Genomic DNA, 54715 nt, shown 5'->3' with positions numbered 1-54715 from the left:
CAGCAGCAGCAGGCAGACCAGCGCGCAGAACCCTGCCAGCAGCGTGTCGCCGAGCCGGTTCGGCTTCGGGCTGTACGGCACCGAGCGCGCCGTGAGCTGCGCCTTGAGCTTGCGGCGCACCGTGTAGTCGATCGCGAAGGAGATGATCGAGGGCACCAGCAGCAGCATGCCGACCACCGCGCCCATCGAGAAGTTGTGCTGCCCGACCACCTGCTTGAAGACGTCCACCGACAGCACGTTGAAGTTGCCGCCGATCACCTTGGGCGCGCCGAAGTCGCTCACCACGTAGGTGAAGACCACGGTCGCGGCGCTGATCAGGCCGTACTTGCACGAGGGCAGCGTGATGGTCGTGAACTGGCGCCAGCCGGGCGTGCGCAGCGCCGTTGCCGCTTCGTAGAGGCGGCCGTCCGCGAGCGACAGCGCCGTGACGAGGATCATCAGCGCGTGCGGGAAGGTGTTGTAGACCTCCGCCAGGATGATGCCGGGGGCGCCGTAGATCGACGCGCCGCCGAGCAGGAACTTGAGCGCGCCCTGGTTGCCGAACCACTGCACGAATGAGATGGCCGAGAGCAGCGAAGGCGCCAGCAGCGGGATCAGCGCGATCAGGCGGAAGGTGGCCTTGACCGGCGCCGGCAGGCAGGTGCGCGTGAGCGCGTAGGCGAAGACGAAGGCGGTGGGCACCGAGATCAGCACGACCACCGTCGAGACCCAGATCGAGTTCCACATGGCCCGCAACAGGCTGGGCGTCTGGAAGTAGGTGATGAAGTGGGTCAGGCCGACGAATCGGCCGTCCTTGTCGAGCACGGCCTTGACCAGGATCGTGAACAGCGGCGCGATCAGGAACACGAAAAGCATCGCCATCACGAGCAGCAGCACGCCGCGCGCGATCAGTTCGTCGCGGCTCCAGCGCATGCCGCCGCGGCCCTGCCACGCGGGCGGCCAGGCCTGGACGCGTGCCAGCGTGTTCATGGGGCGGCCTTCGTGCTGCGCTCTGCGGTACTGGCCGTCCTTTCGCAGAAGGCGCGGATGCGGTTCGAGCGCAGGGCGATGTCGATGCGGTTGCCTTCGCGGATGTCGAGGTCGTGCAGCTGATTGAGCGAGAAGTGCAGGCCGAGGGTCTGGCCGTGCAGCGCGTCGGCCGTGACTTCGGCGATGCACAGCCCGCCGAGGAACTCGACCTTGGTGACCAGCGCGCTGAGGCGGTTGGGCGTTTCGGGCCCCAGGTTCTCGGCAATGCGGTCTTCCGGCCGCAGGTAGAGATTGACCGGGTCGCCCGGCTCGAAGCCGCTGTCGCAGGCGTCGCACTGCAGTTCCATGTCGCCGACGCGAAAGAGGTTGCCGCCCAGCGCATGGCCGCGCAGCACGTTGACCTTGCCGACGAAGTCGGCGACGAAAGGCGTCGCCGGCCGCTCGTAGATGTCCATCGGCGTGCCGACCTGCTCGATCACGCCGTGGTTCATGACCACGATGCGATCGGCCATCGAAAGCGCCTCTTCCTGGTCGTGCGTGACCATGATGGTCGTGATGCCGACCTGCTTCTGCAGCCGGCGGATCTCGCCGCGCAGGCGGATGCGCTCGAGCGCGTCGAGCGCCGACAGCGGCTCGTCGAGCAGCAGCAGGCCCGGCCGCGTGGCCAGCGCACGGGCCAGCGCGACCCGCTGCTGCTGGCCGCCCGAGAGCTGGCTCGGGTACTTCTGGCCCGAAGTCGGCAGGCCGACCAGGGTCAGCAGTTCGTCAACGCGGGCCTTGATGTCCGCCTTCTTCGCCTTGCCGTTGACCAGGCCGTAACCCACGTTGTCGGCGATCGTCAGGTTCGGAAACAGCGCGTATGACTGAAATACGATGCCATAGTCGCGTTTGTCGGGAGGCAGCCACGAGACATCGCGGCCGTTCTGCAGGATGCGCCCGGATGTCTGCGTTTCCAGGCCCGCGATGATGCGCAGCAGCGTGGTCTTGCCGCAGCCCGAGGGGCCGAGAAAGCACAGCATCTCGCCCGGCTTGACCCGCAGGTGCACGTCGCGCAGCGCGCTGAAGGACTCGAAATCCTTGCGGATGCCGACCACCTCCAGGGCGGCGGTGGCCTGCAGTTCGTCGGCGATGAACTTGGCGGCGGTCATATCCATTTTCGGTGCGCCTCCGCGTCTAGTTCGATTTTGCTTCGGCCTTGCCTTCGTAGCGCTTGCTCCACTCCGCGAGGATCCGCTCGCGGTTCTTCGCCGACCAGTTGAGGTCGTTCTTGGCCAGCAGCTTCTCGTAGTTCTCGGGAATGCCTTCGAGCTTCTTCGCCACGCCCGGATAGGCCACGATGGCCCACCAGTTGGAGGTGATCTGGTTGGCCTCCTTGCTGGCCATCCAGTCGGCCAGGCGCTTGGCCTGCTCCATCTTCTTGCTGGTCTTCATGATGCCCGTGGCCTCGATGTCCCAGCCCAGTCCTTCCTTCGGGAAGATCAGCTCGACCGGTGCGCCGGACTTCCTGACCTGGTGCGCGCGGAACTCGAAGGAGATGCCGATCGGGAACTCGCCGGCGCCGGCCTGCTTGCAGGGCTTGGAACCCGAGTGCACGTACTGCGCGATGTTCTCGTGCAGGGCGTCCATGTACTTCCAGCCCTCGGGCTCGCCCCACATCTGGAGCCACGCCGCCACGTCGAGGTAGCCGGTGCCGCTGGAGGCCGGATGCGGCATCACGATGGCGCCCTTGTAGATCGGCTTGGCCAGGTCCTTCCAGCTCTCGGGCTTGGGCAGGCCGCGCTTCTGGGCTTCCACCGTGTTGAAGCAGATGGTGGCGGCCCAGACATCCATGCCGACCCAGGTGGGCGGACGCTTGGTGTCGGAGTAGGCGGGCGTGAGTTCCTTGAAGCCCTTGGGTTCGTAGGCGGCGAGCATGCCCTCCTGCTCCAGCAGGGCGAGGCTGCTGGCGGCGACGCCGGCAACCACGTCGGCCTGCGGATTCGCCTTCTCGGCCAGCAGCTTGGCGGTGACGATGCCGGTCGAGTCGCGGACCCACTTCACCTCGATGTCCGGATTGGCCTTCTCGAAGCCATCCTTGTAGAGCTTCATCGCGTCGGTCTCGAGGGCGGTGTAGACCAGCAGGGGCGTTCGCTGGGCCAGCGCCGCGCCGGCGGCGAGGCTCAGTGCGGCGGCGCACAGGGCCATTGCCAGGGGACGCGTGCTCTTGTGTGTGTTCATCGTGTTCTCCGTGAGAGAGGGTGTGGACGGGTCACTGCCGAGTTCGTCTTTTCGCGCTTCGGTGACGGCAATGTAGATCGTTGATTGAGGACTGTCAATTAAAAATCGTTGACAATTTTCAATCGAGGGGCAGAATGGCGTCCATGGACACGAACAAATCGACCGCAGCCCTGGCCTTCCTGCAGTCCAGCTCGCTTCCCATGCTGGTGCAGGAAGAGATCGAGCGACTCATCATGACCGGCGAACTCGCGGTTGGCAGCCGCATCAACGAGAGCGAGCTGGCGCTGCGCTTCAACACCAGCCGGGGTCCGATTCGCGAGGCCCTGCGGGCGCTCGAAGAAGCCGGCCTGGTGCGGAACGAAAAAAACCGCGGCGTCTTCGTGCGCGAGATCGCCTTCGAGGAAGCGGACGAGATCTACGAACTGCGCGAAGCGCTGGAAGAGATCATCGGCCGCCGCGTGACGCGGGCGATCGCCCCGGACGCGCTCGACCGCCTCAAGGCCATGCTGGAGCCGATGCGGTCGGCCGCCCAGGCCCAGGACCTCGAGCAGTACGCGCAGCTCAACCTGCAGTTCCACGACATCCTGCTCGACACCGCGGGCAGCCAGAAGCTGATCGAGACCTACAAGCGCCTGATCAAGGAGCTGTCGCTGTTCCGGATGCGCGCCCTGGACGGCGGCGGCGGGCTGCGCGTGTCGGTCGACGAACACCGGGAGATCGTCGAGGCCATCGCCTCCGGCGACCCCGAGCGCGCCGGCCGCGTCATGCGCGAGCACGTCGCCGGCAGCCGTGCGCGCATGCACAGGGCGCTGGGCCGCAACGACGCGGCGCAGCGCGCCCCGCTCTCCCCTTCATCTACCAAGGAAGCTTGAAATGACATCGCGGACCATTGAAGTCAATGCCAGGAACTACCGCTGGATGAGCCGTCCGGTGGTCGTGGTTTGTGTGGACGGCTGCGAGCCCGCCTACCTCGACGCCGCCGTGGCGGCCGGTGTCGCGCCTTACCTGGCGCGCATGATCGAGACCGGTGCCAATCTGCTGGCCGACTGCGTGGTGCCGTCGTTCACCAACCCCAACAACCTGTCGATCGTCACCGGTGCGCCACCGGCGGTGCACGGCATCTGCGGCAACTACTTCTTCGACCGCGAGCTCGGCGAGGAAGTCATGATGAACGACCCCAAGTACCTGCGCGCCGGCACCGTTCTCGCTGCCTTCGCCGACGCCGGCGCCAAGGTGGCCGTGGTCACCGCCAAGGACAAGCTGCGCAAGCTGCTGGGCAATCGCATGACGGGCATCTGCTTCTCGTCCGAGAAGGCCGACCAGGCGACGCTGGCCGAGAACGGCATCGACGGCGTGGTCGACCTGGTCGGCATGCCGGTGCCCTCGGTCTACAGCGCCGAGCTGTCCGAGTTCGTCTTCGCCTCCGGCGTCAAGCTGATGGAGACGCGCCGCCCCGACCTGATGTACCTCTCGACCACCGACTACGTGCAGCACAAGGCCGCGCCGGGCAGCCCGGCCGCGAACGCCTTCTACGCGATGATGGACCGCTACCTCGCGCAGCTCGACGCGCTCGGCGCCACCATCGTGCTGACCGCCGACCACGGCATGAACGACAAGCACGGCAGCGACGGCAAGCCCAACGTGATCTATCTGCAGGACGTGCTGGACGGCTGGTACGGCGTCGACCAGGCGCGCGTGATCCTGCCGATCACCGACCCCTACGTGGTGCACCACGGCGCGCTGGGCTCCTTCGCCACCGTCTACGCGCCCGACGAGGCGACCGCAGCGCAGTGGATCCCGCGCCTGCGCGAACTGCCCGGCATGGAGTCGGTGCTGTCGCGTGCGGAGGCCGCCCGGCGCTTCGAACTCCCGCCGGACCGCATCGGCGACATCGTCGTCGTGAGCGAGCGCGACACCGTCATCGGCACCTCGGTCAGCCGGCACGACCTGTCGGCGCTCGAAGTGCCGCTGCGCTCGCATGGCGGGGTGTCGGAGCAGCGGGTGCCGCTGATCTGCAACCGGCCGGTCGAAGGCATCGCGAGCAGCCGCCGGCTGCGCAACTTCGACGCCCTCGACCTGGCCCTGAACCACGCCCAGTAAGTTCGCACGGAAGCACCCACGATGAGCCAGCCCATGCCGAAGCCAGCCGAGATCCACTGCGAAGCCCTGCGCATTGCCGGCGAGCGCGTCTACCGCGACCAGGTGATCGAGGTCAGCTACCCCTACACCGGCGAGGTGATCGCCACCGTGCCGAAGGCCACGCTGGAAGACGTGCGCCGCGCCTATCGCATCGCACGCGACTACAAGCCGACCCTCACGCGCTACGAGCGCTACAGGATCCTGATGCGCGCGGGCGAGATCATCGCCTCGCGCCTCGACGAGATCTCGCGCACGATCACGCTCGAATCCGGCCTCTGCCGCAAGGATTCGCTGTACGAGGTGGGCCGCGCCTCCGACGTGCTGCTGTTCGCCGCCAACCAGGCGCTGGTCGACGACGGCCAGGTGTTCTCCTGCGACCTCACGCACCACGGCAAGAGCCGCAAGGTCTACACGATGCGCGAGCCGCTGCTGGGCGTCATCACGGCGATCACGCCCTTCAACCATCCGCTGAACCAGGTGATCCACAAGGTCGCGCCGGCCATCGCGACCAACAACCGCATCGTGCTCAAGCCGAGCGAGAAGACGCCGCTCACGGCCTTCGTGCTGGCCGACATCCTGTACGAAGCGGGGCTGCCGCCGCAGATGCTGTCGGTCATCACCGGCGATCCGCGCGAGATCGCCGACGAGATGCTGACCCACGAGGACGTCGACCTCGTGACCTTCACGGGCGGTGTCGCGATCGGCAAGTACATCGCCGGCAAGGCGGTCTACAAGCGGCAGATCCTCGAGCTGGGCGGCAACGATCCGATCATCGTGATGGAGGATGCCGACGTCGAGGAGGCCGCCACGCTCGCGGCCAGCGGCTCCTACAAGAACTCCGGCCAGCGCTGCACGGCCATCAAGCGCATGCTGGTGCACGAGGCCGTGGCCGACGAGTTCGTCGAACTGCTGGTGGCCAAGACCCGGGCACTGAAGTACGGCGACCCGATGGACCCGGCCATGGACATGGGCACCGTGATCGACGAGGCGGCGGCGATCCAGTTCGAGGCGGTGGTGAACGAAGCGATCGCGGCCGGCGCGAAACTCCGGTACGGCAACGTGCGCCGCGGCGCGCTGTACTCGCCGACCGTGCTCGACCGGGTCGACCCCGAGATGCGGGTCGCGAGGCACGAGACCTTCGGGCCGGTGTCGCCCGTGATCCGCTTCAAGTCCATCGACGAAGCGATCCGGATCTCCAACGGCACCGCCTACGGCCTGTCGTCGGCCGTCTGCACGAACCGCATGGACTACATCACGCGCTTCATCCGCGAGCTCAACGTCGGCAGCGTCAACGTGCGCGAAGTGCCGGGCTACCGCCTCGAACTCACACCCTTCGGCGGCATCAAGGACTCGGGCCTGGGCTACAAGGAAGGCGTGCTCGAGGCCATGAAGAGCTTCACCAACTGCAAGACCTACTCCCTGCCCTGGTAACCATGAGCCTCTCCATCCCGGACATCGTCGGCCTTTTCGATTCGAAGGGCCAAGCGCAATACGACGGCGAAGCCGTGACGCAGCTCGAGCACGCGCTGCAATCGGCCCACCTGGCCGAACAGGAAGGCGCCGACAGCGCCCTGATCACGGCCGCGCTGCTGCACGACCTCGGTCACCTGCTGCACGACTTCGGCGGCACGCCGACGCAGCAAGGCCTGGACGACGTGCACCAGTACCGCTGCCTGCCCTTCCTGCGCGGGCTCTTCGGGCCGGCAACGCTGGAGCCGATCCGGCTGCACGTGGATGCCAAGCGCTTCCTGTGCGCGCGGGTCGGCGGCTATCTGGAATCGCTGTCGCCCGACTCGAAGCGCAGCCTCGCGCTGCAGGGCGGCGTCTTCGACGAGGCGCAGGCCAGGGCCTTCGAGGCCCTGCCGTTCGCGAGCGACGCGGTCCGGCTGCGGCGCTGGGACGACACCGCCAAGTCCGCAGAAGCCGAGGTGCCGGGGCTGGCGCACTTCGTTCGCCACATGGAGAGCTGCGCGGCGGACCATCGGCGCGTCGTCGAGGTTTAAGGCAATGCGGCCCTTCTGGATCGAGCAGGCGCTCTCCACCGACGGCGAGCTCGCGCCGGCCCTGCAGGGCGCACAGCGCGCCGATGTGTGCATCGTCGGCGGCGGCTTCACCGGCCTGTGGACCGCGATCCAGGCCAAGCAGCAGGATCCGTCGCTGGACATCGCCATCGTCGAGAGCGATCTCTGCGGCGCCGGCGCGAGCGGCCGCAACGGCGGCTGCCTCCTCACCTGGTCAGCCAAGTTCTTCACGCTGCGCCGTCTCTTCGGCGAAGCCGAGGCGATCCGCCTCGTCAAGGCCTCCGAAGCGGCGGTCGACCACATCGCCCGCTTCTGCCGCGAGCACCGCATCAACGCCGAATTCCGGCAGGACGGCACGCTCTACACCGCAACCTCGCAGGCCCAGATCGGCGCGCTCGATCCGGTGATGCAGGGGCTGGAGGCCTGCGGCATCAAGTCCTACTTCAAGCTGCCGGCCGAAGAGGTGGCGCGGCGCTCGGGCTCGGCGCGCAACCTCGCGGGGGTCTATTCGCCGATCGCCGCCACGGTGCATCCGGGCAAGCTGGTGCGCGGGCTGCGCCGCGTGGCGCTCGACATGGGCATCCGCATCTACGAGCGCAGCCCGATGCTGGAATTCAGCAGGGGCCAGCCGGTCACCGTGCGCACGCCCTGCGGCAGCATCGAATCGAAGAAGCTGGTGCTGGCGATCAATGCGTGGATGGCCAGCACCCTGCCCCGCTTCGAGCGCACCATCGCCATCGTGTCGAGCGACATGGTGATCACCGAACGCTGCCCCGAACTGCTGCGCGAGATCGGCCTGGTCGATGGCGTCTCGGTGCTCGATTCGCGGACCTTCGTCTATTACTACCGCAGCACGGTCGACGGCCGGATCATGCTGGGCAAGGGCGGCAACACCTTCTCGTGGGGCGGCCGCATCGCGCCGGTCTTCGACCAGCGTTCGCCCTACGAGGCGGAGCTCACGCGGGCGCTGCACTCCTTCTTCCCGGCGCTGAAATCGACGCCGATCACGGCGAGCTGGAATGGCCCGTCGGACCGCTCGGTCACCGGCTTTCCGTTCTTCGGGCAGCTCGACGGCGCGCCGCACATCAGCTACGGCTTCGGCTATTCGGGCAATGGCGTGGGGCCGACCTACATGGGCGGGCAGATCCTCTCGTCGATGCTGCTGGACCAGGACAACGCGTGGACGCGCAGCCCATTGACCCAAGGGCCGCTCGGGCACTTTCCGCCCGAGCCGATCCGCTATGTCGGCTCGATCGTGGTCCGCAACGCGATCCGCCGCAAGGAGAGCGCCGAAGACCGGAACCGCCAGCCCTGGCTGGTCGACCGGATGCTCAGCAAGTTCGCGAACGCGGCGGGCAAGGCGGACAAGGCCTGAACCGCGGCCGTTTCAGGGCGCGGCGTCGCGGGTCGCTTTCCGCCTGCGGCGCAATACCAGGAGCCGTGCGTACAGTGCTGCGTTGAACAGCAGCACGCCGAGTCCGAGCGCGATCTGCAGCGGACGCGTCAGGCCTTCGGGATAGATCAGCGCCAGCAGGTAGTGCTCGACGAAGCCGCCGCTGTAGCCGGCCTCGCCGGCGCTGCGGCGCAGCGCGTTCTCGAGCGGCGTCAGCGGGCAGATCCAGCCGGCCGACACCACCCAGCCCGCCCACGCCGCCGCCGGAAGATGCAGCCAGGCGAGCCGCGGCCAGCGCCACACGAGCAAGCCGCCGAACACTGCGAACAGGATGAACAGGCCGTGCAGCAGCAGCACGGCGTCGGCCAGCAGGCGGTCGCTGATTCCCATGGGAGGGATGCTAGCGCCTGGGCGGAGGGGCGTCGGGCGGTCCATGGTCAGGCCGTCGCCGGTCGGCGTGGCGGAAATGCCTTCCTGCCGACGCTGAGAAAGGCGAGCGCCAAACTGACCGCGCGGCTCTATCCGGAATGAGTCGCGGCACCGGCATGTTCACGTTGAGCTTGGGGCCCCGAGACCGAAGGCCTGGCGCCCTCCTCCATCCGGCAGCCACGAGCAGGCCAGCAGCGCCAGCACGACGGTAGCGGCAACGCACCCGAACACCGCTTGCAGCCCGTGGCCCCATGCGGCCAGCAGCGCCACGCCGGCGGCTCCGCCCAGGCTGCGCAGCATGATCGGCGCCGCCGTGGCGACACCCATGTGCTGCGCGGGCGAGACCCGTTGCGCCACCACGGTGACGATCGGAAAGAGCAGCCCCAGCCCGAGGCCCAGCGGCAGCAGGCTGGCCGACAGTGCCAGCGCCGCATCCGGAACCCAGCGCAGGACCGCGACCAGCAGCCCGAAGGCCAGCAGCATCAGCACGCAGGCCATCCTCGCCAGCGCTGCTGCAGGTCTCTTCGCACGCAGCAGCTTGCCGCTGGTCACGGCGGCCACCGTAACGCCCGCCATCAAGGGCAGCAGATGCCAGGCCGATGCCGTGGGCGACAGGTGCAGGCCGGCCTGCAGGTACTGCGGCAGGAACACCACCGCGGCGTACAGCGCGACACCGGTGGTCAGTCCGATGAAGCTGGCCCCCGCATAGGCCGGGCGGGCGAACAGCGACAGCGGCAACAGGGGGTGCGCCGCACGCCGCTGCCGCCACAGGAAGCCGAGCGTGAACTTGGCGCCGAGCACCAGCAGCAGCCCCAGCGAGACGCGCTCGGGCAGGTTCAGCTTGCCGTGCTGCGTGGCCAGCAGCAGGCTGACGAGCGCGCCGGCGAGCAGCACCGCACCTGGCCAGTCGATCCGGGCGCCCGGGGCCTGCCGCGGTGATGCCGGCTTCGAAGGCAGGCTCAGGGCGAGCACGGCCCAGGCCAATGCCGCCAGCGGAATGTTGAGCCAGAAGGCCCAGTGCCACGACAGGTGCTGCACGAGAGCGCCGCCGAGCAGCGGGCCGAACATCGTCGACACGCCGTAGGCCGCTCCCAGCAGCGCCTGATGACGGCCACGCTCCTCGGCTGCGAACAGCTCGGGCACGGTCAGCATGGACAAGGTCATCAGGCCGCCTCCGCCTGCGCCCTGCAGCGCCCGCGCGAGCACCAACTGGCGCACGTCCTGGCTCGCTCCGCAGGCCAGCGAACCCAGCAGGAACAGGCCGAGGGCCAGCAGCAGCATCGGCTTCCTGCCGAGCAGGTCGGCCAGCCGGCCGTACAGCAGGATGACCACGGTGGCAGCCAGCAGATAGGCGGAGAAGGCCCACGCCAGCGGCCAGCCGCCGGCGAGTTCCCGCGCCATCACGGGCAACGCAGTGGAGAGGATGGTCTGGTCGAGCGCGGCCAGCACCAGCGTCAGCATGAGCATGGCGAAGGGCAGGCGGGCGGACGGCTGGCTTGGATTTCTCATGGGCGGCGAGCTTGCGAAGGGAGCGAGGGGGCGCCAGTGTCGGAAGCAGAGTCAATTTTGTACAGTGCAATGAATCGAACATATGATTTCGTATGGCGAACACATACGATCTCAATCTGCTGACGGCCCTCGATGCCCTCCTGGCCACCGGGAGCGTCACTGCAGCGGCCGCGCGGATGCACCTGAGCACGCCCGCGATGAGCCACACGCTGGCGCGCATCCGCGAAGCTTTCGGCGACCCGATCCTGGTCCGCGCGGGCAGAAAGCTCGTGCCCACGCCGCGCGCCCTGGCGCTGGTCGAGCCGGTGCGTGCGCTGCTGGCGCAGGCGCAGGCCTTGCGCGCGCCGCTCGATGCCCAAGACCTGGCTACGGTCGACCGGCGCTTCGTCGTTCGGGCGCCCGAGGGCATCGCGGTGGTGTTCGGAGCCAGCCTGTCACGCGCGCTGGAGAGCGACATGCCGCTGGCGACGCTGCAGTTCCTGCCAGAGACCCTGGCCGACCCCGGCGGCTTGCGCGAGGGGCGGCTCGACCTCGACATCGGCAGTTTTCGCAGCACCGACCCCGAAACCGAGACCCAGGTGCTGTCGCAGCAAAGGCTGGTGGGTGCGGTGCGCACCGGTCATCCCCTGATGAAGCTGCCGAAAAAGAATCCGCTCAGCGCGCAGCGATTCGCAGCCGCGCGCCACGTCGGCGTGACGCCGCGCGCGGGCGAAGTCTCCGCCGTGGATCTGGCGCTGGAGGCACTCGGGCTCGAACGGCAGGTGGCGCTGCTGGTGCCCAGTTCCTTCTCGGCGCTGATAGCCGCCTCGCGCACCGACCTCGTGGCCAGCGTGCCCGAGCGCACGGCGCGGGGCATGGCGGCTTCGCTCGGGCTGCAGGTGTTCGACCTGCCGGTCTCGGTGCCTGCCGAGGCCATGCGTATGGCCTGGCACCCGCGCCATGGCGCCGACCCCGCGCATCGATGGCTGCGCGAGCGCATGCAGCGGGTGCTCGACGAGCCGCGCTGGATCGTTCCGTCCGTCGCGTCGCTCGCGACGGGAGCGCGCAAAGGCGTCGTCTGAGCAGCCATGTCGTGCAGCAGAGCTCTTGTGTAGATATTTTTTTGTTACTACAATAAATTGGTGTTCACCGTCATCGAGACCCCCACGTTCCGACGCCTCGCGGACGAAATATGGGACGAGGAAGAGCGGATGGACTTCGTCACATGGATTGCTGCGAATACCGAGGCCGGCGACGTCATCAAGGGAAGCGGCGGTCTGCGGAAGGTGCGCTGGACGCGTTCCGGGATGGGCAAGCGTGGCGGAGCCCGCGTGATCTATTTCGCCCGCGATGAAAAAGGAGACCTTGTTCTGCTGCTCGTCTACGTGAAGGCCAAGTTCGACAACATCCCCACCGAAACTCTGAGGAAGCTCAAGGACGCCATCAATGCCTAAGGCCAAAGATCCGGAAGTGGCGCAGTTCGAACGCGATCTGCTCCATTCCATCGAAGAAATGAAGCGCGGAGAGTCGGCCGCGATCCATACGCCCGCGCAAATCGCGGCGCGCAAGCGGGGTCGCCCTGCCGGCAGCGTGAAGCCGAATGCAAAGGTGTCGACCACCATCCGGCTGTCGCCCGAAGTGCTGGCATTCTTTCGCGCGGCAGGCGACGGCTGGCAGTCGCGCGTGGATGGAGCGCTGAAGGAGTATGTAGCGCAGCACTCGCGCAAATAGTTCATTGGCCAGACTTCCGCGGATCGAACTTATCGCGCAAGGCATCGCCCACCGCAGAGAAGGTCAATCCCGCTCACCCGTCTTCGGCGGGTCCATCCACCAGGTCGTCAGCAACGCAGAGCCCGCCAGCAGGCGCTGCGGCAACTCGGCATCGGGGCGCCGCAGGTTGCGCTTGTGAACCATGTAGTACTGCTTGCCGTAGTACAGGGGGACCACGTAGTGCTGATGGAGCAAGAACCTGTCGAGCAGCCGGACGGCCGTTGCAAGGGATGCGCGGTCAGGGCTCTTGACGATGATGTCGATGAGTTCGTCGATCACCGGGTCGCTGATCCCGCTCAAGTTCTGGCTCCCCCGCTCCGCCGCGGACCTCGAGCCCAGGTCGTCGTAGAGCTCGTTGCCGGGACTCGACGAGCCGCCGAGGATCTGGATGGTCATGTCGAAGTCGAAGTCGTCGAGCCTCTTCTTGATCAGGGCCGCATCGCGAAGCCGAACCTGCAACGAGATTCCGAGCTTGCCCAGGTTTCTCGCGTAGGGCGCCAGCACAGGTTCCGAACTGCGGTCCGCAATGTCGATCTCGATCACGAAGGGCTTGCCGCCGCCGTCGCGCAGCGCGCCATCCCGGTAGGACCAACCCGCCGCCTTCAGCAGCGCCTGCGCTTCGACCAGGTTGCGTCGAAGCCCCTCGGGCGTGTCACCGGTTGCAGCGGGCCGAGGCAATGGCCCCTGCACGATCTTGAGATAGTCCTGTCTGTGCACCAGCCGCGCAATCAGCGCCTGCTCGTCCGGGCCGAGCTCCGGCTTCGCCATCAGGTCGTCGCTGTTCTGGAAGTAGCTCATGGTGCGCGCTCTGCGCCCATAGAAAAGACGCTGGTTCAGCCAGTCGAAATCGAAGGCCAGCGCCAGCGCCTGCCGCACCCGGATATCGGCGAAGCGGGGCTGGCGCAGGTTCACTGCCAAGCCCCGCATGCCCGTGAAGCGGCGGTGCGAAATCTCGGTCTTGACGATTTCGCCGGAGTCGAAACGGCGGCCCTTGTAGCGACGAATCCAGGCGGTGATCGATGTCTCTTCGAGAGCGTCGAGCGCACCCACCTTGATCGACTCTTCCTCCCCGAGTCGATCCCTGAAGTATTGATAGCTGACCTTGTCGAAGTTGAACATGCCCTTGCGAACCGGAAGATCGGCAGCCCAGTAGTCCGGTCGCCGCCGGTAGGAGATGGACTTGCCCGGATCCACCTTCTCGACGACGTAGGGCCCGCTCGCCACAGGCGGCTCGTCGACGACCTGATCGAAGGGCTTGCCCCGACCCCAGGCTCGGGAGAACACGGGCATTTGCCCGATGATCATGTGCAGCTCTGAATTCCGGCGCTTGAACTCGAAGCGAATCCTGCGATCGTCGATCACGACAGCCGCCTTGATTTCGCTCCAGTAGGAACGAAAGGTCGGGCCGGCCTGCTGGCTCATCAAGGTGTCGAAGGAGTGCTTCACGTCCTGCGCCAGCACGGGCGTGTTGTCCGAGAAGCGGGCCTTGGGGTTTAGGCGGAAAGTCACGCTCATCTGGTCAGGGGCGACGAGCACGTCTTCCGCCAGCAGCCCGTAGTTCGAAAAAGGCTCGTCTTCGCTGGGCGTCATCAATGAATCGAAGACCAGGCCGTACTCCGCGAACACGAAGCCGTTGGGGCTGTAACCCATGCCGGCCGGGGGCGTGCCCTTGAGCGTGAACGGATTGAGCTTGTCGAAGCTACCGCTCGCCGAAAGCGTCAGGTGTCCGCCCTTGGGCGCGTCGGGATTGACGTAGTCGAAATGCTTGAAGGAGTCCGGGTACTTCGGCTCGTATCCCATGCCCAGCCCCTGCGCCGCCCACACAGGCATCGTCAGGGCAATCCACAATCCGACAAGCCAAATTCGCATCTCGGAATTCTGGCCGAGATCGACACGAAGCCGCCGCCCTGGCCCCCCTCCTCCGGGAAAACAGAAATTTCTGGCGCAGGGAGGGCAGCGGCTTGCTGCTAGCGCCCGAGGTCCTTCGCGCTGACCCCCGCGATGCCCCAGTTCTCCTTCGGCACGTCGTGCAGCCAGACCCGCACGTTGTCCCTGGGCGCGCCGACCGCCTCGACGATCGCGTGCGTGACCTTTTCGATCAGCGCCCGCTTCTGTTCCTCGCTCCGGCCTTCGATGAGGTAGATCTGTGCAAATGGCATGGCTGTCTCCTTTCAGGCGAAGCGCAGGCCGACGCTGCCCATGCCCTGCACCCTGAGCGTGACCGAATCGCCCGCCTTCACCGCCACCGCCTCGGTGATGCCGCCCGACAGGATCAGGGTGCCGGCCGGGATCTCCTCGCCACGCGCGCCGAGGTGATTCGCCAGCATCGCGATCGCCGCCGCCGGATGTCCCAGCACCGCGGCGCCGGCGCCGAAGGCCACCGGCTCGCCGTTCTTCTCCAGCACGATGCCGACCGTGCGCAGGTCGACCTCGGCCACCGGCAGGGGCCGCCCACCGACCACGAAGCGCGAGGCCGAGGTGTTGTCGGCGACCACGCTCTTCAGGTCGAACTTGAAGTCGCGGTAGCGGCTGTCGATGACCTCGATGCCGGGCAGCACGAAGTCGGTCGCGGCGAGCACCGCGCCGATGTGGCAGCCCGGACCCCTGAGCGGCGCGCGGGTGACGAAGGCGATCTCGGGCTCGACCTTGGGATGGATCAGCTCGGCCATGCGGCATTCGCCGCCTTCGGGCACCGCATAGCTGTCGGCCATGAAGCCGAACACCGGCGTGGTCACGCCCATCTGCTTCATCTTGGCGTGCGAGGTCAGGCCGGCCTTGAGCCCGATGATGCGCTGGCCACGGGCGATCTTGCGCCGGCGGATCTCGTTCTGGATCGCATAGGCGTCGTCCCAGTCCATCTCGGGATACTCGTCGGTGATCTTCGGCGTGTCCTTGCCGCCGAGTTCGCAGCCCTCTAGGTGCTCGGCCAGCGCGGCGATGGTGTCGAGGTCGAGTTTCATGCGGCTACCTCCTGCATGGCGCTGCGCGCCCGGGCGAGCGTCATCGCCGTGTCCTCGATCATGTCTTCCTGGCCGCCGACCATGCCGCGGCGCCCGAGCTCGACCAGGATCTCGCGCGCCGGCACGCCGTACTTGGCCTCGGCGCGCTTGGCGAACAACAGGAAGGACGAGTACACGCCCGCGTAGCCCAGGGTCAGCGAGTCGCGGTCGACCCGGATGACGTGGTCCATGATCGGAACCACGCGGTCTTCGGCGACGTCCTGGATGCGGAACACGTCGACGCCGGTCTCGATGCCCATGCGGTCGCAGACGGCGACGAAGACCTCCATCGGCGTGTTGCCCGCGCCGGCGCCGAGCCCCGCGGCCGCGGCGTCGATGCGGTTGGCGCCGGCCTCGACCGCGGCAATGGAATTGGCGACGCCCATCGCCAGGTTGTGGTGGCCGTGGAAGCCGAGTTCGGTCGACGGCTTCAAGGCCGCCCGCACCGCGGCGATGCGCGCCTTCACGTCATCCGGAAGCATGTGGCCGGCGGAGTCGGTCACGTAGATGCAGTTGGCTCCATAGCTTTCCATCAGCAGTGCCTGGCTCGCCAGCGTCGCGGGGCTGGCCATGTGGGCCATCATGAGGAAGCCCACCGTGTCCAGCTCGAGCTTGCGCGCCATCGCGATGTGCTGCTCGGAGACGTCGGCCTCGGTGCAATGGGTGGCGACGCGCACCGTGTGCACGCCGACCCCGTGCGCCATGCGCAGGTGGTCGACGGTGCCGATGCCCGGAATCAGCAGGGCCGAGACCTTCGCGTTCTTCATCAGCGGGATCACCGCGCCGAGGTAGTCCTCGTCGCTGTGCGCCGGAAAGCCGTAGTTGACCGAGCTGCCGCCCAGCCCGTCGCCGTGCGTCACCTCGATCAGCGGCACGCCCGCTTCGTCGAGGCCGGTGGCGATGTGGCGCATCTGGTCGAGCGTCATCAGGTGGCGCTTGGGGTGCATGCCGTCGCGCAGCGTCATGTCGTGGACGGTGATCTTTCTGCCCTTGAGAGTCATGGTGCCTCCTATGCCGCAAGGGCTTCAGGTTGAAGTTGGCCGGCCAGCATCGACTCGGCGAACAGTTCCGCCGTGCGTGCCGCGGCGGCGGTCATGATGTCGAGGTTGCCCGCGTACTTCGGCAGGTAGTCGCCCAGCCCTTCGACTTCGAGGTAGATCGACACGCGCCTGCCGTCGAACACCGGGCCGTTCACCAGCTTGTAGCCCGGCACGTACTTCTGAACCTCGGCGATCATCCGGTGCACCGACGCCGTGATGGCGGCCTGGTCAGGCGCGTCTTCGGTCAGGCAGTGGACGGTGTCGCGCATGATCAGCGGCGGCTCGGCGGGGTTGACGATGATGATCGCCTTGCCCCTGGCGGCGCCGCCGACCTGCTCCACCGCGCCGGCCGTGGTGCGCGTGAACTCGTCGATGTTCCTGCGCGTGCCGGGGCCGACCGAGCGGCTGGCGACGGTGGCGACGATCTCGCCGTAGGCCACCGCCTGCACCTGCGACACGGCCGCCACCATCGGGATCGTGGCCTGGCCGCCGCAAGTGACCATGTTGACGTTCATCGGCGCGTCGCGAAGCTGGTCCTTCAGGTTGACCGACGGCACGCAGAAGGGCCCGATCGCCGCCGGCGTGAGGTCGATCATCCGCACGCCGAGCGCATTGAGCTTGCGCGAGTTCTCGGCATGCACGTAGGCGCTGGTGGCGTCGAAGGCGATCCGGATGTCGTCGGCCTCCACCTGCGGCAGCAGGCCGTCGACGCCTTCGGCGGTGGTCTTGAGCCCCATCTCGCGGGCCCGCTGCAGCCCGTCGGACGCGGGGTCGATGCCGACCATCCAGACGAGTTCGAGCAGCGGGCTGCGCTGCAGCTTGGCCAGCAGGTCGGTCCCGATGTTGCCGGGTCCGATGAGGGCGCACTTGATCTTCTTCATGGGTGGGTGTCCTTCAATGAAAGCGGACCGAGCAGCCGCCCAGGCCGCCGATCGAAACGCGGAAGTTGTCGCCGGCCGCGGCCGGGAACATCGCGGCCAGTGCACCGGACAGGACGACCTCGCCGGCCTTCAGTCCGATGCCGAGCCGGCCCAGCGTGTTGGCGAGCCAGGCGACGGCATTGACCGGCGAGCCGAGGGCGGCGGCACCGGCGCCGGTGGCGATGATCTCGCCGTTCTTCTCGAGCACCATGCCGCAGGTGCCGAGGTCGATCCGGCGCGGATCGACCGCACTGTCGCCGAGCACGAAGACGCCGCAGGAGGCGTTGTCGGCCACGGTGTCGGCAATCTTGATCTTCCAGTCGCGGATGCGCGAATCGACGATCTCGAAGCAGGGCATGACGCATTCGGTGGCGGCCAGCACATCGGCGTTGCCGATGCCCGGCCCCATCAGGTCGCGCTTCAGGATGAAGGCGATCTCGCCCTCGGCCTTGGGCTGGATCAGGGTCCGCGAGTCGATGGACTCGCCTTCGCCGACGATCATGCCGTCGAGCAGGTAGCCGAAGTCGGGCTGGAAGACGCCGAGCATGTTCATCACGGCGCGCGAGGTGACGCCGATCTTCTTGCCGACGATGCGCTCGCCAGCCTCGAGCCGGCGCGCGATCATGCGCTGCTGCACGTGGTAGGCGTCCTCGATCGTGATGGCCTCGTGGCGGCTGGTGAGCGGCTCCACGACCTGGCGGTGGCGTAGCGCGGTGTAGAGCTCGTCGCCGAGCCGGTGGATGAGCGGGGTGTCCATGGTGGGCATCTCGTGTCGTTGGGATGAATCAATCGGCCTCGGCGAGGAAATCGCCGACCAGCCGCGCAAAGCGGGCGCCGTGCTCGATCTGCGTCCAGTGGCCGCAGCGGCCGAACACGTGCAGCTGGCTGTTCGGAATCCAGTCGGCCAGGGTCAGCGAGGTGGCGAGCGGAATCACCTGGTCCTCGCGGCCGTGGATCACCAGCGTCTGGTGCGGCAAGGCGCGGATGGCCGCCTCCGGGCTCGCCATGGCGTCGACCCAGCGCTGGCGCGGCGCCGGGAACATCGCGCCGAAGGCTTCCTGGAAGCCGGGCCGGATGCTGGCCTCGTAGCGCAGCTGCGCCAGCTCGTCGCTGACCAGCGAGCGGTCGTGCGCGAACACGTCCAGGATGCGGCGCATGTTCTCGAGCGAGGGCGTGTAGCCCCACACGGCATCGAGCCCCGGCGTGATCGCGAAGGGCACGCCGACGCTGCCCATCAGCACCAGCCGGCGAACCCGGTGCGGCGCGCGGATCGCGAGCGCCAGCGACAGCGCGCCGCCGAACGAGTTGCCCACCACGTCGGCGCGCTCGATGTCCAGCGCATCGAGCAGGTCGATCGCCTGCTGGACCCAGGTGTCCATCGTGTAGGCGATGCCCGGCGGGCGATCGGTGTAGCCGAAGCCCGCCATGTCGGGCGCGATGACGCGCCGCGTCTGCGCCAGCACCGGCATCGCCAGCCGCCAGTTGGCCCAGGCGCTGACCCCTGGGCCCGAGCCGTGGATGAAAAGCGCCGGCGCGCCCTGCCCCAGGTCGTGCAGGTTGGTGTCGAAGGCACCGGTGCGCACCCGCAGGCCGATCTCCGGATGGCTCATGGCCGTTCGCTCCTCACAGCTTGATGCAGACATTGCGCAACTCGGTGTAGAACTCGAGCGAATGGACGCCGCCTTCACGGCCGATCCCCGAGGCCTTGGCGCCGCCGAAGGCGGTCCGCAGGTCGCGCAGGAACCAGCTGTTGATCCAGCAGATGCCGACCTCGACCTGCTTCGCCACGCGATGCGCACGGCCGAGGTTTTCGGTCCACACCGTGGTGGCGAGGCCGTAGTCGGTGGCGTTGGCCAGCGCGATGGCTTCTTCCTCGGTGTCGAAGGGCGCGATGTGGCAGCACGGGCCGAAGATCTCCTCGCGGATGACCGCGGCGCTCTCGGGCAGGCCGGTCCAGATGGTCGGCTGCACCCAGTGGCCTTCGGCCAATGCGCCGGTCATCTGCGGGACGCCGCCGCCGGTGACCACGGTGGCGCCCTCGTCCCTGGCCTTCCGGTAGTACGAGAGCACCTTCTGCTGGTGCTCGCGCGAGATCAGCGGGCCGAGGTTCACGCCGGCTTCTTCGGAGGGCCCGGGCTTCAGCGCCTCGGCCCTGGCCTTCAACGCGGCGACGAAGCGCTCGAAGATCGGCCGCTGCACATAGACGCGCTCGGTGCCCAGGCACACCTGGCCGCAGTTCTCGAAGGCCGAGCGCGCGATGCCGGCCACCGCCTTCTCGAAGTCGGCGTCGGCAAACACCAGCCCCGCGTTCTTGCCGCCGAGTTCGAAGGACACCGGCCGCACGCCCTTCGCCGCCGCGGCCATGATCGCCTCGCCGGTGCGGGTCTCGCCGGTGAAGGTGATGCCGTCGACACCCGGATGCGTGGTCAGGAACTCGCCCGCCGACTGCGGCCCGAAGCCGTGCACCACGTTGTAGACGCCGGGCGGGATGCCGACCGCGTTCATCACCTCGCCGAGCAGGGTGGCGGTGGCCGGCGTCTCTTCCGAGGGCTTGACGACCACCGTGTTGCCGCAGGCCAGCGCCGGCCCGACCTTCCAGGTCATGAGCAGCAGCGGCAGGTTCCACGGGCAGACCACGCCGATCACGCCCAGCGGCGAGCGGATCGCGTAGTTGAGCGCCTGGCCGCCGTCGGGCGTGGCGGTCTCGAAGGTCTCGGTCGGCACGTTCTTGACGATGTCCGCGAAGACCTTGAAGTTGGCGGCGCCGCGCGGGATGTCGATGTGCGAGGCCAGCGAATGCGGCTTGCCGGTGTCGGCCATCTCGGCCTGCAGGAAGTCGTCGAAGCGGCGGTTGATCTCGTCGGCCACCGCATGCAGCAACTCGACCCTGCGGCCCACGCTCATGCGGCCCCACTCGCCGTGGAGCGCCGCCCGGGCCGCACGCACGGCGGCATCGACCTCGGCGGCACCGGCCTCGTGGACGCGGCCGAGCAGCCGGTTGTCGGCCGGCGCGCGGTTGTCGAAGGTCTTCGAGGTGGCGACGAATTCGCCGCCGATGAAGTTGAGGAAATGCTTCACGTCCGGCCCCTCAGGTCACCACCGAGAGGAAGTTCTCGTTGAGCTTGCGGTCGTGATAGAAGATCGCGCGCCCGAGTTCGTCGTCGGTCCAGGTCAGCGGCGGCTTGTCCGGATAGAACACGTAGCCGCCCGAGAAGACCTCGTTGCGGTTGCCGCTCGGGTCGAAGAAGTAGATCGTCTCGCCGCGCGTGATGCCGTGCCGCGTCGGCCCGATGTCCAGCGAGACGCGTTTCTTGGTGATGATGTCGGCCGCCTTCAGCACCTCGCCCCAGTTGTCCAGCAGGAAGGACGCGTGGTGGAACTTGTTCTTCTCCGGGTGGCGGATGAAGGCGATGTCGTGCGGCTTGGTCGAGCAGGTCAGGAAGGCGGCGATCGCCATCCGCTCCGGCCCGGCCACCACGCTCTCGGCCAGGTTGAAGCCCAGCACCTCGGTGAAGAGCTTCATCGTGCCGTCGAGGTCGTCGCCATACAGCAGGCAGTGGTCGAAGCGCGAGGGCGCCATGCCCTTGAGATCGTCGGGGGAGATCTCGGGGTTCTCGTAGGGCATGCCGTTGCCGACCTTTTCCTTCTCGGCGAAGAGCTCGATCGCATGGCCGGTGGGCACCGTGAAGCGGAAGCGCTTGCCGGTCCGCAGGTGCTCGCCGGCGGCGATCCATTGCATGTCGGTCGCCAGGCCGCTGGCCTCGAGGTCGGCCGCCAGCTTCTCGAGCGTGGCGGGCGAGTCGACCCGGAAGCCCATGAAGTCCATGCCGGCCGTGTCGGCCTCGCGCAGCACCACGCTGTGGTGGTCGTGCTCGTCCCAGGCCTTGAAGTAGATGCGGCCTTGCGCATCGCGCGCAGTCTCGATCAGGCCGAGAACGTCGCGGTAGTGCTTGATGGCCGCTTCCAGGTCGAGCACGCGCAATTGAACGTGGCCCGGTCGCAGTACGCCAGTGAGTGCCATGGGGAGTCTCCTTCGGTGGTTGAAGTTCAGGTGGGGGAACGGGTAGCGTCGGCGAGGTGCCGCTCGATGCAGCGTGCCATCCGGGCGACCGCCAGCAGTTGCAGGTCGCTCTGCGGATAGGCGCGGCAGGCCAGCACGTAGCCTTCGGCCTCCTCGTCGGCGCTGATGTGGCTGCGGCTCATGCGCTCGCAGCGGGTGCGGCCGGCTTCGATGCGCACCTTGCAGATGCCGCAGCCGCCGCCGCGGCAGCCGACCGGTATGCCCTTGCGGCCGAGCTGCTCCATGCCGCCGAGCAGGGTCTGGTCGCCGCGGCAGGCATAGCGTTCGCTCGTGTTGCCGATGGCGATCGAGAAGCACGGTGTCGCGGTCATCTCAAAGCGCCTTGAAGAGCGGGCTGCGCGGCGCGGCGCTGGCGGCGTCGGCGGCGGTGAAGAACTTCTCGGTGTAGATGTCGCGCTCGAACAGCCGGCCCTGCATCAGGGTCGCGATGCAGGCCTCGGTCATCGGCGGCGGTCCGCACAGATAGGCCTTGTGGCCGCGGAAGTCGTTCGCGAAGTGCGCCTTCAGCGCCTCGTGGGCGTAGCCGCGTGCGCCGTTCCAATCGGCATCCGGAACCAGGTCCGACAGCACCGGCACGTAGCTGAAGTTCGGATGGCGTTCCGCGAGCGCCTCGAAGACTTCGCTGAAGTACAGCTCTTCGTGGCTGCGCGCGCCCTGGATCAGGGTGATCGGGAGCTCGCAGCCCTCGTTCAGGAGGTCGAGCACCATGGCCTTGGGGCTCGACAGGCCCGAGCCGCCGGCCACGAAGATCATCGGCAACCGCGCCGACTTGCGCACGAAGAAGCGGCCGTTCGGCGCCGTGAAGCGCAGCGTCTGGCCGACCTGCAGCTGGTCGTGCAGCCAGCCCGTGGCGCGGCCCTGGGGCACGCGGCGGATGTGCAGCTCGATCAGGTCCTCATGCGGTGCATTGGCGATCGAGAAGGCCCGCTCGCCCTCGACGCCGGGCACGTGCAGCATCAGGTACTGGCCGGCCTGGAACGCGGCGGGCCTGGCCGTCCGCAGCCAGAGCCCGCGGATGGTCGGCGTCAGCATGCGGGCCTCGACCAGTTCGGCGTCGAAGTCCTCGAGCGGCAGGAACTGCGCGTCAGGGTCTTCGTCGATCTCGGCCTCGATCACGAGGTCGGCCTGCGCCGTGGCGCAGCAGGCGAGGATCTTTCCCTCGTCGCGCTCGAAATCCATCAGCGCGAAGTTGGAGGCCTCGCCGTGCTCGCATTCGCCTTCGAGCACCTGCACCTTGCAGGTGCCGCAGACGCCGTGGCCGCAGGCGTGCGGCAGCCAGACGCCGGCGCGGAGGCAGGCGTCCAACACCGTCTGGCCGTCGCGGGCGGCGACGCCCTGTCCCAGCGGCTCGATCATGATCTGGAAGCTCATGGCCTTTGTCCTCGCGGCTTCAGCTGTGCGAGCCCTTGATGCCCTTGAGGCCGGGCACCCGGAAGCGGATCACGGACTTGTGGACCAGACCGTTGTCGGCCAGCGATTTCGCCGGGTCGGGCACGAAGGGCTTGCCCGAGTCGAGCCACTGGGCTTGCCCCCAGTCGATCTTCTCGAAGTCGGGATGGCTGCCGTAGACGCCGGGCAGCACCTCGCTCAGGAGCGCGCCGAAGGGCATGGCCGCGGGCAGCGGCAGGCACACCGGCGAGCAGAACAGCAGGTGGTCGTCCCAGCCGATGTAGAGAAGGCGGTTGCCGTGGAAGCGGTCTTCGCTGTCCGCGACGGTGCCGGTGTAGCCGGGGGCGAGTGCAACAACAGACATGGGTTTCTCCTGTGTCGGGTTCGGTGTGGGCTCAGGCGACCTTCGGCTGCGCAGGCTGCGCCGCTGGCGCCGACAGGTCCTGGCCGGTCCAGCGCTCCCAGTTCGCCTTGTCCGGCGAGGTGTTGAACTCGCCGTTGTCCGCGCCTGCGGCGATGTGGTAGTAGTCCAGCACCGCGGCCAGCGGGTTGAAGCCCGGCACCGTCGGGTCGGTGCCCTCGGGGAAGCAGTTGCCCTGGTAGATCTGGTGCACCGGCAGCCAGGCCTGCACGTACTTCTCGGGCTCGTCGTCGAAGATGTCCTTGCAGCCGTCGGAGCAGAAGTGATGCTTCATGCCGTGGTAGCTGCTCTCGCGGTAGCAGATCTTTGTCGGATCGTCGGGTTCGGTGAAGGCCATCGGGATCTGGCAGGTCTGGCACAGCATCGGCAGCGTGTTGTTGAACCAGCGCTTGCCCTGCTGCTCCTGCTCGGCGAGCCATTCGAAGCGCGGGCGGTACATCCGGTCGAAGGTCTCGGGGTACTTCTCCGACAGCCAGTCCATCTCGTCGGGCTGGGGCACCCAGACATTGAAGTTGGCCGCGTGGCCGTAGTTGTTGAAGATGGCCCAGGCCTCGTGCGAGATTCGGCTCTTCTCCTTCGACGCCACCTCGTGGTACTTGGGCATGCGGATGCCGTAGCGCGCCAGGTCCTGGAACAGCGCACCGCCGTTCTTCTCGAAGTACATCTCCCAGGCCTCGGACCAGCTCATCACGCGCTTGGGCAGCATGTAGTCCATCATCATCGCGACCAGGGTCAGCAGGCGGTAGCCGCGCCAGAACCACTTGTCGACCCACTTCTGAACGATCGGCACGTTGTCCGGGTCCTGCTCGAGGATGAACTTCACCACCTCGAGGCCCAGCGTCATGTGGCGCGACTCGTCGCTCTGGGCCGAGAAGCCGAAGGTCACGGTCGCCATGTCGCCGTTGTAGGCGGCACCGCTCATGAAGGGCATGAACAGCAGGTTGGTCAGCACGTATTCGAACGAGAACGAGATCGCGGTGACGAACTCGAAAGGCCCGGCACTCATCGCGTCCTCGAAGTAGCTCTTGGGCACCGACAGATACCAGACCCGGTCGTGCATGTGCTGCGGATCGTGCAGCCCGTTGAAGTACTTGTTGAAGTGGCTGATGGTGTGGAACTGCGTCTGCGCATGGCGCAGCTCGTCGATCGACTGCATCTGGCAGGCCACGCGCGCGCCGACGCCGCGCATGGATCGCCCGGCCATCGCATAGCCGCGGTGGGCCGCGTATTCGAGCGGCGACACGCCGGTCAGGAACAGCTTCAGCGTGTTCAGGTAGCGCGGGTCGCTGATGTTGAACTGGCCGTTGTTCTGCTGGAAGGCGTCGATGATCGCGTAGAGCTTCTTTTCCTTCTCGCCCTGGAACTTCCAGTAGGCGTCCATCGTGAGGCGGAACGGGTCTTCCCACTGGTCCCAGTCGTGGATCTTGATGCCCTCGAACTTGTCGAAGGGAAAGACATCGTCCATCGACTGGTAGGTGGTGTCCCAGCCGAGGCCGCGGGTCATCATCGCGTAGCGTTCCTTCAGGCCGAGCCGGGCGGCGGGGCGCTTGGTGTTGTCTGCGTGGGTCATGGCGTCTTGTCCTTGAATGCGGTGATGCGGTGATGCAGTGATGCGGTGCGCTCAGGCGCCCCAATGGAGGATGAATTCGTCGTCGGTCTCTTCGATGCTTCCGGACAGCGAGATCAGGCTCAGGTGGATCTCCTGCAGGTCCCAGCGGCGGCCGACGCGCTCCTCGACCGAGGCCTGGCGGATCACCAGCCGGCCCGGCGCATCGACCTTCACCATCGCCGGGTAGTCGATGGCGGTGGCGCCGGGGTTGTCGGCGAGGATGGCTTCGACGATGGCGCGTGCGGTCTCGCTGGTCTGCAGCGCGATGAAGACCGGCGGGCGGGCGATGTCTGCGGTGGCGGTGGTCATTCGGGTCTCCTGGTTTGTCATCAAGCGGCGATGCCGAGGCGCGCGGCGCGGGCGTCGAGTTCGGCGGCGACGGCTTGCAACGCCTCGGCGCCGCCGGCGCCCAGTGCCAATGCCGACAGCGGTCCGAGCGCATCGACGATCTGCTCGCGCCAGGTCCGGTACCAGGCTGCGAGCTGCGCCTTGTTGGCCGGCGATTCGTCGGCCGCGGTCTTGACCGTGGCGTCGACCCAGCGCAGGTTCTCGTCGAACCAGTCGTTCTGGAACTCGGTCAGCATCGCCAGCGCATTGCCGGTGGCGGCACTGCGCTCGTTCACGTAGCGCCTGTAGACCAGCGGATACAGCAGGCCGTCGAAGACCAGGTTCTGCGCCACGAAGACCTCGAACCAGTCGCGCGTGACGAACAGGTTTTCCATCAGGCGCCGGACGCCCTGCCAGGCCGGGTGCGAGAGCCAGGCTTCCTTGCCGGCATCCAGCGCGGCGCCCGAGTTGCCGTCCAACTGCAGGCCGACGCGCGACAGGTACTGCGCGATGCCCAGCCGGTCCATGGCGGCGAAGATGAAGGGCTGGGTCACCGCGGTGCCGTAGCCGTAGCCGCAGCAGTAGCTGTGGTTCATGTTGGCGCCCCATTCGTAGTGGCGCAGCGGCACCAGCACCTGCTGCAACGATTCGCGGGTGCCGGCGTCGGCCTGGGCCAGCAGCCGGCGCTTGTCCGCGAACTCGAACTGCCGGTCGGCGCCCTCCTGCTGCCGGGCGCGGGTCATCGTGTAGACGCCGTAGTAGTAGTGGCGTGGGTCCTTGAAGCTGTACCAGTCGGCCATCGCGATCGCGGTGCGGCGCTTGTCGTAGAGCTCGTACTCGGGCTGCCACAGCGGCCGGTAGTGGAAGTTGGCGGTCGGCTGCATGTCCAGCGTGGCTTCCTGGTAGCGCGAGGCCGGCTTGTCGCCGAGCCGCCGGGCGACGTGCGAGAAGGTCTGGCGGATCGGCCGGATGTCGGTGGTCTTGATGTCGACTTGCACGGGGTGTCTCCTCGGGTGGGGTTCAGGGTCTAGTGATCGATGCCGGGCGCGCCGTAGCGCCACTTCATGCGCTCGAAGTCGAGCCGGGCGCCCTCCTCGGTCGTCAGGTGGCGCACCTGGTGGCGCTCGCAGAATTCGCGGAACTGATCGAACTGCATGACCAGCTCGACCGCCAGTTCGGGGTCGCCGATGGCGAACTCGAACTCGACGAAGCGCGCCTCGCGGGTGCCCGTGACGCGCACGAAGCACGGCTGTCCGGTCATCGCGCTGGCACTGCCGCTGTGCCGGTCCGGCGGGGTTGAAAGGGTCACGTGTTCAATCCATCAAATCCGGGTCGGCAACAGCGCCGCCCCGACCAATAAGGGCAACGCGCGTGCCAGCGCGGCTAAGTGATTGATTTGTATGGACCCGGCCGGTGACCGGGCTGGGTGGTCCGGGTTGTCCCGGATGATGGGGTGATCATTTGCTGCGGTGCAGCGTGATCAAATGGTGAAATCTGCGGGCGCAGGGGCCCGCGGACTCAGGACGCCGGCAGCCCTTCCTTCTTCAACCGGTAGGCCAGCTGCGGCCGCGTGATGCCAAGCAGCCGCGCCGCCTGCGACAGGTTGCCCTTGGCCCGCTGCATGGCCATCTGCATCAGCCGCTGTTCGAACGATGCGATGTCGATGCTTTCCTCGAGGACGCGCTCGCACAGCGCGTCCAGCGAGCCGGCTTCGGATTGCGTGATCTGGCCGCCGGTGCCGAGATGGCCCTCGACCGGCGCGCCCGAGGGCGAGCTCCACAGATAGGCGGCCTCGATGTCGCCGTGGTCGGGCGCCAGCAGCACCGCGCGCTCGATCACGTTCTCGAGTTCGCGGATGTTGCCCGGCCACGCGTGCTTCATGACCTCGCGCATCGCCTTGTCGGTCAGGCCGCGCAGTTTCTTGCCGTACAGCGTGCTGTACTTCTCGACGAAGCGCCCGACCAGCGCCGGGATGTCGGCCGTGCGCTCGCGCAGCGGCGGAATGGTGATCGGGAAGGTGTTGAGGCGGTAGAAGAGATCGCTCCTGAACTTGCCGGCCTGCATCGCCCGCGGCAGGTCGACGTTGGTCGCCGCGACGATGCGGACATCGACCCGCGTCGCCTGGTCGGCGCCGAGGCGCTCGATCTCGCCGGTCTGCAGCACGCGCAGCAGCTTCACCTGCGTCGCCAGCGGCAGGTCGCCCGCCTCGTCGAGGAACAGGGTGCCGCCGTGGGCGCGCTCGAAACGGCCGGCGCGCGCATGGTGGGCGCCGGTGTAGGCGCCCTTCTCGACCCCGAACAGCTCGGCCTCGATCAGCTCCGCCGGGATCGCGGCGCAGTTGACCGCGATGAAGGGCTGCTTGGCGCGCGGGCCGTTGTCGTGCAGCCAGCGCGCGAACAGCTCCTTGCCGACCCCAGTCTCGCCCAGCAGCAGGACGGTGATGGCGCTGCGGGCGGCGGTCCGCAGCAGGTCAAAGGCCGCGCGAAAGCCCGGCGAGACGCCGACCAGCTTCTGGTCGTACTCGCGGCGCGGCTGCAGGGCGCGCAGGTGTTCGAGCCCGAGGTTGAATTCGATCAGCCGCTCGGCGACGTGGTGCTGCCGGAAGTAGTCCAGGTAGCGCTCGTCCTGCCACTCTTCGGCGACATGGCCGACGATGCGGCAGCGGCTGTCGCCCATGCTGGTGCACTCGACCTCCTTGAAGACCACCAGCCGGCCCATGAAGGCGCTGGTGTAGCCCGACGCATAGCCGATCTGCGACCAGCATTGCGGATCCTCGCCGTAGCCGAAGTCGGCCACGTGGGCCTCGCACTCCCAGGAGTTCTCCCAGATGAACTCGCCGAAGAAGGTCTTGTTCTCTAAGTCCATCTCAAGCTTGATCATCTCGACGCTGACGATGCCCTCGATCGAGTGCAGGCGCGGGCCGAGCATGAAGGCGTCTTCGGTGCGCAGGCCGGCGCGCCGCTCCTTGACCGCCAGCTCGCCGTCGCGCTGCCCGGACGCGAAGCCCATGCGCACCAGCAGGCCGCGCGCGCGCTCGACGCCCAGGGAATCCAGCAACTCCTTGCGAAGCTCGGCAAAGGCACGCGCATGCAGCAGCAGCATGCGCTGCTCGTCCAGCCAGATGTGGCCGGAGCCCGCGTTGAAGCGCAGGAGAGAAAGAAGTTCTCCCACGTTGTCTCCTTGTATGAAAACCGGTTGCCGATGCGACGCGATGCTATCAGCAGCATCGGCCGGCAGGCGGCCGCGGGAGACTCAGTCGGGCGACTGCGAGACCCGGTCGCGGTACATCTCGCGCAGCCGCGTCTTGAGGAACTTGCCGGTCCCGGTCTTGGGGATCGCGTCGACCCATTCGAAGTCGTCGGGCAGCTGGAAACGCGCCAGCTTCGGGCGCAGGAATTCGCGCAGCGCCGGTGCATCGACCTCGGCGCCCGGGCGCCGCACCGCCACCACCAGCGGCCGCTCGCCCCACTTGGGGTGCGCGATCGCGACCACCGAGGCCTCGGCCACCGCGGGATGGCCCATGACCAGGTTCTCGAGCTCGACCGAGCTGATCCATTCGCCGCCCGACTTGATCATGTCCTTGCTGCGGTCGACCAGGTGCATGTAGCCCTCGGGGTCGATGGTGCCGATGTCGCCGGTGCGCAGCCAGCCGTCGGCGGTGAACTTGCCCGGGTCGTCCGGCGTCGCGTGGTAGGCGCCCGTGACCCACGGCCCGCGCACCTGCACTTCGCCCGACGCCTTGCCGTCCCAGGGCTGCAGGCCCGCGGCCTCGTCGACGATGCGCATCTCGACCAGCGGCGTGGCGATGCCCTGCATGGCGCGCAGCGCATGCCGCGCTTCGTCGGGCAGCGCGAGATGCTTGGGCTTGATGACCGGCACGCTGCCGAGCGGCGAGGTCTCGGTCATGCCCCAGCCCTGGACGATGTGCATGTCGTGCGCAGCGAAGTTGGCGATCATCGTGTGCGGCACCGCGGCGCCGCCGATCAGCATCCGCATGCCCTTCACGAGCCGGCGCTCGCGCGTCGGCTTCTGCATGGCCTGCCAGATCATCATCCAGATGGTCGGCACGCCGAGCGCCATCGTGACCTGGCCTTCTTCCATCAGGTCGAGCAGGTCTTCGCCGCCGAGGTGGGGGCCGGGCAGGACCTGGCCGGCGCCGACCATCATGGCCGAGAACGGCACGGCCCAGGCATTGGCGTGGAACATGGGCGTGACCATCATGACCTGGTCGCGCGCCGACAGCGCGAACAGGTCGGGGATGCAGCCGGTGATGGCGTGCAGCACCATCGAGCGGTGCGAGTACACGACGCCCTTCGGCCGGCCCGTGGTGCCCGAGGTGTAGCACATGCCGACCGCCTCGTTCTCGTCCTGCTCGGGGTAGCGGTAGTCGGTGGCGTCGCCTTCGATGAAGTCCTCGTAGCTCTGCAGGCCCGCCGGCAAGGGGGCACCGCTGAACGGCACGACGATCACGCGCGGCTGCTGCTTGAGCAGCGGCGACACGCGCTCCCAGACCGGCAGCAGCACGTCGTCGACGATCAGCACGCGGTCGCCGGCATCGTCCATGATGTAGGCGATGTCCTCGGGCGACAGCCGCAGGTTCAGGGTGTGCAGCACCGCGCCCGCGGCCGGGATGCCGAAGTAGCTCTCGAGGTGCCAGGCGTGGTTCCAGCTCATGGTGGCAACCGGGTCGCCGCGGGTGATGCCGGCCTTGTCGCGCAGGGCCTGGGCCAGTTGCCGGGCCCGGCGCCGGATCTCGCGGTAGCTGCGGCGGTAGGTCGACTTGTCGGGCAGCCGGCCCAGCACCTCCTGGTCGCCGAAATAGGTGCCGGCGCGGTCGAGGATCTGGTTGGTGCTGAGCTGCACCGGCATCATGGTGGACTTCATCGTCTGTCTCCGTCGAGGGGCGCGAACGAACCGGGGCCGGGCCGGATGATAGGGCTGGGCGAGCCCGGCGCGTTCAAGGGATTCCGAGCAGTTCCAGCGCGAGCGCGTGGGTGCGCGAATGCGGGTCGGCGATCTCGTGCAGCACGTCCATGTGGTTGCGCCCCGGCACCGTTTCGGCGGCGACAACCACCGGCCCCCAGGCGCTCGCGATCAGCGCGGACTGGCGCCGGAACTCCTCGCTCTCATTGCCGCCGACCACGGTCGCCAGCCTGCCGCGGGCGGGCGCGGGCCACAGTGCCGGACTGAGGCGCCGTGCCGACGCCGCGCCGAGTCCGATGTCGGCGGCCAGGAAGGGGGCATGCCGCAGCGGCTCCAGTTCATAGAGGCCCGAGATGGCCAGCGCCGACTTGACCAGATCCGCGGGAAGGTCCGCCGCCACCGCCTGCCAGTCGCAGGCCAGCAGCATCGCCGCCAGATGTCCGCCCGCCGAATGGCCGGCCACCACGATGCGCTCGCGGTCGCCGCCGTGGTCGGCCGCGTGCCGCCAGACCCAGGCCAGCGCCTGGGTCAGCTGCAGCGCGATCTGCTCGATGCCGACGGCCGGACACAGGGCGTAGTTGAGCTGCGCGACCATCGCGCCCGCGTCGGCGAAAGGCGGCGCCACGAAAGCCTGGTCGCGCTTGTCGAGCGCGCGCCAGTAGCCGCCGTGGATGTAGACCAGCACCGGCGCTCCCGCGGCGCCGGCGGCCGGGAGGATGTCGAGCCGTTCGCTCGCGTCTTCGCCATAGGCCAGGTCGAGCGCCCAGCCCGGTCGGCCCAGCGCACGGGCAGAAGCATCGGCCCAATGCCGGAGGATCGCGGGATGCTCCGGGATGCCTGCCCGGGCGTTGTATTGGGCATCGAACCAGGCAGGCGACGGGCGCGGCATGCTTGTCAACCTCCCTTGGCGGCCAGCGCCGTCGCCCGGGCGCCGTTGGCCTTGGCCGGGCGGCGGCGGGCCGGCTTCTGCTCGGCATCGCGCAGCGCGGCGTCGATCAGCGCATCGGCCATCCACAGGGCGGTGCGCTCCACCTCGCGGTCGCCGAGGCCCCAGATGTCCTTGAGGATCACGTAGGGCTCGATGCCGTAGACCACCGACAGCGCATGGTGCAGCCGGTTGCGCACGGCAGGGCTCATCAACGGCGCCAGGGGCTCGATCGCATGCTCGAGGATGCGCACGCGGTGGCCGCGGCGGTAGGGCTCCTCCTCCAGCAGGCCGGCGCGCTCGAGCCCCCATTGCTCGAGCGAGAGCTGGGCGGCGGCGCGCAGCTGCGCCTCGAACTCCTTGAAGCGCGGGAAGGTTTGCAGGAACAGCTCGTGCACGCGGTCGCGGCCGTTCGGGTTGGCCGACGCCAGCTTGCGCACCGGCCCGAGCGAGCTGTCGATCACCGCGGTGACCAGTGCGCTGCGGCTCGGGAAATAGCGGTAGGCCGTGGCCCGCGACACCTTCGAGCGGGCCGCGGCCTCGGCCACCGAGGGGATGTGGCCGCTCTCCTGGATGATCGTCATGGCGGTGTCGAGCAGCAGCCGGAAAGTGGCCGCCTTGACCCCGCGCTCGGGGGGGAGCGGGGGTTCGCTCAGCTTGTGTTTCAGTCTCGCCATCGGGTTTGTACGGGGCTTTGGAGGGCCTGGAATCTATTGTGAACAGCGGATGCCGGATCGTATGATGCAGCGATCCCGATTTGAGACGCAAGTCTCAAACATGACTTCCGAGACTTCGAGGCCGCGGCGCACACCGTTGGACCCCGGGGCGATATGGAGACAAAGTCGATGCGCCTGGCAAGCTGGAATTGGGGTGGACGCGACCACGTGGGAACGATCTCGCCCGACGGGCGGGAGGCCACGCCCCTGGGCGTGCGCGACCCTTCGCTCGGGGCCTTGCCGCTGATCCAGGCGCTGGCAGCCGGCGAACCGCTGCCGCAGCCGTCGGGCACGCGGCTGCCGGTCGAGGTCATCACGCTTCGCGCTCCGCTGCCGCGCCCCTTGCGCAGCCTGTTCTGCGTCGGCCGCAACTACCGCGCCCATGCGGCTGAACTGGCCGGCTCGGTGTTCCGTGCCGCGATGCCCGAGACCGACCCCTGGCCGATCGTCTTCGGCAAGCTGGGCGAATGCGTGGTCGGGCCGCACGACCCGGTGCGCCTGCCCTCCCCGGCCGCCTCGATCCAGATCGACTACGAATCCGAACTCGCGGTGGTCATCGGCCGTGGCGGGCGCGACATCCTGGCGGCCCATGCGATGGACCACGTGTTCGGCTACACGGTGGTCAACGACGTCACGGCGCGCGACGTCCAGATGCGCCACCAGCAGTGGGACCTGGGCAAGAGCTTCGACACCTTCTGCCCCATGGGCCCGTGGATCGTCACCGCCGACGAACTCGACGGCCGTGCCACCCGCGTGCGCGGCTGGGTCAACGGCGCGCTGCGGCAGGACGGCCAGACCCGCGACATGATCTTCGACATCCCGACCCTGATCGAGACCTGCTCGCGCGGCATCACGCTGTACCCGGGCGACGTCATCGCCACCGGCACGCCCTCGGGCGTGGGCATGGGCCTGAAGCCGCCGCAATGGCTGCGCTCGGGCGACGTGGTGCGCATCGAGATCGATGGCGTCGGCGTCATCGAGAACCGGTTCGAGTAGGCCATGGGCTTCCAGTTGATCGACCGCATCGCGGTGGAAGAAGAAGGCGAGGGCCCGGCCATCGTCTGCGTGCACGGGCTTGGCGGCAGCGGCAACACCTACACGCCCCTGATGCCGGCGATGGCGCGGCACCGGGTGATCCGGATCGACCTGCCGGGCAGCGGCCGCTCGCAACGCGCCGAGGGCGCGCTGTCGATCGAGCGCTATGTCGCGACCCTGCTCGATGTCTGCGATCGCCTCAAGGTGGCGCGAGCCCATTGGGTCGGCCATTCGATGGGCACCATAGTGTGCCAGCACATCGCTGCCCTGCATCCGAAGCGGGTCGCGAGCGTGGCGCTGTTCGGACCGCTGATTGCGCCGCCGGATGCGGCGCGGGCCGCAATGACCGCGCGGGCCGCCAAGGCGCGCGAGGGCGCGACGGGCATGCAGGAGATCACCCAGGCGCTGCTGCAGGGTGCCATCTCCGCCGACACCCGCCAGCGGCTTCCGGTGGCGGTCGCCTACGTGCGCGAGAGCCTGATGCGCCAGGACGGCGAGGCCTACGCCCGAAGCTGCGAAGCGCTGGCCGGCGCCCAGGCCGCCGCGGTCGAGCAGATCGAGGCGCCGGTGCTGCTCGTGACCGGTGACGAGGACGGCGTCGCGCCGCCGCAAGCCGTGCGCGCAATGGCCGAACGGCTGCACCGTGCCGCCAGCAAGCGGGTCGTGGTGCTGCCGCGCTGCGGCCACTGGACCCCGATCGAACGGCCCGAGGAATGCCAGCGCGAACTGCGCGACTTCCTCGCGGCGCAGGGGAGGAGCATCTAGGATGACACCGAGCTTTTGCGGGTCGGGGCGGGCTCACGCCGACGGCGTACTCTGCTCCGCTCATGTCCCCCGGCCTTCGGCCTCCTCCTTGACTTCGCTGCGCAGAGCACACCATCGGCGTGAGCCGTCAAGTCAGTGGTTCATCCTCGGCCAGCGCGACACGGCGTTTCCCGTGCCGAGGGCATCGGGTGGCCCCCGCAGCGAAGTAAAGGAGGAGCCGAAGGCGGGGGACATGAGCGGAGGGGGCCACCCGGTGCCCTCGGCACGCGCCCCGGCAACCGCAAGCGCCCCCGCAACAAGCAACAGCCAGGTAGGAGACTGACCATGGCCGACGTCCTGTTCACCAACGTGCGGATCTTCGACGGCGGCGGCGAGGCGCCTTTCAGCGGCGACGTGCTGGTGCAGGGCAACCGGATCGCGCGTGTCGTCAAGACCGGCTACGGCGCGCGACCGGCGCCGGTGTCCGGAGCGCAGGTGATCGATGGCGCCGGCGCCTTCCTGATGCCCGGCATGGTCGAGGCCCACACGCACTTCTCGTGGAACGACCAGCCCAGCCTCGATGCCATCCAGCGCATGCCGCCCGAGGAGCACATCCTCTGGTGCGCCGAGGTGGCCAAGCGCTACCTCGACATGGGCTGGACCAGTTGCGTCGGCGCCGCCACCGCCAAGCCGCGGCTCGACGTCGTGATCCGCAACGCGATCAACGACGGCACCATCGTCGGCCCGCGCTACCTCGCGGCCAGCCAGGAGATCACCGTGCCCGGCGGCCTCGGCGACACCACCCGGCCGCACCTGCCGCAGCCCGAGTTCGCCTTCGGCGCGATCGTCAGCGGCGCCGAGGAGATGCGCCGCTGCGTGCGCATGTTCGCCAAGTACGGCGTCGACTCCGTGAAGATCAACCTCTCGGGCGAGTCGATCACCGGCATGCCGAGCGAGATGAGCCAGTTCACCGAGGAAGAGATCACGGTCTGCGTGCAGGAAGCCAAGGCCTGGGGCAAACGCGTCGCCGCGCATGCGCGCTCCACCTGGTCGATCAAGCAATGCGTCAAGCAGGGCATCGAGGTGATCTACCACGCCAGCTTCACCGACACCGAGGCGCTCGACATGCTCGAGGCCCACAAGACCGAGCACTTCATCGCGCCGGGGCTGGCCTGGCTCATCAACACCTCCCATCACGCGAGCCAGTGGGGCCTGACACCCGAGGTGACGAAGAAGATGGGCTACCACCGCGAGCTAGAGGCGGCGGTCGAGAGCATGCGCGCGCTGCGCCGGCGCGGGGTGCGCATCCTGCCGGGCGGCGACTACGGCTTTGCCTGGACGCCGCACGGTACCAACGCCAAGGACCTCGAATACTTCGTCAAGTACGTCGGCATGAGCCCCATGGAAGCGCTGCTGTCGGCCACCGCCTGGGGCGGTCCGATGATGCGCATGGGCAAGGTGCTCGGCTACATCCGCGAAGGCTATCTGGCCGACATCCTGCTGATCGACGGCGACCCGCTGGCCGACATCACGGTGCTGCAGGACAAGGCCCGCATCCTGGCCGTCATGAAGGACGGCGAGTTCCACCGCGCGCCGCCGCTGCGCTCGGCGCGCACCACGCGCTGGGCCACGGCCTGACAGGAGAAGCACATGGCCGATGTCGTCTTCACCAACGTCCGCATCCTCGACGGCACGGGGCAGAACCCCTACACCGGCAGCGTGCTGGTGCGCGGCAACCGCATCCGCCAGGTCGGCCGCAGCACGGCACCGATCGCGCCTGGCGGCGCCACCGTGATCGACGGCGCCGGCGCCACGCTGATGCCCGGCATGTGCGAGGCGCACACGCACTTCTCGTGGAACGATGCCGCCACGCTGGCAGAGATCCAGACCCTGCCCCTGGAGGAGCACGTGCTGTGGTGCGCCAAGGTCGCCAAGCGTTACCTCGAGGCCGGCTTCACCTCCTGCGTCGGCGCTGCCTGCGCCAAGCCGCGACTCGACGTCGTGATCCGCAATGCGATCAATGCCGGCCAGATCCCCGGGCCGCGCTATCTCGCGGCCAGCCAGGAGATCACCGTGGTCGGCGGCCTCGGCGACGAGACCCTGCCGCACCTGCCCTTCCCCGAGTTCAGCTTCGGCGTCAACATCTCGGGCCCCGAGGAGATGCGCAAGGCGGTGCGGCTGTTCCTCAAGTACGGCGTCGACTCGGTCAAGATGAACCTGTCGGGCGACAACTTCACGCCGCAGTCGCCGTCCGAGACCACCTGGATGATGGACGAGGAGGTCGAGGCCGCGATGCGCGAGGTGCGCATCCGCGGCAAGCGCGGCATCGCCCATGCGCGCTCGTCCGAGAGCGTCAAGCAGGCGCTGCGGCACGGCATCGACCTGATCTATCACGCCAGCTTCGTCGACGACGAGGCGATCGACATGCTGGAAGCGGCCAAGGACCGGGTCTTCGTCGCGCCCGGCATCGCGATCCTCTATGCCATGCTGTACGAGGCCGAGCCCTACGGCGTCACGCACGACATGGCGGTCGGCATGGGCTACGAGGCCGAGTGGGAAGCCGCGATCGTGTCGCTGGCGAAGATGCACAAGCGCGGCATCCGCGTGCTGCCGGGCGGCGACTACGGCTTCGCCTTCACGCCGCACTGCCAGAACGCACGCGATCTCGAGTTCTTCGTCAAGTACCTGGGCTTCACGCCGATGGAGGCAATCCGCTCGACCACGCTCTACGGCGGCCAGATCATGATGCGGCCCGATGAACTCGGCTGCATCAAGGACGGCTACCTGGCCGACCTGATGCTGGTCGACGGCGACCCGCTGGCCAACCTGTCGATACTGCGCGACCCGAAGCGGATCCTCGCCGTGATGAAGGACGGCGAGTTCGCCAAGGCGCCCGAGATCGCCTCGCGGCGGGCCTGGGAGCGCGCTGCGTGATGGCGCGACGAACCCGGACCCGGCTGGCGTTCTGGTTGCTGATCGGCGGCCCCATCCTGGTCTTCTCGGCCTGGGCGCTGTTCAACAATCCGCGCCTCTACCTGGTCACCCTGCTCAACGGACTGACGCTGGCCTCGCTGTACTTCATCGTCGCGAGCGGCTTCACGCTGGTGTTCGGCCTGATGCGCAACGTGAACCTGGCGCACGGCTCGCTCTACCTGCTGGGGGGCTACATCGGCTACGTGGTGGCCGCCGGGACGGGCTGGTGGCCGCTCGCCCTGGCCGCGGGCTTCCTGTCCTCGGCCGTGGCGGGACTCGCGATCCAGTGGCTGATCCTGCGGCACATGCAGGGCCAGGAGTTGCGCCAGACGATGGTGACCATCGGCCTGTCGATCGTGATCGCGGACATCCTGCTGTGGATCTTCACCGGACAGGTCCACCAGATGGAGGCGCCCGAGTTCCTGCAGGGACCGATCCGCAACATCCCGCTGATCAACGCCTATTCGGCCTACAGGCTGAGCCTGTTGTTCATGGGGATCGCCATCGGCGTGTTGCTGTGGCTGCTGCTCAACCGCACCCGGGTGGGCATGATGATCCGCGCCGGGGTCGACGACCGCGGCATGCTCGCGGCCTCGGGGGTCAACGTGAACCTGGTGTTCGCGATCACCTTCGCGCTCGGCGCCGGCCTGGCCGGACTGGGCGGCGTGATCGGCGCGGTCGAACTGTCGATGGTGCCCGGCGAAGACATCCGGCTTCTGCTGGCCTCGTTGATCGTGGTCATCGTCGGCGGCATGGGCAGCGTGATCGGCGCGGCGACCGGCGCCGCCATCCTGGGCCTGGCCGAAACCTACGGACTGGCCTACGCACCGACCTACAGCGTGGTGCTGACCTTCGTGATCCTGATCGGCGTGCTGGCCTTCCGCCCGCGCGGGATCATGGGAAAGGCGGCCTGAGCCATGAGTGCCTCGCAGTGGCGCAAGGCCATGAACTCCTCGGCGGCCTCGGCCGCAGCGGGCGGCCGAGGCGCTGCCGCCATGCCGCTTCCGGCCGCGGCGCTCGGCGGTGCGACCGCTTCCGACGAGACCGGCGCCCCGGCCTTCAGCTGGCCCCGGCCCGCGCTTCGCCACTTGGTCGTCGTGCTGGCGCTGCTGGCCTTCCCGTTCGTCGCCAGCCCCTTCCTGACGTTCCAGGTCGGCGCGCAGACGCTCGTGCTCGGGATGATCGCGCTCTCGCTCAGCTTCCTGGCCGGCTACGGCGGCATGGTGTCGCTGGCGCAGATGACGGTCGCCGGCATCGCGGGCTACGCCCTGGCCGTGTTCGGCCACAGCAGCAGTGCCGAGATCAGCCTTGGCTGGCCCTGGTGGCTGGCGGTACCCGTCGCCATCGTCATTGCGGTCCTGAGCTCCGCGCTGATCGGCTGGCTCTCGGTGCGTACCGAAGGCATCTACACCATCATGATCACGCTGGCGATCGGTGTCGCGTTTTACTACCTGGTGCTGCAGAACTACAGCGTGTTCAACGGCTTCCAGGGGCTGCGCGAACTCAAGCCGCCGACCGTGTTCGGCATCAACTGGCGCGACCCCGTGCCGTTCTACGGGCTCTCGCTGGCCTGTGCCCTGGGCGCGTACTGGCTGGTCAGCCACGTGGTGCGGACGCCATTCGGCATCGCGTTGCAGGGCATTCGCGACAACCCGCGCCGCATGGGCGCGCTGGGCTACGCCGTGGTGTCGCACCGGGTCGCGGCCTATGCCCTGTCGGGCCTGATCGCCGCGGTGGGCGGCATCCTGCTCGCTTGGTACAACGCGCTGATGACGCCCGGCTCGGTGGGCACCGGCTGGCTCATCAACATCCTGGTCATCGCCGTGCTGGGCGGCGTCAAGCACCCCTTGGGCGCCTTCCTCGGGGCGCTGATCTTCGTGCTGCTCCAGACCTTCGCGATCGACCTGATCGACCGCGAGCGCTTCAACCTCGTGATCGGCGGCGTGTTCCTCGCCATCGTCCTGTTTTCCCCTGACGGCCTGCTCGGTCTGTGGGCGAAGCTCCGGCTTCGCTTCGGTCCGGCGCAGCCAATGACTTCCAACCACAGGAGACAACCGTGAAAAAGACGACGAAGCGAATCTGGGTGCGTTCCATCTTGGGTGCGGCAGCGGCAAGCGCGTTGCTCGGTTCGGCCTGGGCCCAGGGCCAGCCCGTGAAGATCGGCCTGCTGGCCACGCTCGAAGGCCCGTTCGCGGCCGGCGGCGCCGACGGCATGCGTGGCGCCGAACTGGCCGTGAAGGAGCGCGGCGGCACGGTCGCGGGCCGCAAGATCGAGATCATCAAGGCCTCGTCCGACGCCAAGCCGGACGTGGCGGTGAATGCCACGCGCAAGCTGGTCGAGCAGGACAAGGTCGACATCATGGTGGGCCCGCTGTCCGGCGGCGAGGGCATCGCGGTCAAGGACTATTCCAAGACCCAGCCGCAGGTGACCTTCATCAACGGCGGCTCGGGCGCGCAGGGCACGACGCTGACCAGCCCGAGCCCGAACTTCTTCCGCTTCAACACCGACGGCGGGCAGTGGATGATGGGCCTGGGCAAGGCGGCGCTTGCCAAGGGCTACAAGCGCACCATGGTGATCGCCGAGGACTACGCTTTCCCCTACTCGCAGGTGCAGGGCTTCATGGCCGAATACTGCAAGCTCGGCGGCAAGGTGCCGCTCAAGGCCTGGGTGCCGCTGGGCGGCAAGGACTACTCGTCGGTGATCGCCACGATCCCCAAGGACGTGGACGCGCTGCTGGTCGTGCTGGGCGGCGCCGATGCGGTCAATTTCCTGACCCAGTACGAGAATTCCGGCGGCGACAAGCCCATGCTCGGCGGTTCGATCACGGTCAGCCAGGACGTGCTGAACTACAAGGGCAAGCGGCGCGATTCTCTGGTCGGCACGCTATCGGCCGGTCCGCTGGCCGACGCCTACGACGGCGCCCAATGGAAAGCCTTCGTCGCCGACTACCAGAAGACCTACCCGGTGTCGGCCGGCGGCTTCCCGAGCCCGAGCCTGTTCGCCTACGTCTACTACGTGAACATGAAGGCCGCGCTCGACGGTCTGGCCGCGGTGAACGGCGACTTGTCGAACAACCAGGCCAAGTACCGCGAAGCCCTCTCGAAGCTGACGCTCAAGACGCCGAACGGCGACGTCAAGCTGGACGCCAACCGGCAGGCCATCGGCACGACCTTCGTCACCGAGGTGGTGAAGGATGCACAGGGCAACCTGTTCAACAAGGTGCACAGCAAGGTCGACAACGTCGACCAGCTGCTCGGCATGAAGCCCGACGAATTCAAGATCGGGTCGCGCGACGTGCCGGCCTGTCCTTGACCGACCGAACGCCGATGGCCTCCATCGTCCAGCTCCGGCCTCCGGTGGCCGTCCCGCAGGGGGCGGTCACGGCGGCGCGCGCGCCGCTTGCTTCCAGCGACGCGCTGGTGCTGCGCAACGTGACGCGCGCCTTCGGTGCGCTGCGCGCGGTGGACGATGTGTCGGTCTCGGTGTCGGCTGGGCAGAAGTACGCGATCCTAGGTTCCAACGGCGCCGGCAAGACGACCCTGTTCAACGCCATCATCGGAGACTTCCCGCCCACCGCCGGGCGGATCTTCTTCTTCGGCGAGGACATCACGGAACTGCCGCCGCACGAGCGCATCCGCAAGGGCCTGCGACGCACCTACCAGTCTTCGCTGCTGTTCCGCGATCTCTCGGTGCGCGACAACCTCTTTCTCGCGGTGCGGGGCGTCGGCAACGGCCGCTTCAGCCTGCGTCGGGCGGGTGCGGGGCACCCTTCGACGCGCGCAACGCAGGACCTTCTCGACCGCGCGCGCCTCTCCCACATCGCCGACGAGCGCGTGGCCAACCTGGCGCACGGCCAGCAGCGCCAGCTCGAGATCGGCATGGCACTGGCCGGCGCGCCGCGCCTGATCCTGTTCGACGAGCCGGCGGCCGGACTGTCGCCGGTCGAGCGGCGCGAACTGGTCGCGCTGCTGGGCTCGCTGCCGGCGCACATGAGCTTCGTGCTGATCGAGCACGACCTCGACATCGCGCTGCGCGTGGTCGACCGCGTGACCGTGATGCACAACGGCCGGGTGCTGCGCACCGGCAGCCCGGCCGAGATCGAAGGCGACGCGCAGGTGCAGGCGATCTACATGGGGAGCAAGCACTGATGGCCTGGTTCGGACGCGAGCGCGAGACCGAGCGGGAGCAGGCCCGCGGCCCGGTGCTGGTGATCGAAGGGCTCGACGTCTACTACGGCCGGGCCCATGCACTGCAGGGCGTGAACCTGTCGATCGATCACGGCGTGCTGGGCATCGTCGGGCGCAACGGCATGGGCAAGACCACGCTGTGCAATGCGATCACCGGCCTGGTGCCGGCGCGCGGCAGCATCCGGCTCGCGGGCGAGGAGATCCTCGGCCTGGCGCCGAACGAGATCACGCGGCGCGGCATCGCCTACGTGCCGCAGGGCCGGCGCGTGTGGCCTTCGCTGTCGGTCGACGAGACCCTGCGGCTGGTGGCGAGCCGGCGGCGCGAGGTCGACCGCATCTATGCGATGTTCCCGCGCCTGGCCGAACGCCGCGGCCACGGCGGCGCCCAGTTGTCCGGCGGCGAGCAGCAGATGCTGGCGATCGGGCGCGCGCTGCTGCTGAACCCCAGGCTGCTGGTGATGGACGAGCCCACCGAAGGCCTGGCGCCGGTGATCGTCGAGCAGGTGGCGCAGGCGCTGCGCGAGCTGGCGGCCGAGGGCCGCATCGCGGTGCTGCTGATCGAGCAGAACCTGGGTGTCGCGACCGCGGTGGCCGACCGCATCGGGCTGATGGTCAACGGCCGCATCGCGCAGCAGATGCCGGCCTCCGAGCTGGCCGCCGACCGCGAGCTGCAGGAGCGGCTGCTCGGCGTGCGCTCGGGCGGCCACGAAGACGAGCTCGACGACTCCCCGGGCCATGCCGCGGCCGCAACCGAGGAGCCGGCCTCCACGCAGGTCTTCACGGTGCGCCGCGCGCACGGCGACGGCGCGCCCTCGCTCGACGACCTGGCGCCGAGCACGGTGCGCGGCTTCACGCGCTGGAACGCAGGCGGCACCGCCGCGCCGGTGGCCGACATCGTCCGCATCGCGGCGGCACCGCTTGCCGCCGATGCGCCGGTGGCGGCCCGACCCGACACCAGCCCGCCGCGCGTGTTCGAGTTCCCGGTGGCCGCCAGCAGCGAGCGCTCGGCCTATGTCGCCGGCACCTTCGACACCAAGGGCCGCGAGCTGGCCTTCCTGCGCCAATGCCTGGAGAAGCTCGGCCTGCGCGTGGTCACGGTCGATCTCTCGACCTCGGGCAAGCCCTCGCCGGCCAGCGTGCATCCGCGCGAGGTGGCGCGGCATCATCCGCAGGGCGAGTCGGCGGTCTTCAGCAACGACCGCGGCAGCGCCACCGCGGCGATGGCGCTGGCCTTCGAATCCTTCCTCGCCACGCGCCGCGACCTCGGCGGCATCATCTCGGCCGGCGGTTCGGGCGGCACCTCGATGGCGACGCAGGGCATGCGCGCCTTGCCGATCGGCCTGCCCAAGATGATGGTCTCGACCATGGCCAGCGGCGACACGCGGCCCTACGTCGGGCCGAGCGACATCTGCATGATGTATTCGGTGACCGACGTGCAGGGCATCCACCGCATCAGCGAGCTCGTGCTCGCCAATGCGGCCAACGCGCTGGCCGGCATGATCGCGCATCCGCCGGCGGTGTCGAGCGTGACCAAGTCGGCGATCGGGCTCACCATGTTCGGCGTCACGACGCCCTGCGTGCAAGCCGTCGTGCACCGGCTCGAGGACAGCTACGACTGCCTGGTCTTCCACGCCACCGGGGTCGGTGGCCAGTCGATGGAAAAGCTCGCCGAGTCGGGCCTGATCGCCGGTGCGATCGATGTCTCGACCACCGAGATCGCGGACGAGATCGCGGGCGGCGTGCTGTCGGCCGGCCCGACGCGGCTCGATGTGTTCGCCCGCCATGCCCTGCCCTATGTGGGTTCCTGCGGGGCGCTCGACATGGTCAATTTCGGCGCCTGGGACACGGTGCCGGAGCGCTTCAAGGGACGCCGGCTCTACCGCCACAACCCGACCGTGACGCTGATGCGGACCTCGGCCGACGAATGCCGCGCGATCGGCGAATTCGTCGCCGCCAAGCTCAATGCGATGCGCGGGCCGGTGCGCTTCCTGATCCCCGAGGGCGGCGTCTCGGCGATCGACCGGCCCGGCCAGCCCTTCCACGATCCGGAGGCCGACCAGCTGCTTTTCCGCAGCATCGAGGCCGGCTTTCGAGCAGGCCCGGATCGCCAGCTGATCCGCCTTCCGCTGCACATCAACGACGAAGACTTCGCGCTGGCGCTGGTCGGCGCGTGGCACGAGGTGTCGCGCACCGCAGCAGGCGCCCGGCGCGCCTGAGCGACAACAAGGAGGACCACCCGCATGCCCCGCATCTCCCGCTCCACCCTGCTGGCGCGGCTGCGCGCCAAGATCGACGCCGGCCGGCCGATCATCGGCGGCGGCGCCGGCACCGGGCTGTCGGCCAAGTGCGAGGAGGCCGGCGGCATCGACCTGATCGTGATCTACAACTCGGGCCGCTACCGCATGGCCGGCCGCGGCTCGCTGGCCGGGCTTTTGGCCTACGGCAACGCCAACGAGATCGTCTGCGAGATGGCGCGCGAAGTGCTGCCGGTCGTCAAGCACACGCCGGTGCTGGCCGGCGTGAACGGCACCGACCCGTTCATGATTCCCGACGAGTTCCTGGCCCGGCTGATATCGCTGGGCTTTTCGGGCGTGCAGAATTTCCCGACAGTCGGCCTCATCGACGGCGTCTTCCGGGCCAACCTCGAGGAGACCGGCATGGGCTACGCGCTGGAGGTCGAGCTGGTCGCGCGTGCCCGCGCGCTCGACCTGCTGACCACGCCCTACGTGTTCTGCGAGGCCGATGCGCGCGCCATGGCCGCCGCCGGCGCCGACATCGTGGTCTGCCACCTCGGCCTCACGACCGGCGGCGCCATCGGTGCCGACACCGCGCTGACGCTGGCCGACTGCGTGCCGCGCATCAATGCCTGGGCGGCGGCGGCGCACGAAGTCAATCCCGAGGCGATCGTGCTCTGCCACGGCGGCCCGATCGCGACGCCGGAAGACGCCCGCTACGTGCTGTCTCGCTGCCCGGCGTGCAACGGCTTCTATGGCGCGAGCTCGATGGAGCGGCTGCCGACCGAGGTGGCGCTCACCGAGACCACGCGACGCTTCGTTGGAATTACGAGATAACAGGAGACCAGATCCATGTCAGGCGCTCAATTCGGAAGTTTCATCCTCGGCCTGATCGTGGTCGCGATCGTCGTCGCGATCGCGGTCTGGCTGCTGCACTGGCTGTACCTGCGCAGCTCGAAGGAGCGCTCCTTCGTGCGCACCGGCCTGGGGGGGCAGAAGGTCGTGCTGGGCGGCGGCGCCTTCGTGCTGCCGATCGTGCACGACGTGATCCCGGTCAACATGAACACCCTCCGGTTGGAGGTCAATCGCGGCCGCGACAAGGCGCTGATCACCAAGGACCGGATGCGGGTCGACGTGATCGCCGAGTTCTATGTACGGGTGGCGACCAGCGAAGAGGCGGTTGCCGCGGCGGCGCAGACGCTGGGCCTGCGGACCCTGGAGCCCGACCAGCTGAAGGAACTGGTGGAGGGCAAGTTCGTCGACGCGCTGCGCACCGCGGCCGCCGAGATGACGATGGAAGAGCTGCACGAGAAACGCGGCGCCTACGTCAAGCGCGTGCGCGAAGCGGTCGCCGGCGACCTGACCAAGAACGGCCTCGAGCTCGAAGCCGCCTCGCTGACCCAGCTCGACCAGACCGGCATGGAGTTCTTCAACCCCAGCAATGCCTTCGACGCCGAAGGCCTGACCCGTCTCACCGAGCAGATCGAGCACCGCAAGAAGCAGCGCAACGATGTCGAGCAGGACACCCTGATCGCGATCCGCAACAAGAACCTCGAGGCCGAGAAGCTGTCGTTGAACATCGACCGCGAAGGCGAGCATGCGCGCCTTGCCCAGCAGCGCGAACTGGAGATCGCCCGCGCCCGCCAGCGGGCCGAGGTGTCGGCCGAGCGGGCCCAGCGCGAGCAGGATGCCGAGGCGGCGCAGATCGCTGCCAAGCAGAGCATCGACCAGGCCCGCATCCGCTCCGAGCAGACGCTGGAGGAAGACCGCATCGGCAAGGAGCGTGCGATCCAGGGCGCCGAGATCGAGCGCCGCATGTCGCTCGAACTGGCCGAGCAGCAGCGCGCGATCTCGGTCGCGCGCGAGAGCAAGGCCCAGAGCGAAGCCCAGGCCGAAGCCGAGATCGCGCGGGCCCTGGCGGTGTCGGCCGAAGAAAAGGTGTTCACCGCGCGCGAGGTCGAGATGGCCGAGCGCAAGAAGGCGATCGAGCTGATCGGCGCCCAGCAGATCGCCGAGCGCGATGCCCTGCGCCTGACCTCGGCGGCGCAGGCCGAGAGCGACGCCAGTGCCGCCCGCGGCGCTGCGGTGCGCGCGCAGGCCGAGGCCGATGCCGATGCCGACAAGATCCGCTCGATGGCGATGCGGGTGCGCGCCGAGATCGAGGCCGAGGCGGCGCGCATGATGAACGAGTCGCACAACATGCTGTCGCCCGAGGCGCGGATGTCGGCGCTGCGCATGAAGCTGGTCGAGAAGGCCGAGGCGATCATCCGCGAATCGGTGCGGCCGCTGGAGCGCATCGAGGGCATCAAGATCCTGCATGTGGACGGACTCGGCGGCTCGTCGGGCGACGGTGGGCGCAACGGCGAAGGCGGCGGCTTCGCCGACGGCCTGGTCAATTCCGCGCTGCGCTTCCGGGCCCAGGCGCCGCTGGTCGACCAGCTGCTGCGCGAGATCGGCATCGAGGGCGGCGACATCCAGCGGCTGGTCGGCGATGCCAGCGGCGCCCACGCCGCCCTGCCCTCGGCCGCGCCGAAGGAATAGCGCATGGTCAACGTCTACGTGTCCAGCGTGATCGATGCCAGCGCCGACAGCGTCTGGACGCGGGTGCGCGACTTCAACGGCCTGCCGCAATGGCATCCGGCCATCGCCGACAGCCGGATCGAGAACGGCCAGCCGGCCGACCGCATCGGCTGCATCCGGCACTTCCATCTCAAGGACGGCGGCATGATCCGCGAGAAGCTGCTGGCGCTCTCGGACTACGACTACAGCTGCACCTACGAGATCCTCGAGAGCCCGATGGGCGTCGCCAACTACGTCGCCACCCTCAAGCTCACGCCGGTGACCGATGGCGGACGCTGCTTCGCCGAATGGAGCGCCGAGTTCGAATGCGAAGCCGGCCGCGAGCGCGAGCTGACCGAGTCCATCGGCAACGGGGTCTTCCAGGCGGGCTTCGACGCCTTGAAGCGGCGCTCGCTGCGCTGAGCCATGCTGCAGAAGGTGGTTCGCTCCGCGATCATCGACGCGCACATCGAGCGCGTCTGGGCGGTGCTGCGCGACTTCAACAGCCACGACCAGTGGCACAGCGCGATCGAATCCAGCCACATCGAGGGCGGCGAGCGCAGCGACCAGGTGGGGTGCGTGCGCAACTTCCGGCTCAAGGACGGCAACCAGATCCGCGAGCAGCTGCTGACCCTGTCGGACAGCGAGCACAAGAGCACCTACTGCATCGTCGAGGCCAGCCTGCCGCTGCAGCGCTATGTGGCGACCGTGAGCCTGAAGCCGGTGACCGACGGCAACCGGACCTTCTGGCACTGGGAGTCCAGCTTCGCGACCCCGCCGGGACTGGAGCGCGAGCTGCGCGACACGGTGGCGCAAGGCGTCTACGAGACTGGCTTCGAGGACCTGCGGCGCTACCTGCGCGGGGGCGCGGACCAACGCTCGCCCGGCGCCGGCCCGATGCCGACGGCGCTGCCGGTGTCGACCCGCCGGATCGCGGTCGCGCGCTATGGCGGCCCTGATGCGCTGTGGCCGCAGAACGCCGAGGCCGCGGCGCCCGGCGCCGGCGAAGTGCGCATCCGGCAGCGTGCGGTCGGCGTCAATTTCATCGATGTCTACCTGCGGCGCGGCTGGGTGCCTTCGATGTTCCCGGTGTCCGAGGCCGCGCCGGGCGTGCCGGGCATGGAGGCCGCGGGCGGCGTGCTCGATGTCGGTCCGCAGGTCACGGGCTTCCTGCCCGGCGATCGCGTGGCCTACCTGGGCCCGGTGCCGGGCGCCTACTGCGGCGTGCGCAGCGTGCCGGCCGACTGGGTGGTGCGGCTGCCGCCCGAGATCGAGGACGAGACCGCGGCTGCCCTGCTGCTCAAGGGCATCACGGCCGACTACCTGCTGCGCGACCTCGGCCACGTGCAGCGCGGCACCCGGCTGCTGGTGCATGCGGCCGCCGGTGGCGTGGGCCTGCTGGTCTGCGCCTGGGCGCGCCGGCTCGGCGCAGTGGTGATCGGCACGGTGTCGAGCGAGGACAAGGCTCGCGTCGCGCGCGAGCACGGGTGCGAGCACGTGGTCGTGACCCGCGACTACCGCTTCGCCGATGCGGTGCAGCGCCTCTGCGGCGGCGCCGACGTGGTGATCGACGGCCTGGGCGACGCCGCCCGCGACGAGAACCTCGCCGCGTTGGCGCGTCGCGGCCACTGGATCAGCCTCGGCCAGGCCAGCGGCCCGCTGCAGCCCTTGCCGCCCGACGCGCTGGTGGCCAAGTCGCTGAGTTTCTCGCGGCCCGTGGTGTTCGACTACGTCTCGACGCCCGCGCAACTCGCCGAACGTGCGCAGCGGGTCTGGCAGGCGCTCGCCGACGGTGCGATCCGCCTGCCGCCGATCGAACGCTTCCCGCTCGACGCCGCGGCGCAGGCGCACGAACGGCTCGAATCGCGCGCCACCATCGGCGCGCTGGTGCTGCTGCCATGACACCCGCACAGGAGAGACTTCCATGATCGTCGGCATGAACCACTTCACCGTGACCGCGGAGGACGAGCAGAAGACGCTGGACTTCTATACCGGCCTGCTCGGGCTGCGGGTCGGCCACCGGCCGGACCTCGGCTTCCCGGGCGCCTGGCTCTACGGCAGCGGGCCGCAGGCCGTGCTGCACCTGTACTTCGGCAGGCCAGTGCCGGCGCAGCGCACCGGCGTCATCGACCACATGGCCTTCACGGCGCAGGACCTGCGCGCGGTCAAAGCCCGCTTCGACCGCAGCGGCATCCCGTACGAGCTGCGCCAGCAGGCCGGCGCGGGCACCTGGCAGCTGTTCTGCCACGACCCGAACGGCGCCAAGGTGGAGCTCGACTTCGACGCCTCCGAGACGCCCTAGCGGCGGGCTCCCCGGTTGGAGTCCGCCCTCGCCGCAGCGGCTATTGCGGCACCAGGCCGGCGGCCTTCACCAGTTCGGCATGGATGCGGATTTCTTCCGCGATGACCTGCCCGAGCGGCTTGGTCTCGCTGGTTGCCGGCTCCATGCCCACCTCCAGCAGCTTGGCCTTGGAGTCGCCCTCGAGCAGCGTCTTCGCCGACTTGTTGAGACGGTCCAGGATCGGCTGAGGCGTCTTGGCCGGCGCCAGCAGGCCGATCCATGCCGACAGCACGACGTTGTCGACGCCGCCTTCGCGCAGCGTCGGGATGTCCGGCGCCGACACCGCGCGCTTCTCGCTCAGCACGCCGACCGGGTGCAGCTTGCCGGCCTTGATGTGCGGCAGGGCCTCGGGCAGCGGGGCGAAGGCCATGTCGACGACGCCGCCGATCAGGTCGGTGATCGCCGGCGCCCCGCCCTTGTACGGAACGTGCAGCAGCTTGGCGCCGGTCCGGCTCTCGAACATGAGGCCCGCCAGGTGCTGCGGGCTGCCGTCCCCCGATGACGCATAGCTCAGCTTGCCGGGGTTGGCCTTGGCCGCTGCCAGCACGTCGCCCACGGTCGCGAACCGGGTTTTGTCGCGCACCACCAGCACCATGGCCTGGTTGACCAGCTTGGTGACGGGGGCGAAGTCGGTTTCCGGGTTGTACGGCAGGGTCTTGAAGATGCTCTTGTTGGTGGTCAGGAAGGAAGCGGGCGACACCATGAGGGTGTAGCCGTCAGGCGCCGCCTTCGCCACCACCGGGGTCCCGATCTGGCCGGAGGCGCCGGCCTTGTTGTCGACCACGAAGGGCTGGCCCAGGTCGGTCGCCAGCTGCTGGCTGAGCAGCCGTGCCACCATGTCCACGCTGCCGCCGGCCGGCAGTGCGACGACGACCTTGACCGGATGGTTGGGATAGTTGTCCTGCGCCGGGGACGGCGTGGCAACGACCAGGCTGGAGGCAGCGACTAGCGCCACGAAGAGGGGTCGGGCAAGGGACATGGGTGATGGATCGCTTTCAAGCTGGAGTGGAAGTACCGGCACCGCCGGTGCCGGACACGGCAGAGTCTGATCCGCCGCACGACGCCCGTCCAGCAGGTTTTGTGCCGGCCTGCCGGGCAGGCCGCGAGCAGCGATGCGTCAGGCGATGCCGCCGTTGGCACGCAGGATCTGGCCGTTGACCCAGCCGCCATCCGGGCCGGCGAGGAAAGACACCACCGAAGCGATGTCCTCGGGCTGGCCGAGGCGCTGCAGCGGCGGCATCTTCGCGAAGGTCTGGATCTGTTCGTCGGTCTTGCCGTCCAGGAACAGCGAGGTGGCGATCGGGCCGGGCGCGACCGCGTTCACCGTGATGTCGCGTCCGCGCAGCTCCTTGGCGAACACCTGCGTGAAGGCCTCGACCGCCGCCTTGGTGGCGTTGTAGATCGCGTACCCGGGCATGTTCAGCGCCAAGGTCGTGCTCGAGAAATTGACGATGCGCCCGCCGTCGACCAGACGTGCCGCCGCTTCGCGCAGCGTGTTGAAGGTGCCGCGCACGTTGATGTCGAAAGCCTGGTCGTAGAGGGCGTCGCTGTGTTCGGCCAGCGGCGCGGTCTTCAGCACGCCGGCGTTGTTGACCAGCAGCCCGACTTTGCCGAGTGCGGTCTCGACGGTGTCGAACAGGCGGCGGACCTGCTCGGCATTCGCCACGTCGGCCTGGACCGCGATGGCCCGGGAACCCGCGGCCTCGAGTTCGGCGACCAGCGCGTCCGCCTGCGCGGAGCCGGAGGCGTAGTTGACGGCGACGGCAAAGCCGTCCCTGGCGAGCCGCCGTGCGACGGCGGCGCCGATGCCGCGCGAGGCGCCGGTGACGAGGGCGACGCGGGTGTTGCGGGCTGTGTTCATGCTGCGATTCCTTGTTGTGGTGGTTGGGTGGACGAATGGTCGATCATTCCAAGCAAAAGATAATCATCAGCACCTCGCCAATACAATTCCATTTTCATCAACAATAGCCAGCAACGATGGACCGCTTCCAGGAAATGAAGGCCTTCGTGCGGATCGCCGAGCGCCAGAGCTTCACCCAGGCCTCGGAAGACCTCCAGATTCCGCGCGCCACCATCACCAACCTGATCAAGCGCATGGAGACGCGCATCGGCGCCCGGCTGCTGGAGCGGACCACGCGCACCGTGCGTCTCACGCAGGACGGCGAGGCCTACTTGCGCCGCTGCGTGCGTTTGCTGGCGGACATGGAAGAGGCCGAGGGCTCCTTCAGGAACGCGGCGCCCAAGGGCCTGCTGCGCGTGAACCTGCAAGGGACGCTGGCCCGCCATTTCGTGGTGCCGGCCCTGCCGGACTTTCTCGCGCGCTATCCCGAACTGGCGCTGCACATCGGCGAAGACGACCGGCTGGTCGACCTCGTGCGCGAGGGCGTGGATTGCGTGCTGCGCGCCGGCACGCTGCGCGACTCGTCGATGGTCGGGCGCCGCGTGGCGCTGCTGCCGCAGGTCACGGTCGCGAGCCCGGCCTACCTGGCGCGGCACGGCGAGCCCGCGGACCTGGAGGCGCTGGTCGCGCACCAGGCGGTCAACTACATCTCCAGCGCCACGGGCCAGGCGCTGCCGCTCGAGTTCACGGTCGACGGACGCGTCACGGCCGTGCAGCTGGGCGGCATCGTCTCGGTGACGGGCACCGACCTGTACACGGGCTCGGCCGTCGCGGGGCTCGGGCTGGTGCAGGTCCCGCGCTACCGCGTGTCCGGCGAGCTTGCGGAAGGCCGCTTGAAGGTGGTGCTGCCGATGTTCGCGCCGCCGCCGATGCCGGTGTCGGTGCTGTACGCGCAGAACCGGCAGCTGTCGTCGCGGGTGCGCGTGTTCGCGCAATGGTTGCGGGACATCTTCGAGGCTGCGGCGGACGGCTCCGCGCCCTGAGCCGGCGGCCTCAGCGGGCCTGGGGCTCGATCCGCGTCACCGTCAGCTTGCCGTCGATCTTCTCGGCCCGGAAGCGGACCTTCTCGCCGACCTGGAGCTTCTCGAGCTGCGCCGGGTCCTTGATCTGGAAGACCATGGTCATCCCCGCCATGTCCAGATTCTTGAGCGGACCGTGCTTGAGCGTGAGCCTCTTGGTGTCGAGGTCGATCTTGCGGATCTCCCCTTCGGAAAGGTCGGCCGCGGCGGCCGCCGGCTGGCCGCCCGACGGGCCCGCGCTGGCCGCGCCGTGGTCATGATCGTGGCCGCCGGCATGGCTGTCGGCGGCCGTGGCGCCCGCGGCCGCAAGGGCCAGCAGCGCCGCGAGAGCGGTGTGATGCAGTGTGTACTTCATGCGTTTCCTTCCATCGCAAGCGAACAGGAGATAGGGAGAGTGTGTGGGTGGGTCAATGGCCCGAGTGGCTGCCCGCGGGCTTGCGGATCTGCACCTCGATGTTGCTGGCCGGCATGTTGTGCGCGGGCATCGCGGCGGCGCCCGCACCGCGTTGCCGCCGGGCTTCGGGCGCCGGGCCGTCCAGTTCGTAGGCCACCGTGCCCTTGGGATGCTTGAACCAGCCGGGATTGGAATAGTCGCCGGCCTTCTGTCCCCTGCGAACCTTCACGACACTGAACATGCCGCCCATGTCGACCGAGCCGAACGGGCCTTCACCTCCCATCATGGGGGCCGTGTTGTCGGGGATCGGCATCGCCATCTCCCCCATGTCGGCCATGCCGCGCTCACCCATCACCATGTAGTCGGGCACGAGGTCGCCGATGCGGCGGGTGATGTCCTTGTGGTCGACACCGATCATGGTCGGAACATCATGCCCCATGGCGTTCATGGTGTGGTGGCTCTTGTGGCAGTGAAAGGCCCAGTCGCCCTCCTCGTCGGCCACGAACTCCAGCTGGCGCATCTGGCCGACCGCCACGTCCGTCGTCACCTCGTTCAGGCGCGTGCCGCGGGGCGTCGGCCCGCCATCCGTGCCCGTCACCTGGAACTCGTGGCCGTGCAGGTGCATCGGGTGGTTGGTCATCGTCAGGTTGCCGACGCGGATGCGCACCTTGTCGCCGAGCCGGACGTTGAGCGAATCGATGCCCGGGAAGATCCGGCTGTTCCATGACCACAGGTTGAAGTCGAGCATCGTCATGATCCTCGGCGTGGCGCTCCCGGGCTCGACGTCGTAGGCATTCAGCAGGAAGACGAAGTCGCGATCGACCTTGTCGATCAACGGGTGCTCGCCCTTCGGATGCGTCACCCAGAAGCCCATCATCCCCATCGCCATCTGCACCATCTCGTCCGCATGCGGGTGGTACATGAAAGTGCCGGGACGACGCGCGACGAACTCGTAGACGAAGGTCTTGCCCGGCCGGATCGGCGGCTGCGTAAGCCCCGAGACACCGTCCATGCCGTTCGGCAGGCGCTGGCCATGCCAGTGAATGCTGGTGTGCTCGGGCAGCTTGTTGGTGACGAAGATCCGGACCCGGTCACCCTCCACGACCTCGATCGTGGGTCCGGGCGACTGGCCGTTGTAGCCCCACAGATTGGCCTTGAAGCCGGGCGCCATCTCGCGCACCACGGGCTCGGCCACCAGGTGGAACTCCTTGACGCCCCGGTTCATCCGGAACGGCAGAGTCCAGCCGTTGAGCGTGACCACCGGGTCGTAGGGCCGCCCGCTCGAGGGCGCCCGTGGCGGCACGGTGTCTGGCGTGGTCTGGAACACGGGCTCCGGCAACGCGGCCATGGCCACCTTGCTCACCGTCGAGGCGGCGACGGCGCCGGTGATGGCGCCGGCGGCGCCGAGAAAATTGCGTCGGTTCGTCATGTCGTTCATGGGTTGGTGGCTGCCGGCGGCCGGCCGATGGTCGAGGCGGCCAGCGCGGCGTCGGCGAGCCAGAACTGCTGCTGGGCGTCGATGGCGGCGCTGACGCTGGCGATCTGGTCGCGCGCCTCCGCCAGCAGTTCGAAGACCCCGATCAGCATGCCGTTGTAGCGAAGCACGTTCTCCTCGGTCATGGTCTGGCGCAGCGGCACGATCTCGTCGCGGTAGTGGCGCGCGATGTCATGGGCGGTGCGGTACGCCGAATAGCTCTCGCGCAATTGCGAGGATGCGGCGCGCACCGTGGCGTCGTAGCGGTTGGCGGCCGCCAGCGCCTCCGCGTCCAGGGCGTCCCGCCGGGCCGTTCCCCAGTCGAACAGCGGCAGGCGGATGTCGACCTCGAAGCCGCGGCGCGTGCTCTGAGTCCTCGTGGCATCGTCGAAGACGGTGTCGTGCCGGCCCCCGACCTCGACCTCGGTGAAGGTCGACAGCAGGTTGATGCCCTGCGACTGGCCGGCGGCCTCGAGCCGGGCGCGCGCGATCCGGACATCCACGCGCTGCGCGGTCGCGGCGGCCGCGATCTCCTCGGCCGTACGGGCCGCCGGCGGCAGGTCGGGCAGTCGTTCGGGCAGGCTCAGGCGCGCCGCCTGCGCATCGTCCAGTCCCAGTGCGCGGATCAAGTCCTCGCGCGCCGCCGTGGCGGCATGCCGCGCCAGGGCCAGCCGGGTGGTCGCGTCGGCATAGAAAGCCTGCTGGCGCGCGCGCTGCAGCTTGCTGAAGTTGCCGACCTGCTGCATCCGGCGCGCCAGCTCGGCGCTGGCCTCTGCCGAGCGGTTGACCTGTTCGGCGTACTTGAGCGTCTGCTGGGCCGCGACCGCCCGCACCCAGGCCTGGCGCACCTGCGTGACCTGGTCGATCACGTTGGCGGTCAGCTGCATCCTGGCCTGGCTCGACTGGCTCTTCGAGATGGCGAGCCGACGCGGCAGCAGGATCAGATCGACCAGTCCGACGGACAGCAGGCGGCCCAGCTCGAGTTCGCTGTCGATGCGCAGGCGGTCGAACTTGAAGATCGGATTGGGAAGCCGGCCGGTCTGGTCGGCCGCCGCGATGTCGGCCCAGCTCTGCGCGATCAGCGCCTGGAGGGCCGGGCTGTTGGCGAGCGCAAGCTGCACCGCGTCGTCCTGCGACAAGGGCTTCGCGAGCAGGTCCTGCACCAGGGCCGAACGGCGATCGCGCTCGTCCTGGGTGCGGCTCAGCGCCAGGCTTCCCTGGGTGAAGGCCTGGGCATCGGCGTTGGTTTCCTGCAGCGCATCGTCGATGCCGACCGAGGCGCAGCCTGCCAGGAGCCCGATGGCGGCAGCGCTGGCCGCCAGGCGAAAAGCGGGACTCACGGGCGATCCCGGGTCGGTGGCGGCGGCAGCGCCGTGCTGTCGTCATCGCCGCCGGCGGCGTTCGACGCCTCCCTGGCGTACGCCTGCCAGCCGCCTCGCAACAGCACGATCTCGTTGGCCGTCTTCCAGGGGATCGGTTGGTCGTCGGCGTAGCGCCGGTAGCCTTCGAGGGCGGACTGGTAGCGGGCGGGCGTCGCCGCCTCGGGAGCTTCGGGCAGGGGCGGCGCGGGCCGGGCCATGGCGGCCAGCGCGCCCATGGCAGGAACAAGGGCCAGCCAACGGGCCGGCAATGAAGCGAACATGGTGTCCTCGCAAATTCATGAACGGAGTGCGTCGAGCTGCCCGTCAAGGGGCAGGACGCAGGCGATGCATGAGCGTTCGCGGCGTGGCCGTGACGCAGGTCACGACGGCGCGAACGTGTCAGCTGCGAGGAGGTTTGTCGAGGACGCGAGGCGCGAGCGTCGCCATGGCGAAGAAGGGCTCGGCCAGTTCGGCGGGCGGCAGCGCGTGAAACACCGCCAGGTGCAGCTCGCTGACCAGCGCGGTGCCGTGGCAGGCGCCGCAGGTGCCGCACTTGTGCTGGCTGTCGTGATCGATGCCGGCGGTCTTGGCGTGCTCGACCTTGGCCGGCGATTTGGCCTCGTGGTGATGGGCGGCATGGGCGTCGCCCTGTGCGTGCCCGGCGTGGCCGTGCGGATCGGCAGACGCTGCCGGCACCCCGGTCATCGCAGCGGCGTG

General features: G+C 68.6%; 55 protein-coding genes and 1 pseudogene (2 of these 56 cut by a window edge). 24 read left to right on the top strand and 32 right to left on the bottom strand.

Annotated elements, in window-relative coordinates:
- The 3 genes in view from QTI45_RS30985 to QTI45_RS30975 are tightly spaced (at most 19 nt apart) and all read right to left on the bottom strand, a layout consistent with a single transcriptional unit that may run on beyond the window.
- Positions 1-969 carry the 5' portion of a putative 2-aminoethylphosphonate ABC transporter permease subunit gene (locus tag QTI45_RS30985; protein WP_286657074.1) on the bottom strand. It extends 765 nt beyond the left edge of the window, so 969 of the gene's 1734 nt are visible here — the first part of the coding sequence; the start codon lies at positions 967-969; its stop codon lies off the left edge, out of view.
- On the bottom strand, positions 966-2123 hold the full coding sequence (locus QTI45_RS30980; protein ID WP_286657073.1) for a putative 2-aminoethylphosphonate ABC transporter ATP-binding protein: 1158 nt from the start codon (positions 2121-2123) through the stop codon (positions 966-968). Before QTI45_RS30980 ends, QTI45_RS30985 begins: the two co-directional genes overlap by 4 nt.
- A 19-nt stretch (positions 2124-2142) precedes the next feature.
- Positions 2143-3186 (bottom strand): putative 2-aminoethylphosphonate ABC transporter substrate-binding protein, encoded by a 1044-nt coding sequence (locus QTI45_RS30975; protein ID WP_286657072.1) that lies wholly within the window; start codon positions 3184-3186, stop codon positions 2143-2145.
- 143 nt (positions 3187-3329) lie between these two features.
- Between QTI45_RS30975 and QTI45_RS30970 the strand changes: the two genes are divergently transcribed.
- From QTI45_RS30970 to QTI45_RS30950, 5 genes are read left to right on the top strand one after another with little or no spacing between them, the layout of a single operon-like run.
- Positions 3330-4058, top strand: coding sequence for a phosphonate utilization associated transcriptional regulator (locus tag QTI45_RS30970; RefSeq protein WP_286373615.1), 729 nt, complete (start codon positions 3330-3332; stop codon positions 4056-4058).
- Position 4059: 1 nt separating this feature from the next.
- Positions 4060-5286 (top strand): phosphonoacetate hydrolase, encoded by a 1227-nt coding sequence (phnA, locus tag QTI45_RS30965; RefSeq protein ID WP_286657071.1) that lies wholly within the window; start codon positions 4060-4062, stop codon positions 5284-5286.
- A 33-nt stretch (positions 5287-5319) separates the two neighbouring features.
- Entirely contained in the window at positions 5320-6756 is a 1437-nt protein-coding gene (gene phnY, locus QTI45_RS30960) for a phosphonoacetaldehyde dehydrogenase (RefSeq protein ID WP_444813330.1), read from the top strand.
- Positions 6757-6758: 2 nt separating this feature from the next.
- Positions 6759-7328, top strand: a complete 570-nt coding sequence (locus QTI45_RS30955) for a phosphonate degradation HD-domain oxygenase (RefSeq protein ID WP_286657069.1) — start codon at positions 6759-6761, stop codon at positions 7326-7328.
- A 4-nt stretch (positions 7329-7332) separates the two neighbouring features.
- Positions 7333-8721 (top strand): FAD-dependent oxidoreductase, encoded by a 1389-nt coding sequence (locus tag QTI45_RS30950; protein ID WP_286657068.1) that lies wholly within the window; start codon positions 7333-7335, stop codon positions 8719-8721.
- A 12-nt stretch (positions 8722-8733) separates the two neighbouring features.
- On the opposite strand, the gene QTI45_RS30945 is transcribed toward QTI45_RS30950, so the two are convergent.
- Complete coding sequence (locus tag QTI45_RS30945; protein ID WP_286657067.1) at positions 8734-9129, bottom strand: DUF2784 domain-containing protein; 396 nt, start codon at positions 9127-9129, stop codon at positions 8734-8736.
- A 159-nt stretch (positions 9130-9288) separates the two neighbouring features.
- On the bottom strand, positions 9289-10677 hold the full coding sequence (locus tag QTI45_RS30940; RefSeq protein ID WP_286657066.1) for an MFS transporter: 1389 nt from the start codon (positions 10675-10677) through the stop codon (positions 9289-9291).
- Positions 10678-10769: 92 nt separating this feature from the next.
- Here QTI45_RS30940 and QTI45_RS30935 point away from each other — a divergent pair, with 92 nt between their 5' ends.
- The 3 genes from QTI45_RS30935 to QTI45_RS30925 are packed head-to-tail and all read left to right on the top strand — an operon-like array spanning position 10770 to position 12387.
- On the top strand, positions 10770-11738 hold the full coding sequence (locus QTI45_RS30935) for a LysR family transcriptional regulator (RefSeq protein ID WP_286657065.1): 969 nt from the start codon (positions 10770-10772) through the stop codon (positions 11736-11738).
- A 60-nt stretch (positions 11739-11798) separates the two neighbouring features.
- Entirely contained in the window at positions 11799-12110 is a 312-nt protein-coding gene (locus QTI45_RS30930) for a transcriptional regulator (protein WP_286657064.1), read from the top strand.
- Between the two features lie 16 nt (positions 12111-12126).
- Positions 12127-12387 (top strand): BrnA antitoxin family protein, encoded by a 261-nt coding sequence (locus QTI45_RS30925; protein ID WP_286526488.1) that lies wholly within the window; start codon positions 12127-12129, stop codon positions 12385-12387.
- A 63-nt stretch (positions 12388-12450) separates the two neighbouring features.
- Here QTI45_RS30925 and QTI45_RS30920 read toward each other — a convergent pair whose 3' ends face one another.
- The 20 genes from QTI45_RS30920 to QTI45_RS30825 form a co-directional block, all read right to left on the bottom strand.
- Positions 12451-14256, bottom strand: coding sequence for an extracellular solute-binding protein (locus tag QTI45_RS30920; protein WP_286657063.1), 1806 nt, complete (start codon positions 14254-14256; stop codon positions 12451-12453).
- 137 nt (positions 14257-14393) lie between these two features.
- A complete protein-coding gene (thmT, locus tag QTI45_RS30915) occupies positions 14394-14585 on the bottom strand; it encodes a 2-hydroxymuconate tautomerase (protein ID WP_286373626.1) in 192 nt (63 codons plus the stop codon).
- Between the two features lie 12 nt (positions 14586-14597).
- Complete coding sequence (dmpH, locus tag QTI45_RS30910; protein ID WP_286657062.1) at positions 14598-15386, bottom strand: 2-oxo-3-hexenedioate decarboxylase; 789 nt, start codon at positions 15384-15386, stop codon at positions 14598-14600.
- Entirely contained in the window at positions 15383-16426 is a 1044-nt protein-coding gene (dmpG, locus tag QTI45_RS30905; protein WP_286657061.1) for a 4-hydroxy-2-oxovalerate aldolase, read from the bottom strand. Before dmpG ends, dmpH begins: the two co-directional genes overlap by 4 nt.
- Before the next feature lie 8 nt (positions 16427-16434).
- Positions 16435-17346 (bottom strand): acetaldehyde dehydrogenase (acetylating), encoded by a 912-nt coding sequence (locus tag QTI45_RS30900; RefSeq protein WP_286657060.1) that lies wholly within the window; start codon positions 17344-17346, stop codon positions 16435-16437.
- A gap of 13 nt (positions 17347-17359) precedes the next feature.
- Positions 17360-18142 carry a 2-oxopent-4-enoate hydratase gene (dmpE, locus tag QTI45_RS30895; RefSeq protein ID WP_286657059.1) on the bottom strand — a complete coding sequence of 261 codons (783 nt, stop codon included), beginning with the start codon at positions 18140-18142 and terminating at the stop codon, positions 17360-17362.
- 28 nt (positions 18143-18170) lie between these two features.
- A complete protein-coding gene (locus tag QTI45_RS30890; protein WP_286657058.1) occupies positions 18171-18995 on the bottom strand; it encodes an alpha/beta fold hydrolase in 825 nt (274 codons plus the stop codon).
- Positions 18996-19008: 13 nt separating this feature from the next.
- On the bottom strand, positions 19009-20463 hold the full coding sequence (locus QTI45_RS30885; RefSeq protein ID WP_286657057.1) for a 2-hydroxymuconic semialdehyde dehydrogenase: 1455 nt from the start codon (positions 20461-20463) through the stop codon (positions 19009-19011).
- Positions 20464-20473: 10 nt separating this feature from the next.
- Positions 20474-21406, bottom strand: coding sequence for a catechol 2,3-dioxygenase (locus tag QTI45_RS30880; RefSeq protein ID WP_286536814.1), 933 nt, complete (start codon positions 21404-21406; stop codon positions 20474-20476).
- 26 nt (positions 21407-21432) lie between these two features.
- Positions 21433-21777: a 2Fe-2S iron-sulfur cluster binding domain-containing protein gene (locus QTI45_RS30875; RefSeq protein WP_286373634.1), complete on the bottom strand. Its 345-nt coding sequence runs from the start codon at positions 21775-21777 to the stop codon at positions 21433-21435.
- Between the two features lies 1 nt (position 21778).
- The gene (locus tag QTI45_RS30870; protein WP_286657056.1) at positions 21779-22837 is read right to left on the bottom strand and encodes an NADH:ubiquinone reductase (Na(+)-transporting) subunit F; all 1059 of its coding nucleotides are present in this window, start codon (positions 22835-22837) and stop codon (positions 21779-21781) included.
- A 19-nt stretch (positions 22838-22856) separates the two neighbouring features.
- A complete protein-coding gene (locus QTI45_RS30865) occupies positions 22857-23219 on the bottom strand; it encodes a phenol hydroxylase subunit P4 (protein WP_286373636.1) in 363 nt (120 codons plus the stop codon).
- A 31-nt stretch (positions 23220-23250) separates the two neighbouring features.
- Positions 23251-24846, bottom strand: a complete 1596-nt coding sequence (locus QTI45_RS30860; protein WP_286657055.1) for an aromatic/alkene/methane monooxygenase hydroxylase/oxygenase subunit alpha — start codon at positions 24844-24846, stop codon at positions 23251-23253.
- Positions 24847-24897: 51 nt separating this feature from the next.
- The gene (locus QTI45_RS30855) at positions 24898-25194 is read right to left on the bottom strand and encodes an MmoB/DmpM family protein (RefSeq protein WP_286373638.1); all 297 of its coding nucleotides are present in this window, start codon (positions 25192-25194) and stop codon (positions 24898-24900) included.
- 20 nt (positions 25195-25214) lie between these two features.
- A complete protein-coding gene (locus tag QTI45_RS30850; protein ID WP_286373639.1) occupies positions 25215-26210 on the bottom strand; it encodes an aromatic/alkene monooxygenase hydroxylase subunit beta in 996 nt (331 codons plus the stop codon).
- A 29-nt stretch (positions 26211-26239) separates the two neighbouring features.
- Positions 26240-26521, bottom strand: coding sequence for a phenol hydroxylase subunit (locus QTI45_RS30845; protein WP_286373640.1), 282 nt, complete (start codon positions 26519-26521; stop codon positions 26240-26242).
- A 209-nt stretch (positions 26522-26730) separates the two neighbouring features.
- Complete coding sequence (locus QTI45_RS30840) at positions 26731-28383, bottom strand: sigma-54-dependent Fis family transcriptional regulator (protein WP_286657054.1); 1653 nt, start codon at positions 28381-28383, stop codon at positions 26731-26733.
- 81 nt (positions 28384-28464) lie between these two features.
- Complete coding sequence (locus tag QTI45_RS30835; protein WP_286657053.1) at positions 28465-30096, bottom strand: long-chain fatty acid--CoA ligase; 1632 nt, start codon at positions 30094-30096, stop codon at positions 28465-28467.
- A 73-nt stretch (positions 30097-30169) separates the two neighbouring features.
- Positions 30170-31024, bottom strand: a complete 855-nt coding sequence (locus QTI45_RS30830; RefSeq protein ID WP_286657052.1) for an alpha/beta hydrolase — start codon at positions 31022-31024, stop codon at positions 30170-30172.
- A 5-nt stretch (positions 31025-31029) separates the two neighbouring features.
- Positions 31030-31737 carry a TetR/AcrR family transcriptional regulator gene (locus QTI45_RS30825; RefSeq protein WP_286373071.1) on the bottom strand — a complete coding sequence of 236 codons (708 nt, stop codon included), beginning with the start codon at positions 31735-31737 and terminating at the stop codon, positions 31030-31032.
- Positions 31738-31905: 168 nt separating this feature from the next.
- Here QTI45_RS30825 and QTI45_RS30820 point away from each other — a divergent pair, with 168 nt between their 5' ends.
- The 15 genes and pseudogenes from QTI45_RS30820 (at position 31906) to QTI45_RS30755 (ending at position 47811) form a co-directional block, all read left to right on the top strand.
- Positions 31906-32772, top strand: coding sequence for a fumarylacetoacetate hydrolase family protein (locus QTI45_RS30820; RefSeq protein WP_286657051.1), 867 nt, complete (start codon positions 31906-31908; stop codon positions 32770-32772).
- Positions 32773-32775: 3 nt separating this feature from the next.
- A complete protein-coding gene (locus QTI45_RS30815; protein ID WP_286657050.1) occupies positions 32776-33576 on the top strand; it encodes an alpha/beta fold hydrolase in 801 nt (266 codons plus the stop codon).
- Between the two features lie 324 nt (positions 33577-33900).
- Positions 33901-35193 (top strand): metal-dependent hydrolase family protein, encoded by a 1293-nt coding sequence (locus QTI45_RS30810; protein ID WP_286657049.1) that lies wholly within the window; start codon positions 33901-33903, stop codon positions 35191-35193.
- A gap of 12 nt (positions 35194-35205) precedes the next feature.
- Positions 35206-36489 carry a metal-dependent hydrolase family protein gene (locus QTI45_RS30805; RefSeq protein ID WP_286657048.1) on the top strand — a complete coding sequence of 428 codons (1284 nt, stop codon included), beginning with the start codon at positions 35206-35208 and terminating at the stop codon, positions 36487-36489.
- The gene (locus tag QTI45_RS30800; protein WP_286657047.1) at positions 36489-37442 is read left to right on the top strand and encodes a branched-chain amino acid ABC transporter permease; all 954 of its coding nucleotides are present in this window, start codon (positions 36489-36491) and stop codon (positions 37440-37442) included. Before QTI45_RS30805 ends, QTI45_RS30800 begins: the two co-directional genes overlap by 1 nt.
- 3 nt (positions 37443-37445) lie before the next feature.
- Positions 37446-38588 (top strand): branched-chain amino acid ABC transporter permease, encoded by a 1143-nt coding sequence (locus tag QTI45_RS30795; RefSeq protein WP_286657046.1) that lies wholly within the window; start codon positions 37446-37448, stop codon positions 38586-38588.
- Positions 38585-39841: an ABC transporter substrate-binding protein gene (locus QTI45_RS30790; RefSeq protein ID WP_286657045.1), complete on the top strand. Its 1257-nt coding sequence runs from the start codon at positions 38585-38587 to the stop codon at positions 39839-39841. Before QTI45_RS30795 ends, QTI45_RS30790 begins: the two co-directional genes overlap by 4 nt.
- 14 nt (positions 39842-39855) lie before the next feature.
- Complete coding sequence (locus QTI45_RS30785; RefSeq protein WP_286657044.1) at positions 39856-40677, top strand: ABC transporter ATP-binding protein; 822 nt, start codon at positions 39856-39858, stop codon at positions 40675-40677.
- Positions 40677-41177: pseudogene (locus QTI45_RS35395) on the top strand (ABC transporter ATP-binding protein); the annotation flags it as partial. The gene QTI45_RS30785 and the pseudogene QTI45_RS35395, both read left to right, overlap by 1 nt.
- 522 nt (positions 41178-41699) lie before the next feature.
- On the top strand, positions 41700-42932 hold the full coding sequence (locus tag QTI45_RS35390; protein WP_353621351.1) for a Tm-1-like ATP-binding domain-containing protein: 1233 nt from the start codon (positions 41700-41702) through the stop codon (positions 42930-42932).
- Between the two features lie 24 nt (positions 42933-42956).
- On the top strand, positions 42957-43787 hold the full coding sequence (locus tag QTI45_RS30775) for a phosphoenolpyruvate hydrolase family protein (RefSeq protein ID WP_286657042.1): 831 nt from the start codon (positions 42957-42959) through the stop codon (positions 43785-43787).
- Positions 43788-43802: 15 nt separating this feature from the next.
- Entirely contained in the window at positions 43803-45491 is a 1689-nt protein-coding gene (locus tag QTI45_RS30770) for a flotillin family protein (RefSeq protein ID WP_286657041.1), read from the top strand.
- Between the two features lie 3 nt (positions 45492-45494).
- Positions 45495-45932 carry an SRPBCC family protein gene (locus tag QTI45_RS30765; protein WP_286657040.1) on the top strand — a complete coding sequence of 146 codons (438 nt, stop codon included), beginning with the start codon at positions 45495-45497 and terminating at the stop codon, positions 45930-45932.
- 3 nt (positions 45933-45935) lie between these two features.
- Complete coding sequence (locus tag QTI45_RS30760) at positions 45936-47411, top strand: SRPBCC family protein (protein ID WP_286657039.1); 1476 nt, start codon at positions 45936-45938, stop codon at positions 47409-47411.
- A 22-nt stretch (positions 47412-47433) separates the two neighbouring features.
- Positions 47434-47811, top strand: coding sequence for a VOC family protein (locus QTI45_RS30755; protein ID WP_286657038.1), 378 nt, complete (start codon positions 47434-47436; stop codon positions 47809-47811).
- A 40-nt stretch (positions 47812-47851) separates the two neighbouring features.
- On the opposite strand, the gene QTI45_RS30750 is transcribed toward QTI45_RS30755, so the two are convergent.
- Positions 47852-48829, bottom strand: a complete 978-nt coding sequence (locus QTI45_RS30750; protein ID WP_444813329.1) for a Bug family tripartite tricarboxylate transporter substrate binding protein — start codon at positions 48827-48829, stop codon at positions 47852-47854.
- A gap of 138 nt (positions 48830-48967) precedes the next feature.
- Positions 48968-49711, bottom strand: coding sequence for an SDR family oxidoreductase (locus QTI45_RS30745; RefSeq protein ID WP_286657037.1), 744 nt, complete (start codon positions 49709-49711; stop codon positions 48968-48970).
- Positions 49712-49827: 116 nt separating this feature from the next.
- Between QTI45_RS30745 and QTI45_RS30740 the strand changes: the two genes are divergently transcribed.
- The gene (locus QTI45_RS30740; protein ID WP_286657036.1) at positions 49828-50733 is read left to right on the top strand and encodes a LysR family transcriptional regulator; all 906 of its coding nucleotides are present in this window, start codon (positions 49828-49830) and stop codon (positions 50731-50733) included.
- A 10-nt stretch (positions 50734-50743) separates the two neighbouring features.
- Here QTI45_RS30740 and QTI45_RS30735 read toward each other — a convergent pair whose 3' ends face one another.
- The 5 genes from QTI45_RS30735 to QTI45_RS30715 form a co-directional block, all read right to left on the bottom strand.
- Positions 50744-51124, bottom strand: a complete 381-nt coding sequence (locus tag QTI45_RS30735) for a copper-binding protein (RefSeq protein ID WP_286657035.1) — start codon at positions 51122-51124, stop codon at positions 50744-50746.
- Positions 51125-51176: 52 nt separating this feature from the next.
- Positions 51177-52592: a multicopper oxidase family protein gene (locus QTI45_RS30730; RefSeq protein WP_286657122.1), complete on the bottom strand. Its 1416-nt coding sequence runs from the start codon at positions 52590-52592 to the stop codon at positions 51177-51179.
- Positions 52593-52597: 5 nt separating this feature from the next.
- Positions 52598-53977 carry a TolC family protein gene (locus QTI45_RS30725; RefSeq protein WP_286657034.1) on the bottom strand — a complete coding sequence of 460 codons (1380 nt, stop codon included), beginning with the start codon at positions 53975-53977 and terminating at the stop codon, positions 52598-52600.
- Positions 53974-54279, bottom strand: coding sequence for a hypothetical protein (locus tag QTI45_RS30720; RefSeq protein WP_286657033.1), 306 nt, complete (start codon positions 54277-54279; stop codon positions 53974-53976). The genes QTI45_RS30725 and QTI45_RS30720 overlap by 4 nt, the downstream gene beginning before the upstream one ends.
- 118 nt (positions 54280-54397) lie before the next feature.
- Positions 54398-54715: the 3' portion of a hypothetical protein gene (locus tag QTI45_RS30715; protein WP_286657032.1), read on the bottom strand. It continues 96 nt past the right edge of the window; 318 of the gene's 414 nt are visible here — the last part of the coding sequence; its start codon lies off the right edge, out of view; its stop codon occupies positions 54398-54400.

Origin of the sequence: Variovorax saccharolyticus (assembly GCF_030316765.1) — a bacterium.
Lineage (GTDB): Bacteria > Pseudomonadota > Gammaproteobacteria > Burkholderiales > Burkholderiaceae_C > Variovorax > Variovorax saccharolyticus.
This window is presented reverse-complemented; position numbering and strand designations above follow the sequence as displayed.

Bases quoted from the DNA above. Each gene is read 5' to 3' on its own strand.
- QTI45_RS30855 (WP_286373638.1), bottom strand. From the start codon at position 25,194: ATGACCACCGCCACCGCAGACATCGCCCGCCCGCCGGTCTTCATCGCG.
- phnA (WP_286657071.1), top strand. From the start codon at position 4,060: ATGACATCGCGGACCATTGAAGTCAATGCCAGGAACTACCGCTGGATG.
- QTI45_RS30805 (WP_286657048.1), top strand. From the start codon at position 35,206: ATGGCCGATGTCGTCTTCACCAACGTCCGCATCCTCGACGGCACGGGG.
- QTI45_RS30750 (WP_444813329.1), bottom strand. From the start codon at position 48,829: ATGTCCCTTGCCCGACCCCTCTTCGTGGCGCTAGTCGCTGCCTCCAGC.
- QTI45_RS30795 (WP_286657046.1), top strand. From the start codon at position 37,446: ATGAGTGCCTCGCAGTGGCGCAAGGCCATGAACTCCTCGGCGGCCTCG.
- QTI45_RS30950 (WP_286657068.1), top strand. From the start codon at position 7,333: ATGCGGCCCTTCTGGATCGAGCAGGCGCTCTCCACCGACGGCGAGCTC.
- QTI45_RS30820 (WP_286657051.1), top strand. From the start codon at position 31,906: ATGCGCCTGGCAAGCTGGAATTGGGGTGGACGCGACCACGTGGGAACG.
- QTI45_RS30815 (WP_286657050.1), top strand. From the start codon at position 32,776: ATGGGCTTCCAGTTGATCGACCGCATCGCGGTGGAAGAAGAAGGCGAG.
- QTI45_RS30980 (WP_286657073.1), bottom strand. From the start codon at position 2,123: ATGGATATGACCGCCGCCAAGTTCATCGCCGACGAACTGCAGGCCACC.
- thmT (WP_286373626.1), bottom strand. From the start codon at position 14,585: ATGCCATTTGCACAGATCTACCTCATCGAAGGCCGGAGCGAGGAACAG.
- QTI45_RS30935 (WP_286657065.1), top strand. From the start codon at position 10,770: ATGGCGAACACATACGATCTCAATCTGCTGACGGCCCTCGATGCCCTC.
- QTI45_RS30945 (WP_286657067.1), bottom strand. From the start codon at position 9,129: ATGGGAATCAGCGACCGCCTGCTGGCCGACGCCGTGCTGCTGCTGCAC.
- phnY (WP_444813330.1), top strand. From the start codon at position 5,320: ATGCCGAAGCCAGCCGAGATCCACTGCGAAGCCCTGCGCATTGCCGGC.
- QTI45_RS30860 (WP_286657055.1), bottom strand. From the start codon at position 24,846: ATGACCCACGCAGACAACACCAAGCGCCCCGCCGCCCGGCTCGGCCTG.
- QTI45_RS30760 (WP_286657039.1), top strand. From the start codon at position 45,936: ATGCTGCAGAAGGTGGTTCGCTCCGCGATCATCGACGCGCACATCGAG.
- QTI45_RS30765 (WP_286657040.1), top strand. From the start codon at position 45,495: ATGGTCAACGTCTACGTGTCCAGCGTGATCGATGCCAGCGCCGACAGC.
- QTI45_RS30755 (WP_286657038.1), top strand. From the start codon at position 47,434: ATGATCGTCGGCATGAACCACTTCACCGTGACCGCGGAGGACGAGCAG.
- QTI45_RS30740 (WP_286657036.1), top strand. From the start codon at position 49,828: ATGGACCGCTTCCAGGAAATGAAGGCCTTCGTGCGGATCGCCGAGCGC.
- QTI45_RS30785 (WP_286657044.1), top strand. From the start codon at position 39,856: ATGGCCTCCATCGTCCAGCTCCGGCCTCCGGTGGCCGTCCCGCAGGGG.
- dmpH (WP_286657062.1), bottom strand. From the start codon at position 15,386: ATGAAACTCGACCTCGACACCATCGCCGCGCTGGCCGAGCACCTAGAG.
- QTI45_RS30720 (WP_286657033.1), bottom strand. From the start codon at position 54,279: ATGTTCGCTTCATTGCCGGCCCGTTGGCTGGCCCTTGTTCCTGCCATG.
- QTI45_RS30745 (WP_286657037.1), bottom strand. From the start codon at position 49,711: ATGAACACAGCCCGCAACACCCGCGTCGCCCTCGTCACCGGCGCCTCG.
- QTI45_RS30810 (WP_286657049.1), top strand. From the start codon at position 33,901: ATGGCCGACGTCCTGTTCACCAACGTGCGGATCTTCGACGGCGGCGGC.
- QTI45_RS30770 (WP_286657041.1), top strand. From the start codon at position 43,803: ATGTCAGGCGCTCAATTCGGAAGTTTCATCCTCGGCCTGATCGTGGTC.
- QTI45_RS30735 (WP_286657035.1), bottom strand. From the start codon at position 51,124: ATGAAGTACACACTGCATCACACCGCTCTCGCGGCGCTGCTGGCCCTT.
- QTI45_RS30825 (WP_286373071.1), bottom strand. From the start codon at position 31,737: ATGGCGAGACTGAAACACAAGCTGAGCGAACCCCCGCTCCCCCCCGAG.
- QTI45_RS30800 (WP_286657047.1), top strand. From the start codon at position 36,489: ATGGCGCGACGAACCCGGACCCGGCTGGCGTTCTGGTTGCTGATCGGC.
- dmpG (WP_286657061.1), bottom strand. From the start codon at position 16,426: ATGACTCTCAAGGGCAGAAAGATCACCGTCCACGACATGACGCTGCGC.
- QTI45_RS30890 (WP_286657058.1), bottom strand. From the start codon at position 18,995: ATGAGCCATCCGGAGATCGGCCTGCGGGTGCGCACCGGTGCCTTCGAC.
- QTI45_RS30870 (WP_286657056.1), bottom strand. From the start codon at position 22,837: ATGAGCTTCCAGATCATGATCGAGCCGCTGGGACAGGGCGTCGCCGCC.
- QTI45_RS30975 (WP_286657072.1), bottom strand. From the start codon at position 3,186: ATGAACACACACAAGAGCACGCGTCCCCTGGCAATGGCCCTGTGCGCC.
- QTI45_RS30865 (WP_286373636.1), bottom strand. From the start codon at position 23,219: ATGTCTGTTGTTGCACTCGCCCCCGGCTACACCGGCACCGTCGCGGAC.
- QTI45_RS30880 (WP_286536814.1), bottom strand. From the start codon at position 21,406: ATGGCACTCACTGGCGTACTGCGACCGGGCCACGTTCAATTGCGCGTG.
- QTI45_RS30775 (WP_286657042.1), top strand. From the start codon at position 42,957: ATGCCCCGCATCTCCCGCTCCACCCTGCTGGCGCGGCTGCGCGCCAAG.
- QTI45_RS30940 (WP_286657066.1), bottom strand. From the start codon at position 10,677: ATGAGAAATCCAAGCCAGCCGTCCGCCCGCCTGCCCTTCGCCATGCTC.
- QTI45_RS30955 (WP_286657069.1), top strand. From the start codon at position 6,759: ATGAGCCTCTCCATCCCGGACATCGTCGGCCTTTTCGATTCGAAGGGC.
- QTI45_RS30830 (WP_286657052.1), bottom strand. From the start codon at position 31,024: ATGCCGCGCCCGTCGCCTGCCTGGTTCGATGCCCAATACAACGCCCGG.
- QTI45_RS30730 (WP_286657122.1), bottom strand. From the start codon at position 52,592: ATGACGAACCGACGCAATTTTCTCGGCGCCGCCGGCGCCATCACCGGC.
- QTI45_RS30835 (WP_286657053.1), bottom strand. From the start codon at position 30,096: ATGAAGTCCACCATGATGCCGGTGCAGCTCAGCACCAACCAGATCCTC.
- QTI45_RS30920 (WP_286657063.1), bottom strand. From the start codon at position 14,256: ATGCCTGTGTGGGCGGCGCAGGGGCTGGGCATGGGATACGAGCCGAAG.
- dmpE (WP_286657059.1), bottom strand. From the start codon at position 18,142: ATGGACACCCCGCTCATCCACCGGCTCGGCGACGAGCTCTACACCGCG.
- QTI45_RS30900 (WP_286657060.1), bottom strand. From the start codon at position 17,346: ATGAAGAAGATCAAGTGCGCCCTCATCGGACCCGGCAACATCGGGACC.
- QTI45_RS30875 (WP_286373634.1), bottom strand. From the start codon at position 21,777: ATGACCGCGACACCGTGCTTCTCGATCGCCATCGGCAACACGAGCGAA.
- QTI45_RS30970 (WP_286373615.1), top strand. From the start codon at position 3,330: ATGGACACGAACAAATCGACCGCAGCCCTGGCCTTCCTGCAGTCCAGC.